This window comes from Streptomyces plumbidurans (genome assembly GCF_019857225.1).
Classification (GTDB): Bacteria; Actinomycetota; Actinomycetes; order Streptomycetales; family Streptomycetaceae; genus Streptomyces; species Streptomyces plumbidurans.
Map to the genome: position 1 here is coordinate 1 of NZ_JAFJSY010000088.1, position 44,477 is coordinate 44,477.

Annotated in this window: 41 protein-coding genes; 11 read left to right on the plus strand and 30 right to left on the minus strand. The window is 72.5% G+C overall.

Annotated elements, in window-relative coordinates; genetic code table 11:
* Positions 1–93 precede the first annotated feature (93 nt).
* The 4 genes from JYK17_RS34710 to JYK17_RS34725 form a co-directional block, all read right to left on the minus strand.
* Positions 94–1,071 (minus strand): Gfo/Idh/MocA family protein, encoded by a 978-nt coding sequence (locus JYK17_RS34710; protein WP_128802943.1) that lies wholly within the window; start codon positions 1,069–1,071, stop codon positions 94–96.
* Positions 1,064–2,545 carry an NDP-hexose 2,3-dehydratase family protein gene (locus JYK17_RS34715; RefSeq protein WP_108007526.1) on the minus strand — a complete coding sequence of 494 codons (1,482 nt, stop codon included), beginning with the start codon at positions 2,543–2,545 and terminating at the stop codon, positions 1,064–1,066. Before JYK17_RS34715 ends, JYK17_RS34710 begins: the two co-directional genes overlap by 8 nt.
* A gap of 106 nt (positions 2,546–2,651) precedes the next feature.
* Complete coding sequence (rfbH, locus tag JYK17_RS34720; RefSeq protein ID WP_108007527.1) at positions 2,652–3,953, minus strand: lipopolysaccharide biosynthesis protein RfbH; 1,302 nt, start codon at positions 3,951–3,953, stop codon at positions 2,652–2,654.
* On the minus strand, positions 3,946–4,962 hold the full coding sequence (locus tag JYK17_RS34725; protein ID WP_108007528.1) for an NAD-dependent epimerase/dehydratase family protein: 1,017 nt from the start codon (positions 4,960–4,962) through the stop codon (positions 3,946–3,948). Before JYK17_RS34725 ends, rfbH begins: the two co-directional genes overlap by 8 nt.
* Positions 4,963–5,104: 142 nt before the next feature.
* Between JYK17_RS34725 and JYK17_RS34730 the strand changes: the two genes are divergently transcribed.
* Positions 5,105–5,719: a dTDP-4-dehydrorhamnose 3,5-epimerase family protein gene (locus JYK17_RS34730; protein ID WP_108007529.1), complete on the plus strand. Its 615-nt coding sequence runs from the start codon at positions 5,105–5,107 to the stop codon at positions 5,717–5,719.
* A gap of 92 nt (positions 5,720–5,811) precedes the next feature.
* Here the strand turns inward: JYK17_RS34730 and JYK17_RS34735 are convergent, their stop codons facing one another.
* From JYK17_RS34735 to JYK17_RS34755, 5 genes are read right to left on the minus strand one after another with little or no spacing between them, the layout of a single operon-like run.
* Positions 5,812–7,350, minus strand: a complete 1,539-nt coding sequence (locus JYK17_RS34735; RefSeq protein ID WP_222811961.1) for an FAD-dependent oxidoreductase — start codon at positions 7,348–7,350, stop codon at positions 5,812–5,814.
* Complete coding sequence (gene rfbB, locus JYK17_RS34740) at positions 7,347–8,357, minus strand: dTDP-glucose 4,6-dehydratase (protein WP_108007531.1); 1,011 nt, start codon at positions 8,355–8,357, stop codon at positions 7,347–7,349. The genes JYK17_RS34735 and rfbB overlap by 4 nt, the downstream gene beginning before the upstream one ends.
* Positions 8,354–9,421: a glucose-1-phosphate thymidylyltransferase gene (locus JYK17_RS34745; RefSeq protein WP_222811977.1), complete on the minus strand. Its 1,068-nt coding sequence runs from the start codon at positions 9,419–9,421 to the stop codon at positions 8,354–8,356. Before JYK17_RS34745 ends, rfbB begins: the two co-directional genes overlap by 4 nt.
* A gap of 59 nt (positions 9,422–9,480) precedes the next feature.
* Positions 9,481–10,026 carry an NADPH-dependent FMN reductase gene (ssuE, locus tag JYK17_RS34750; RefSeq protein WP_128802945.1) on the minus strand — a complete coding sequence of 182 codons (546 nt, stop codon included), beginning with the start codon at positions 10,024–10,026 and terminating at the stop codon, positions 9,481–9,483.
* Positions 10,027–10,042: 16 nt separating this feature from the next.
* Positions 10,043–11,176, minus strand: a complete 1,134-nt coding sequence (locus JYK17_RS34755) for a MupA/Atu3671 family FMN-dependent luciferase-like monooxygenase (RefSeq protein WP_128802946.1) — start codon at positions 11,174–11,176, stop codon at positions 10,043–10,045.
* Between the two features lie 659 nt (positions 11,177–11,835).
* Between JYK17_RS34755 and JYK17_RS34760 the strand changes: the two genes are divergently transcribed.
* Positions 11,836–13,362, plus strand: a complete 1,527-nt coding sequence (locus JYK17_RS34760) for a class I adenylate-forming enzyme family protein (protein ID WP_128802947.1) — start codon at positions 11,836–11,838, stop codon at positions 13,360–13,362.
* 12 nt (positions 13,363–13,374) lie between these two features.
* Complete coding sequence (locus JYK17_RS34765; RefSeq protein ID WP_108007537.1) at positions 13,375–13,641, plus strand: phosphopantetheine-binding protein; 267 nt, start codon at positions 13,375–13,377, stop codon at positions 13,639–13,641.
* 218 nt (positions 13,642–13,859) lie between these two features.
* Here JYK17_RS34765 and JYK17_RS34770 read toward each other — a convergent pair whose 3' ends face one another.
* From JYK17_RS34770 to JYK17_RS34805, 8 genes are all read right to left on the minus strand, one after another.
* Positions 13,860–15,023 carry a nucleotide disphospho-sugar-binding domain-containing protein gene (locus JYK17_RS34770; RefSeq protein WP_222811962.1) on the minus strand — a complete coding sequence of 388 codons (1,164 nt, stop codon included), beginning with the start codon at positions 15,021–15,023 and terminating at the stop codon, positions 13,860–13,862.
* Positions 15,020–16,699: an MFS transporter gene (locus tag JYK17_RS34775; protein ID WP_222811963.1), complete on the minus strand. Its 1,680-nt coding sequence runs from the start codon at positions 16,697–16,699 to the stop codon at positions 15,020–15,022. The genes JYK17_RS34770 and JYK17_RS34775 overlap by 4 nt, the downstream gene beginning before the upstream one ends.
* Positions 16,696–17,865 (minus strand): nucleotide disphospho-sugar-binding domain-containing protein, encoded by a 1,170-nt coding sequence (locus JYK17_RS34780; protein ID WP_222811964.1) that lies wholly within the window; start codon positions 17,863–17,865, stop codon positions 16,696–16,698. The genes JYK17_RS34775 and JYK17_RS34780 overlap by 4 nt, the downstream gene beginning before the upstream one ends.
* Positions 17,853–19,019 carry a nucleotide disphospho-sugar-binding domain-containing protein gene (locus JYK17_RS34785; RefSeq protein WP_222811965.1) on the minus strand — a complete coding sequence of 389 codons (1,167 nt, stop codon included), beginning with the start codon at positions 19,017–19,019 and terminating at the stop codon, positions 17,853–17,855. The genes JYK17_RS34780 and JYK17_RS34785 overlap by 13 nt, the downstream gene beginning before the upstream one ends.
* A gap of 61 nt (positions 19,020–19,080) precedes the next feature.
* Entirely contained in the window at positions 19,081–20,349 is a 1,269-nt protein-coding gene (locus JYK17_RS34790; RefSeq protein ID WP_222811966.1) for a nucleotide disphospho-sugar-binding domain-containing protein, read from the minus strand.
* A gap of 183 nt (positions 20,350–20,532) precedes the next feature.
* A complete protein-coding gene (locus JYK17_RS34795; protein WP_108007543.1) occupies positions 20,533–21,246 on the minus strand; it encodes an ABC transporter permease in 714 nt (237 codons plus the stop codon).
* A complete protein-coding gene (locus tag JYK17_RS34800) occupies positions 21,243–22,175 on the minus strand; it encodes an ABC transporter ATP-binding protein (RefSeq protein ID WP_164932242.1) in 933 nt (310 codons plus the stop codon). The genes JYK17_RS34795 and JYK17_RS34800 overlap by 4 nt, the downstream gene beginning before the upstream one ends.
* 43 nt (positions 22,176–22,218) lie before the next feature.
* Positions 22,219–23,391: a nucleotide disphospho-sugar-binding domain-containing protein gene (locus JYK17_RS34805; RefSeq protein WP_128802950.1), complete on the minus strand. Its 1,173-nt coding sequence runs from the start codon at positions 23,389–23,391 to the stop codon at positions 22,219–22,221.
* A gap of 375 nt (positions 23,392–23,766) precedes the next feature.
* On the opposite strand from JYK17_RS34805, the gene JYK17_RS34810 reads away from it, so the two are divergent.
* From JYK17_RS34810 to JYK17_RS34820, 3 genes are all read left to right on the plus strand, one after another.
* A complete protein-coding gene (locus tag JYK17_RS34810) occupies positions 23,767–24,831 on the plus strand; it encodes a ketoacyl-ACP synthase III family protein (RefSeq protein WP_108007546.1) in 1,065 nt (354 codons plus the stop codon).
* Between the two features lie 34 nt (positions 24,832–24,865).
* Complete coding sequence (locus tag JYK17_RS34815) at positions 24,866–25,621, plus strand: NAD-dependent epimerase/dehydratase family protein (protein ID WP_108007547.1); 756 nt, start codon at positions 24,866–24,868, stop codon at positions 25,619–25,621.
* A 64-nt stretch (positions 25,622–25,685) separates the two neighbouring features.
* Complete coding sequence (locus JYK17_RS34820) at positions 25,686–26,357, plus strand: antibiotic biosynthesis monooxygenase (protein ID WP_222811967.1); 672 nt, start codon at positions 25,686–25,688, stop codon at positions 26,355–26,357.
* A gap of 91 nt (positions 26,358–26,448) precedes the next feature.
* Here the strand turns inward: JYK17_RS34820 and JYK17_RS34825 are convergent, their stop codons facing one another.
* Genes JYK17_RS34825 through fabG form a run of 7 tightly spaced genes read right to left on the minus strand, consistent with a single transcriptional unit; the run spans position 26,449 to position 33,436 of the window.
* Complete coding sequence (locus JYK17_RS34825; protein WP_222811968.1) at positions 26,449–27,693, minus strand: FAD-dependent oxidoreductase; 1,245 nt, start codon at positions 27,691–27,693, stop codon at positions 26,449–26,451.
* On the minus strand, positions 27,690–28,514 hold the full coding sequence (locus JYK17_RS34830) for an SRPBCC family protein (RefSeq protein WP_222811969.1): 825 nt from the start codon (positions 28,512–28,514) through the stop codon (positions 27,690–27,692). Before JYK17_RS34830 ends, JYK17_RS34825 begins: the two co-directional genes overlap by 4 nt.
* Before the next feature lie 10 nt (positions 28,515–28,524).
* Complete coding sequence (locus JYK17_RS34835; RefSeq protein ID WP_222811970.1) at positions 28,525–29,547, minus strand: aldo/keto reductase; 1,023 nt, start codon at positions 29,545–29,547, stop codon at positions 28,525–28,527.
* Between the two features lie 14 nt (positions 29,548–29,561).
* Positions 29,562–30,122, minus strand: a complete 561-nt coding sequence (locus JYK17_RS34840) for an antibiotic biosynthesis monooxygenase family protein (protein ID WP_222811971.1) — start codon at positions 30,120–30,122, stop codon at positions 29,562–29,564.
* A 17-nt stretch (positions 30,123–30,139) separates the two neighbouring features.
* Positions 30,140–31,654 (minus strand): class I adenylate-forming enzyme family protein, encoded by a 1,515-nt coding sequence (locus tag JYK17_RS34845; protein ID WP_222811972.1) that lies wholly within the window; start codon positions 31,652–31,654, stop codon positions 30,140–30,142.
* Positions 31,647–32,594 (minus strand): aromatase/cyclase, encoded by a 948-nt coding sequence (locus JYK17_RS34850; RefSeq protein WP_222811973.1) that lies wholly within the window; start codon positions 32,592–32,594, stop codon positions 31,647–31,649. Before JYK17_RS34850 ends, JYK17_RS34845 begins: the two co-directional genes overlap by 8 nt.
* A 50-nt stretch (positions 32,595–32,644) precedes the next feature.
* Complete coding sequence (fabG, locus tag JYK17_RS34855) at positions 32,645–33,436, minus strand: 3-oxoacyl-ACP reductase FabG (protein WP_128802955.1); 792 nt, start codon at positions 33,434–33,436, stop codon at positions 32,645–32,647.
* Between the two features lie 171 nt (positions 33,437–33,607).
* On the opposite strand from fabG, the gene JYK17_RS34860 reads away from it, so the two are divergent.
* Positions 33,608–34,048, plus strand: a complete 441-nt coding sequence (locus tag JYK17_RS34860) for a nuclear transport factor 2 family protein (RefSeq protein ID WP_108007556.1) — start codon at positions 33,608–33,610, stop codon at positions 34,046–34,048.
* A gap of 185 nt (positions 34,049–34,233) precedes the next feature.
* Here the strand turns inward: JYK17_RS34860 and JYK17_RS34865 are convergent, their stop codons facing one another.
* The 6 genes from JYK17_RS34865 to JYK17_RS34890 all read right to left on the minus strand — a co-directional run bounded on the left by JYK17_RS34865 (position 34,234) and on the right by JYK17_RS34890 (position 39,728).
* Positions 34,234–34,497, minus strand: a complete 264-nt coding sequence (locus tag JYK17_RS34865; protein ID WP_108007557.1) for an acyl carrier protein — start codon at positions 34,495–34,497, stop codon at positions 34,234–34,236.
* Between the two features lie 50 nt (positions 34,498–34,547).
* Entirely contained in the window at positions 34,548–35,783 is a 1,236-nt protein-coding gene (locus tag JYK17_RS34870; RefSeq protein ID WP_108007558.1) for a ketosynthase chain-length factor, read from the minus strand.
* A complete protein-coding gene (locus JYK17_RS34875) occupies positions 35,780–37,054 on the minus strand; it encodes a beta-ketoacyl-[acyl-carrier-protein] synthase family protein (RefSeq protein WP_222811974.1) in 1,275 nt (424 codons plus the stop codon). Before JYK17_RS34875 ends, JYK17_RS34870 begins: the two co-directional genes overlap by 4 nt.
* 60 nt (positions 37,055–37,114) lie before the next feature.
* Positions 37,115–37,942, minus strand: a complete 828-nt coding sequence (locus JYK17_RS34880; protein WP_108007560.1) for a thioesterase II family protein — start codon at positions 37,940–37,942, stop codon at positions 37,115–37,117.
* The gene (locus tag JYK17_RS34885; RefSeq protein WP_108007561.1) at positions 37,939–38,709 is read right to left on the minus strand and encodes a cyclase family protein; all 771 of its coding nucleotides are present in this window, start codon (positions 38,707–38,709) and stop codon (positions 37,939–37,941) included. The genes JYK17_RS34880 and JYK17_RS34885 overlap by 4 nt, the downstream gene beginning before the upstream one ends.
* 200 nt (positions 38,710–38,909) lie before the next feature.
* Entirely contained in the window at positions 38,910–39,728 is an 819-nt protein-coding gene (locus JYK17_RS34890; protein ID WP_108007562.1) for an AfsR/SARP family transcriptional regulator, read from the minus strand.
* Between the two features lie 296 nt (positions 39,729–40,024).
* On the opposite strand from JYK17_RS34890, the gene JYK17_RS34895 reads away from it, so the two are divergent.
* The 4 genes from JYK17_RS34895 to JYK17_RS34910 all read left to right on the plus strand — a co-directional run.
* On the plus strand, positions 40,025–40,183 hold the full coding sequence (locus JYK17_RS34895; protein WP_164932244.1) for a hypothetical protein: 159 nt from the start codon (positions 40,025–40,027) through the stop codon (positions 40,181–40,183).
* Positions 40,183–42,483 carry a TOMM precursor leader peptide-binding protein gene (locus tag JYK17_RS34900; protein ID WP_222811975.1) on the plus strand — a complete coding sequence of 767 codons (2,301 nt, stop codon included), beginning with the start codon at positions 40,183–40,185 and terminating at the stop codon, positions 42,481–42,483. Before JYK17_RS34895 ends, JYK17_RS34900 begins: the two co-directional genes overlap by 1 nt.
* 67 nt (positions 42,484–42,550) lie before the next feature.
* On the plus strand, positions 42,551–43,228 hold the full coding sequence (locus JYK17_RS34905; RefSeq protein WP_108007564.1) for a hypothetical protein: 678 nt from the start codon (positions 42,551–42,553) through the stop codon (positions 43,226–43,228).
* Between the two features lie 52 nt (positions 43,229–43,280).
* A partial coding sequence (locus JYK17_RS34910; protein ID WP_222811976.1) for a sensor histidine kinase occupies positions 43,281–44,477 on the plus strand: 1,197 nt, incomplete at its 3' end.

A 44,477-nucleotide genomic window follows, 5' to 3' on the forward strand; every position in this document is an offset into this window, starting at 1 on the left:
CCGGCCAGCGCCCGGGCACGGATCTCGTGCAGCTCGGCGACCCGGCCTGCGGTGGTCACAGTCGTACTCATTGCTCTGTCGTCCCTCCGAGGATCATCGGGCCGCCCCCCGGGCGCGTACGGCGTCCAGCAGCCGGGCCTGTTCCAGGCACTCGGCCGCCGTGCGCGGGTCGGTGCCGCCGGAGCGGGCCGCTTGTACGAAGGCCCGCACGGTGGCGGCCACCTGGTCGTGCGGTGCGAGGGTCAGTTCGCGGGGGCCGCTCGCGTCGGCGACCCACACCGTCGGCTTGTGGTCGGCGGGCGGGGTGAACGCGGACTCGACGCGGATGCGGCCCTCGCTGCCCCACAGTTCGTACGCCGAGCGGTAGGCGTGCTCCATCCCGAACGCGAGCTGTCCGAGCACGCCGTCGGGGGACCGTACGAGCACGGCGCCCGAGGTCTCCACCGCCGAGCCGTCCGAGTGCTCCAGGGCCGCGCCGACCACGTCGAGGCCGGTGCCCAGGAAGTACAGGGCGGCCCGCACCGGGTAGTAGCCGATGTCGAGCAGGGCGCCGCCGCCCAGTTCGGGGCGGTGGCGGATGTTGTCCGCGGGCAGCGGCGGGACGGCGAACACCGCGGTGAACGAACGCAGTTCGCCGATCGCGCCGCCCGCCACCAGCTCCCGTACCACCGAGTGCTGCGGATGATGGACGAACATCACGTTCTCCATCAGGGCCAGGCCCGAGGAGCGGGCCAGGTCCAGGAGTTCGGCGGTGGTGTGGGCGTGCGCGGTCAGCGGTTTCTCCGCCAGGACGTGCTTGCCTGCCGCCAGTGCGCTGCGGGCCCACTCGGCGTGCAGGGAGACGGGCAACGGGACGTAGACGGCGTCCACGTCGTCCCGGTCGAGCACGGCGTCGTACGACTCGACGGCCGCGCAGCCGTAGCGGCCCGCCAGTTGCCGTGCGCGTGCGCCGCTCCGGCTGGCCACCGCGGTCAGCTCGACGTCCGGGTCCTCGGCCATGGCGGGCAGGACGCGGCGGCGGGCGATGTCCGCGGTGCCGAGGACGGCGACGCGCAGCGGACGTTCAGTCATGTGCTCGGGTTCCCATGAAGTCGTAGGTGTAGGCGCTCATGGCGTTCAGGCACGCCAGCAGGGTTCTGGCCTGCACATTCACGTAGTGGCCGTGTTTGACCAGCTCCGAGAGCTGGCTGACCGTGACCCACTGGAAGCCGGCCGGGGGCAGCAGCGGGGCCTCGGCCTCGTCGGCCTCGACGATCAGATAGCGGTTCTCGGCGTAGAGGAAGCGGCCGCCCTCCTCGGAGTGGATGGCGTCGTAGCGGACGCGGTCGGGGCCGGCGGACAGCACCTCGTCCAGGAAGGGCGGGTCGACGGACAGGCCGGCGAAGTTGTCCGGGGAGGCCTGCACGGTCGGCGCGAGTTCCACGGTGTCCAGGAAGCCGCCCTCGACCTTGGCGTTGGCCAGCACATGCAGCACGCCGCCGAAGGAGCGCACGACGAAGGCGGCGACGCCCCGGCTGCACGGCTCGATCAGCGGCTGGGTCCAGCCGGAGACCTCGCGGTTGCCGGCCTGCACCTCGACCGCGACGACGTTGAACCAGCGGTCGTCGTCGCTGCCGATGCGGGCCTCGTCCCGGGTCCAGCCGGGCACCTCGGACAGCGGGATGCGCTCGGCGCGCACGTCGTAGCGGGAGCGTTCGGCGGTGAACCAGGACAGCAGGTCCACGTCGGTCAGCAGCGCGCCGGCCTCCGGGTCGCGGGAGCGGCCCAGCGCGCTCAGGAACTCGTCGGGGGAGGGGAGTTGGGGGCGGTGCGCCGGAAGGCAGGCCAGGACCGTGCGCGAGTCCATGTTGACCAGGTTGTCCTGGTGCATGAGCTCGTTGATCTGGCCGAGGGTGAGCCAGCAGAAGTCCTCGTCGAGCGGGACGTCCTCGTCCACCTCGACGATCATGTTGCGGTTGCTCTTGTGGAAGAACCACGAACCGTGCTCGGACTGCAGCACGTCGGCGAGGATGCGGCCGCGGCCGGGACCGGTGAAGTACTGGATGTACTTGACGTCCGTGCCCTTGTGGACCTTGGTGTAGTTGCTGCGGGTGGCCTGGACGGTGGGCGAGAGCTGGAGCAGATTGCGGTTGCCCGGCTCCATCTTGGCCTGCATCAGGAAGTGCAGGACGCCGTCGAACTCCTTGACCAGGATGCCGAGGATGCCCACCTCGGGCTGCTTGATGATGGGCTGGTACCACTCCAGGTGCGGGCCCTGGTCGGTGGTGACGTGCAGGCCCTCCACGCTGAAGAAGCGGCCGCTGGCGTGCACCAGGTTGCCGGTGCCGGGCTCGAAGGACCAGCCGCGCAGCTTCGAGAACGGGATGCGTTCGACGCTGAACCGGCCCGCCCTGCCGCGTGCGGCGAACCAGTCGTGGAACGCGTCGGTGGTCATCCGTCCGGCCGTGGCCGCCGCGGACGCCGCGATCCGGTCGGCCACCGAGACCGGTTCGCGGGGCTGGACCGTGGGCTGCGGACGCGTCAACTCCGTGAGTGTCGACGACATGTGCGGTCTCTCCTTGTCAGGGCGTTCGGGCTCAGGGGCGTTCGGGCTCAGGGGCGTTCGGGCCCATGCGATTGGGGGGGGGGGGCGCACAGACGGCCCCGGGGCGTCACCGGCCCGCGACGAACTCGCGGATCGTGGCGATCATGTAGTCGGTCATCTCGTCGGTCAGGCCGGGGTAGACGCCGATCCAGAAGGTCTGCTCGGTGATGACGTCGGAGTTGGTGAGGTCGCCGACGATGCGGTGCGGCACGTCCTGGTAGGCGGGCTGGCGGGTCAGGTTGCCGGCGAACAGGTTGCGGGTGCCGATCTTGTGCTTCTCCAGGTGGTCCACCAGCTCCTTGCGGGTGAACGGGGCTTCGGGCGCGACCGTGATCACGAAGCCGAACCAGCTGGGCTCGCTGCCCAGCGTCGCCTCCGGCAGGATCAGGTGCGGCGCGCCGTCCAGGCCCTCGCGCAGCCGGGACCAGTTGTGCCGGCGGGCCGCGGTGAACTCGTCGACCTTGTCCAGCTGGGTCAGGCCGAGCGCGGCCTGCAGGTCGGTGGCCTTCAGGTTGTAACCGACGTGCGAGTAGATGTACTTGTGGTCGTAGCCCTGGGGCAGGGTGCCCAGCTGGTACTCGAACCGCTTGAAGCAGCGGTTGTTCTCGCCCGGCTCGCACCAGCAGTCGCGGCCCCAGTCCCGCATCGACTCGACGATCCGGGCGAGCGCGAGGTTCGCGGTGAGCACGCAGCCGCCCTCACCCATCGTGAGGTGGTGCGCGGGGTAGAAGCTGACGGTCGTCAAGTCGCCGAAGGTGCCGGTCAGTCGGCCGCCGTAGAGGGAGCCGACCGCGTCGCAGTTGTCCTCGATCAGGAAGAGGTCGTTCTCCTCGGCGATCTGCGCCACCTCGGCGACCTCGAAGGGGTTGCCGAGTGCGTGGGCGATCATGATGGCGCGGGTCTTGGGGCCGATCGCGGACTTGATGCGTTCCGCGGTGGTGTTGTACGTCTTCAGCTCGACGTCGACGAAGACCGGGACCAGGCCGTTCTGGATGATCGGGTTGACGGTGGTGGGGAAACCGGCGGCGACGGTGACGACCTCGTCGCCCGGCTTGAGCCTGCGGTCCTCCAGGTGCGGGGAGGTGAGCGCGGACAGGGCGAGCAGGTTCGCCGACGAACCGGAGTTCACCAGGTGGGCCTTGCGGCGCTTCATGTAGCGGGCGAACCGCGACTCGAAGCGGCGGGAGTGGGTGCCCGCCGCGATCTTCATGTCGAGGGCCGCCTCGACCAGGGCCACCCGGTCCTCGGGGCCGAGGACCGCGCCGGAGGGCCATATCTCGTCGACGCCGGGGACGAACGTGCGCGACGGCTCCTTCTCCAGGTGGTAGTCGCGAACCTGCTCCAGGATCTGTGACTTGGTGTCACTCATACTTCCTGCCTCCATGGGTGAGTCCGGCCCGCGGCCGCTGGTGATGACCCGTCGCCGACATCGTCGGCGTCCCCGCTCGAACGGCACTGGATGGCGAATGGCAGTGCGCCTCGGCCAGCAGGTCGCGCAGCGACTCGTCCAGCGAGATGCGCGGACGCCAGCCCAGCAGCCGGTCGGCCAGGGTGATGTCGAGGCGCTGCCACTCGGCCTCCGGCGGGCGCGCGCCCGCCACCGGAGTCTCCACGATCCGGGTGTCCCGGCCCGCCAGGGCGACCAGCCGGGCCACCACCTCCCGTACCGAAGTCGCGTGCCCGCCACCGATGTTGACGGCCCGTCCGGTCGCCTTCGAGGAGGCTGCGGCCAGCACCGCGTCCGCCACGTCGCGTACGTCCACGAAGTCGCGGTGGGCGAGCAGCGGGGCCAGGCGCAGCGGCTCGCCGGAGTCCCTCGCGAGGTGCGCGGCGACCATGCCGAGCAGGCTCAGCGGGGAGGTGCCGGGGCCCGACACGTTCGACACGCGCAGCACCAGGCCCTCGGTGCCGGAGTCCAACAGGGCCCGCGCGCCCGCCAGTTTGGAGCGACCGTAGGGGGTGACGGGGGCAGTCGGGCCGGCCTCGGTGATGCCGGCCCGCGGGACGGGTCCGTACTCGTGCACCGAGCCCAGCTGGATCAGCCGCGGCGGCCGCGCCGCCACCAGCCGCCGCACCAGATCCCGGTTGCTCAGGTCCATCTCGGCCTCGGTGGCGCCCCACACCGCTCCGGCCGCGTTCACCACCACGTCCGCGCCGTGACCGCGCACCAGCGCCGTGATCTGCTCCGGGGCGGCCCGCGCCAGGTCGAGTCCGTGGATGGCGTACGCGGCAGGGGTGTCCGGCGTGCTCCGGGCCACCCCCGCCACCCGCCACCCGGCCGCCGCGAAGGCGCGGCAGACATGACCGCCCACGAAGCCCGACGCGCCCAGTACGAGTACCGCGCGCCCGCCCTCAGCTCTTCGTCCGATCGCCGCCAACGTATCTCGCCCCTCAACTCGTTCGGTGTGGGGGCACTGTGACGGCTGCCGCTAGGGCGCGGCTGGATCAGGCTTTTTCCCGGTCACCAGGGATGTTTGCGCGCTACCGGGAATCGAGTCCTCCCCCCTACGGTCCCGAGGCATGAGGATCGAAGAGACGGCCGTACCGGACGCGTACCGGATCACCCCGAGGCTGCTGCCGGACGAGCGCGGCAGTTTCCACGAGTCGTACAGATACGACGTTCTCGCGGCCGAGACGGGTCATTCGTTCCTGCCCCGCCAGGTCAACTACTCGGTCTCCTCCCGCAACACCGTCCGCGGACTGCACGGGGTGTCGATCCCACCGGGGCAGGCGAAGCTGGTCAGTTGTGTGCGCGGGGTCGTGCTGGACGTCGTGGTGGACGTGCGGGTCGGCTCGCCCACGTTCGGCCGGCACGACTGCACGGTGCTGGACGCGCGCAGCGGCCGGGGGGTGTACGTCGCCGAGGGGCTCGCGCACGGCTTCGTCGCGCTCACCGACGACACCTGCATCAGCTATCTCTGCTCCACCGAGTACGTCCCGGGCACCCAGCTCGATCTGCGCGCCTTCGACCCGGAGTTGGGGCTGCCCTGGTCCAAGTGGCTGACCGGGGACCCGCTACTGTCCGAGAAGGACGCGAACGCGATCACCGTCGCCGAGGCCACCGAGCGGGGTCTGCTGCCGTCCTACGAGCAGTGCCAGGAGTTCTACGCAGCCGCCGTGCGCACGCCCGCCTGACCGAGCCCCGGCCCCCGTGGGCCGACGGCGAAGGCCCGTAGCGACTCCCTTCGGGGAATCGGTACGGGCCTTCGTCTTGAGTCCCTTGCGGATCAGGCCAGTTCAGCCGTTTCCCTGACCCGGATGCCGAGCGACTGCAGGGCCGCGCGCGGGGACTGGCCGGCGTCGCCGCGGGCGGCCACATAGCCGTCCGGGCGGACCAGCAGCCAGTCGCCGTCGCGCAGACCGAGGTCGGCGGCGACCGAGGCATCGGTGATACGGACGGTGCGCAGCGAACGGTGGTGCGTGGCGCCGTTGCTCAGCAACAGCCAGTCCGGGCGGCGCAGTTCGTCCAGTACCGTCCGCCACTGCGCCGAGGCGGCACCCGCGGCGTCGACCCGGGCGAGGCGTTCGCCGGGGCGGATGCCCGGGGCGGAGGCGGCGACGGTGAGGGGGCTCTCGCCGTAGCCGAGGCCGAGTGCCGACATGCCGCCCATGATCTTGCGCTGGATACGGCCCTTGAGGGGCGGCAGGTTGCGCAGCACCGTGAACGCGGTGCGCAGGAACGCCGCCGCCTTGCGGCTGCGCAGCTGCACCAGCAGCGTGGCCATCCTGGTGGTGCGCAGCAACTCCGCCCCGACCGGGACCCGTTCGGCGCTGTAGGAGTCCAGAAGCGTGTCGTCGGCCTCGCCGCGCAGCACGGCGGCCAGCTTCCAGGACAGGTTCACCGCGTCCTGGACGCCGGTGTTCATGCCCTGCCCGGACGCCGGGCTGTGCACATGGGCGGCGTCGCCCGCGAGCAGCACCCGGCCCTGGCGCATGCTCGGGATCATCCGCTGCTGAATGGTGAACACCGAGACCCAGGAAGGCAGTTCGACCTGCGCGGGCTTGCCGGTGCCCGCCGTTATCTTCGCGGCGAAGCGCTCGGCGACCATGCGGTCGTCGCCGCCGTAGGACGTCTCCGCGGTGTCCAGCAGCCGCCACTTGCCCTCGTCGGGGAACGGCACCATCATCACCGTGCCGCGCGGGGTGCGCATCCAGTGGATGCTGTCCTTGGGCAGGTCGCAGTCGACGACCGCGTCCGCGATCAGCCAGGTCTCGCTGGACTCGCCCGCCAGCTTCAGACCGAGCTGCTTGCGGATGGTGCTGTGTCCGCCGTCGGCACCGACCAGCCAGTCGGCGGCGACCGTCTCGGTGCGGCCGCCGGGTCCGGTCAGCCGCGCGCGTACGCCGTCCTCGCCGAGGTCCTCGAAGCCGTCGAGCCGTACGCCCCACTCGACGGTGACCCCGAGCCGGGCCGCGGCGTCGCGCAGCACCTCCTCGGTGATCACCTGGTCGACCATGAGGGTGAAGGGGAAGCGGGTGGGCAGCCGGCTGTAGTCCGTGTCGAAGCGGATCAGCCGGCGGCCGTTCTGGTGCAGCGTGAAGTGCTCGACGCGCTGGCCGCGGGAGAGCAGCTCGTCCAGCACGCCCATCTGGTCGTACGTCTCCAGGGTGCGGGCGTGCGTGGCCAGCGCCCTGCTGGTGGTGGCCGGGCCGTCCGCCGCGTCCACCAGCCTGACCCGGACACCGTGCCGGGCCAGCTCGTGGGCGGCGCTGAGCCCGACGGGCCCGGCGCCCACGACCAGTACCTGAGGGGCGGACGTGGTCACTTGCCCTCCTCCTCGGTGCCGTGCTTGTCCTCGGTGCCGTGCTTGACCGGCTTCCACCAGCCCGGGTTGTCGCGGTACCAGGCGACGGTGGCGGCGAGGCCCTCCTCGAAGGAGGTGCGCGGCGCGTAGCCCAACTCCCGCTGGATCTTGGACTCGTCGAGCGAGTAGCGCAGGTCGTGGCCCTTGCGGTCGGCGACCCGGACCACCTTCGACCAGTCGTTGCCGGTCAGTTCGAGCAGCCGCTCGGTGATCTGGCGGTTGGTCTGCTCGTTGCCGCCGCCGACGTTGTAGACCTCGCCGGCCCGGCCGCGGGTGAGCACCAGTTGGATGGCCCGGCAGTGGTCGTCGACGTGCAGCCACTCACGGATGTTGGCGCCCTCGCCGTACAGCGGGACCGTCTCGCCCTCCAGCAGGTTGGTGACGAAGCGCGGGATGAGCTTCTCGGGGTGCTGGTAGGGGCCGTAGTTGTTGGAGCAGCGGGTGATGGACACGTTCAGGCCGTGGGTGCGCCAGTAGGCGCGGGCGATCAGGTCGGAGCCCGCCTTGGACGCGGCGTAGGGGGAGTTGGGCAGCAGCGGCCACTCCTCCGTCCAGGAGCCCTCGTCGATGGTGCCGTAGACCTCGTCGGTGGAGACGTGCACGACCCGCTCGACGCCCGAGCGCAGGGCGGCCTCCATGACGTTCTGGGTGCCGCCGACGTTGGTCGTCACGAACTCCGCGGCGGACTCCAGGGAGCGGTCCACGTGCGACTCGGCGGCGAAGTGCACCACCGCGTCGTGCCCGGGGAAGAGCTCCAGGAGCAGCGGCAGGTCGCCTATGTCCCCGCGCACGAAGGTGAGCCGGGGGTGCTCGGCCGGCAGGTTGTCGCGGTTGCCGGCGTAGGTGAGCTTGTCGAGGACGGTGACCTCGGCGTCCTCGTAGCCCTCGTACCCGCCCTGCAGAAGCGTGCGGACGTAGTGCGAGCCGATGAAGCCCGCACCGCCGGTGACCAGGATCTTCTTGCTCATGCCGCGACCTCCACGCGGGTGTGGTCGCCGACCACCAGGCGGTGGTGGCGCTCTTCGAGCTGGGCGCCCGTGACGGCGGCGGACCGGCCGAGCAGCGAGCCGCGCAGGCCGCGCACTCCGGAGACGGTCGACCCGTCCAGGGCGATGGAGCGGTCCAGATGGGCGTCGGTCAGGACACAGTCCCGGCCGATCGAGGTGTACGGACCGACGTGACTGTCCTCCAGGACGGTGCCCGCGCCGATCACCACGGGGCCCACCACGAAGGAGTTGACGATACGGGCGCCGGGCTCGACGACGACCGGGCCGATCAGCACCGAGTCCTCGTCGACCTCGCCCTCGACGCTGCGCGCCACGGCGTCCAGCAGCATCCGGTTGCACTCCAGGACGTCCTCGACCTTGCCGGTGTCCTTCCAGTACCCGGCGTACTCCTGGGCCCGTACCGTCCGCCCGGCGGTGACCAGCCACTGGATGGCGTCGGTGATCTCCAGTTCGCCGCGGGCGCTCGGCTCGATCGAGTCGACGGCCTCGTGGATCGCCGGGGTGAAGAAGTACACGCCGATCAGGGCCAGGTTGGAGCGCGGCACCGGCGGCTTCTCCACCAGGCGTTCCACCACGCCGTGCGTGTCCACCTCGGCGACCCCGAACGCCCGCGGGTCCTCCACCTGCGCGACCAGCACCTGGGCGGCGGGCTGCAGGGCACGGAACTCGGCGGCCGCCTCCTGGATGCCCTCCGGCAGCATGTTGTCGCCGAGGTACATCACGAAGTCGTCGTCGGCGAGGAAGCCGCGGGCCAGCTGCACGGTCTGCGCGAGGCCGGCCGGGCGCTCCTGCGGGATGTAGGTGATCGCGACGCCGAGGCGGGAGCCGTCGCCGAGGGCGTCGGCGATCTCCGTCGCGTGGTTGCCGACGATGATGCCGATCTCGGTGACGCCGATGTCCCGGATGTTGTCGAGGACGTGTTCCAGGACCGGCTTGTTGGCGATCGGGATGAGCTGCTTGGGCATGGAGTAGCTGAACGGGCGCAGCCGCGATCCCGTCCCGCCGGCCAGCACTAGAGCCTTCATGGGGGCCTCTTCCGGGGAGTTCGGTGTGACAGTCATGGGGCGGTGGGTGATGTGGTGGGTCAGGCTGCCGCCGGTGTCAGATGGCGGCGGGTGGGCCGGTGCAGGGCCTCCACCAGTTCGGCGAACCGGTCGGTGGCGGCGTCGAGTTGGGCTCTCGCGGTGTCGGCCTCGGCCTGTTCGGCGTGCACGAAGAGGCTCTCGGCCACGGCGGCCGGCTTCATCGACATCAGCACCGGGCGCAGCCCGTAGTCGAGCGCGAGCACATGGGCGAGCGAGCCGCCGGTGGCCAGCGGCAGGACGACCTTGCCGTCGAGGGCGAACTGCGGGAGCAGGTCCAGGAAGGTCTTCAGCAGGCCCGAGTACCCGGCCTTGTAGACCGGGGTCGCCAGCACCACCGCGTCGGCCTGGGTGAACTGCCGTACGGCGGAGTCGATTTCGGCGTGCGCGGTGTCGGCGGCGAGCAACGGGCCGGACGGCAGGGCACGTACGGCCAGCACGTCGACCAAGTGGCCGCGCCCGCCGAGCCGTTCGGCGGCGCGGGTGAGCACCCGGTGGGTGAGCGAGACCGGCGACGGGCTGCCGGAGACGGCGAGGATCGTCGGCATGGGGCGACCTCCTGGGTCAGCGGGCCGCTACGGGCTCGTCGGCCCGCGCGGTGTCACGGCGTACGGCGTCGAGCAGTTCGAGGGAGGCGAGCACCTGGGCGGGGTCGCGGACGAAGTCGACCAGGCACGCGATCTCGTCGACCCCGGCCGCGCGCACCCGGCGGGCCGTGCGGGCGCACTCCTCGACCGAGCCGATCAGGGAGTTGCCGGACAGATAGCGGTTGACGCCGAGGTCGGCCAGCTTGCGCTGGGCGCGGGCCGCGGACAGTACGTCCCGGCCCTCCTTGTTGCCGCTCATCCGGCCGCCGGCCTGTACGGCGCCGGCCTCCAGGTCGATGGCGGACAGCAGGTAGTCGCGCAGGGCGCCGCCGCCGACGGTGCGGGCGGTCTCCGGGTCCTCGGCGACGTAGGTGTGCATCATCACGGTGACTGTGCCGGGGCCGTCCTGGCCGGACTCGGCGCGGGCGGCGCGGTACAGCGCGATCTTGCCCGCGAGCGAGTCGGTGTCCTGGTTCTCCAGGTGGGTGAGGATGTTGCAGCCCATCCGGCCCGCCTCGACGAAGGTGCCCTCGCTGCGGGAGGCGGTCACCCACACCGGCAGCTCGGGCTGCACCGGGCGGGGGTACAGCGGCAGCGTGGCCTCGGTGCCGAGCGGGGTGGGCCCGGTCCAGCGGCCGGTGCGCCATGCCTCGCGGATGTCCGCCACGTCCTTGGCCATCTGCTCGCGTCGGGTCTCGTACTTGTCGGGGGCGATCACGAAGTCGTTGACGTTCCAGCCCGAGCCCACCGAGATCGCCGCGCGGCCGCCGGAGATGCCGTCCACGACGGCGAAGTCCTCGACGATGCGGGAGGCCGGGTGCAGTGGGGTGACCACGCTGCCGGCCCGGATCTGGATGCGGCGGGTGACGGCGGCTACGGCGGCTGAGGTGACGGCCGGGTTGGGGAAGGCGCCGCCGAAGCGGTGGAAGTGGCGTTCGGGCGTCGAGACGAAGCCGAAGCCGAGGGCGTCGGCGCGGCGTGCCGCGTCCAGCATGAGTTGGTACGTCTCCTCGGAGCGGTCACCGACCGCGGCGAAGAAGAAGACGCCGAAGTCGGGGGGCCCTCCGGGGGGTGGGCTGTCGGACTGGCGGGTGTCCGCGTCCGCGTTCATCCTGTGCTGCCTCCTTCTGCGCGAGGGGGGTGTGTGCTGTGCTCGCGGTCACCATCGGGGGGTGTGCTCGTACGGGGCTTGAGCGCGGGCAGGTTGGGGAGGTTCGCGGTGCCCGCCGCCTCGGCTTCGCCTTCGGCGGGTTGTGCTCCCACCCGCACCACCCGTGACACTTTCGTCGTCGGGTGCGGGTGGCCCCTGCGGGGCTTCTCGCCGTCGGCGGGTGCGGGTGGTCCCCTTGGGGGGCTGGTTGCCGTTGGCGGGTGCGGGTGGCCCCTGCGGGGCTTCTCGTCGTTGGCGGGTGCGGGTGGCCCCTGCGGGGCTTCTCGCCGTCGGCGGGTGCGGGTGGTCCCCGCGAGGGCAGGTCGCCGTTGGCGGGTGCGGGTGGGCCCCGTGGGGTTTCCCGCCGTGGCGGTTGTCGGTCTGGGGCGTGCGGCTTTGTCGTTGGGTGCGTGGCCCCCGTGGCGCTGCTCGCCGTCGGCGGTTCTCCCGGAATGGCCTCGGCTCGCCCCCGCCCCGCTTCTCGCCCTGGCGGCACTCCCGGAACGTTTCTCGGCCCCGCCCCCGCGGGGGCGGCTCCACTGGTGTTCAAGTCTGCGGCGGCACGCTGGGTGGGTCCTGTTTCCGCTTCGACGGACCCGATCGCCCCGCGAGGTTGCTGAATGACGACTCAGACACTGGTGGCCGCCGACACCGTCGACGGCCTGCTTGCCGCGGCGGTGGCCGCGCGGCCCGATGCGCCCGCGGTGCGGGATGTTGCGGGCAGCTGGACGTATGCCGAACTCGACGCCTGGTCAAGGGCGTACGCCGACTGGTTCACCGCTCGCGGTGTGGGCCGGGGTGACCGCGTACTGGCCCGGGTGGGCAATGTCCGCGAGTTCACCGCCCTGCTCTTCGGCGCGCTGCGCCGGGGCATCGTCTTCGTACCGGTCAACCCGGCGATGAAGCGCTTCCACCTCAGCACCGTGGTTCCTGATTGTGAGCCCGTGATGCTGATCGCTCAGCGCGCCGAAGACGTCGAGCTGCTACGGGAGTTGACGGATCGGCCCGTCGTGCCGCTCGCTCATGCGCGGGCCGGGGCCGAGCAGCAGTTCGGGGGCGGGGTGCACGAGGACGTGGCCGTGGACCCCGACGACCTCGGACTGCTGATCTACACCTCGGGCTCCACCTCCGCCCCCAAGGCCGTCGCGAGCCCGCACGCGCCGATCGTGTTCGCGGCGCGCGCCATCCAGGCCCGGCTGAAGTACCGCGAGGACGACGTCGTCCTCGCCGCCGTGCCGCTCTCCTTCGACTACGGCCTCTACCAGATCTTCCTCTCGGTGATCGCCGGCGCCCAGCTCGTACTGACCGAACCCGACCGCCACGTAAGGCTGTTGGGCGCTCTGCACGAGTACGGCGTGACCGTCGTACCGCTGGTGCCCTCGCTCGCCGAGATGCTGCTGACGCTGGCCCGGCGCGACCGCCGCGAGCCGCCGCCGGTGCGGCTGTTCACCAACACCGGGGCCGCCCTGACCGCCCCCGTCATCGCGCGGCTGCGCAAGTGCTTCCCGCAGGCCCAGGTGTCACCCATGTTCGGCACCACCGAGTGCAAGCGGATCACCGTCCTGGAACCGGACGGCGACCTCGAAAAGCCCGGCTCGGTCGGCCGCGCCCTGGACGGCACCGAGGTGCTCGTCCTCGACGACGAGGGCCGCCCGCTGCCGCCCGGCACGGTCGGCGAGATCGCCGTACGTGGCCCGCACATGATGCGCGGCTACTGGCGCGCCCCCGAACAGACCGCCCTGCGCTTCCGCCCCGACCCCGTCACCGGCGAAGTCACCCTGCACACCGGCGACTACGGCCATCTGGACGCCGACGGCCACCTCTACTTCGAGGGCCGCCGCGACGACCTGTTCAAGCGCAAGGGGGTGCGCATGGGCACCCTCGAGATCGAGACGGCCGCCCTGGACATCCCCGGCGTCGCGGCCGCCGCCGCGCTCGCCCCCGCCGACGGCCACGACCTCACGCTCTACGCCGTCACCGACCTGACCCCCGCGGCGGTCCTCGCCCAGCTGGCCGAGCGCCTGGAGGCCGCCAAGGTCCCCGCCGCCTGCCATCTGCTGGACGCGCTGCCGCTCACCCCCAACGGCAAGACCGACAAGCAGCGGCTGCGCCGCGAGCAGAACGCCGGCCAGGTCCGGCCCGACTGAGGAGTACGGAACATGACCACCGCCATGACCCGCCCGGACCCGGACTTCGAGCAGCTGCTGGTCGGCGTGCTGCCGCGGCTGGCCGGCTCGGGCCCGCTCGACCCCGCCCTCGACCTCAAGGAGGCCGGCCTGGACTCGATGGCCACCATCGAGCTGCTGGTCCGCCTGGAGGACACCTACGAGGTGGAGTTCCCCGAGGAGACCCTCACCGCGGCGACCTTCGCCACCCCGGCGGCCCTGTGGAGCGTCCTCAGCGCCCAGCGTGCCGCCGCCCACTGACCACACCCTCACGCACGGTTCGACCCAACCCCCCAAGGAGAAACGCCATGAACATCGCCCACCTCTGCATCGGTCTCGGCGTCACCGTCGTCGCCTGCCTCATCGCCAAGTTCGGTGGCGCCGCCCTCAGGAACCGCCGCTGAACCTCCCGCCACGGCACTGGGCCCCGACCGGAACATCCGGTCGGGGCCCAGCCCTTTGCCCACCGCCGCGTCAGGTCATGCGGCGAGCAGCTCCAGGTCCTCGACGACCCGGGCCGGAGAGGGCATCCGCGCCATGTCGTCGGCGAGCACCCGCGCGCCCTTGCGGTACCGGTCGTCGTCCAGCACCTCGGTGAGGACCGCCCGCACCCGCTCCGGGTCGTTCTGCGGCTCGGCCTCGGTCAGCGACAGCGCCGCCCCGGCCGCGCGGAGCAGCTCCGCGGAGGCGAACTGGTCCACCAGCTGCGGCAGTACGACCTGCGGCAGTCCGAACGAGCAGGCGGTCATGGTGGTGTTGGCGCCGCCGTGATGCACCACCGCGTCGCAGTCGCGCAGGAAGAGGTTGAGCGGCGACGGCTCCACCACCCGCACGTTCGCGGGCAGCGGGCCGAACCCTTCGTGGAACTCCGGCGCCGCGGTGACCACCGCCTGTACGTCCCCGAGCCCGTCGAAGGCGGCGATGATGCTGCGGAACAGCCCGGTCCCGTTGAGCTGGAGCGTCTGTCCGCCCAGGCACACGACCACGCGGCGCGTTCCCTCGGGCGCGGACCGCAGCAGCCAATCGGGCACCGTGCCGACGCCGTTGAAGGGGACGTAGCCGATGGGCACGCCCGGCGCCGCGCTCGGGTGGCGCAGCGCCGGCGGGCACGGGTCGAGCAGCAGGCCGGGGTCGGGCAGCCCGGTCAGGCCCAGCCGGGTCACCGCGCCGTGCAGGAAGTCACGGGCGGAGGCGCGGGAGGGGCCGCTGAGCGGGTCGACGCCCCAGCGGTGCTGGACGGACGGGACTCCGAGCACCGCGGCGACGACGGAACCGGTGAGCTCCATCTGTTCGGAGACGACCAGGTCGGGGCACCAGTCGCGGGCGAACTCCAGGTAGGAGCCCAGCAGATAGCGCGCGTGGGTCTCCCACAGCTTGGTCGCGCCCGCCATCTTCTCCGGTGGGGTCGGCCCCATCAGCTCCAACGGCCGTACGCCCGGCGGCAGATGGCGCTGCAGGACGTCCAGTCCGTGGAAGCGGTCGCCGATGTCGACGGCCGTGATGCCCGCCGCGCGGGCCGCGTCCGTGACGTCGGGCTGCGCGGCCACCGTCACCTCGTGGCCCGCCCCCTTCAGCGCCCACGCCAGCGGCACCATCGGGGTGAAGTGGGTGGGGAAGGGCGTGCTCAGCATCAGGACTCTCACGCGGCCTCCTCGGCTCGCTCGGTGGATACGGTGGCGTGTTCGGCCGGTTCGGGTGTCTCCTGCTGCTCGTCCGCGCCGTCCGCGCCGTCCGCGCCGTCCCGGTGTGCCGCGTCCGCGCCGTCCCGGTGTGCCGCGTCCGCGCTCTCCAGGTCGACGTCCGGCATCAGCAGCGCGGTGATCAGGGCGAGCAGCAGCAGGCCCGCCGCGGTCAGCAGGACGGCGCCGGTGGCCTGGGCGTAGGCGTCCATGACGCGGTGCCGGCCGGCCGCGGGCAGCCCGGCGATGCGGGCCGCGGCCGCCTCCGGGTTGCTGACGCCGAGGCCGTCGGCGGCGGAGGCGAACCGGGCGCTGAGGACCACGCCGAGCAGGCCGCCGCCGATCGTGGTGCCCAGCATCGTGGCGAACCGGGAGGCGGTGGTGACCACCCCGAGCTGTTCCGGCGCCGCCGCCGACTGGTTCATGAACAGGGCGATCTGGCTGATGCCGCCGAGACCGATGCCCAACAGCACCAGCAGCACGTCCAGTTCCCACATCGGCAGGTCGGAGATCGACAGACCGAGCCCGGCGGTGGCGACGACGGCCGTCGCCGTGGTGACCGTCAGCACCGGCTTGCACCGGCCGGTGCGGGAGATCCAGTTGCCCCAGCCGAAGAAGACCACGACCACGCCGAGGGCCATCGGGATCAGATGCAGGCCGACCGTGTCGAGGTCCACGCTCCGCACGATGTTCAGGTAGTTGATCAGGAACACGGGCAGCGCCAGCAGCGCGAAACCGGCGATGAACTGCAGGGCGGCGGCCGGGCGGAACACCCGGTCACGGAAGAGCGCCACCGGGATCAGCGGGTCGGCCGCCTTCTTCTGCCGTACGACGAAGGAGGCGGTCATCGCCAGTGCGGTGTACGCCCAGCCGATCCACGGCCCGTAGCCACCGTGGTCGTAGGCCTTGACGGCCAGCAGCAGGGAGCAGGTGGCGCCCGCCAGCAGCGCCGAGCCGAGCACGTCCACGCTCTGCCGGGTGTGCTTGGGCGGCAGCTTGAGCGCCCAGGTGACACCGGCGAGGGCCAGGGCCGCCACCGGCACGTTCACCAGGAAGATCCACCGCCAGGACACCTCCTGGCTGAGCGGGCCGCCGATCATCGGGCCCGCGATCATGCCGGCCGCGACGAGGGCACCGCCCGCGTTCGACCGCCCGGCACGGGACTTGGGCGGGTACAGCGTGGCGATGACGATGAGGGTCATGCTCATCAGACCGCCGCCGCCCAGGCCCTGCACGGCGCGGAAGACGATCAGCTGGGTCAGGGAGCCCGCGGTCGCGCACAGCGCCGAGCCCGCCAGGAAGGTGGCGAGCGAGGTCAGATAGACCCGGCGCGGACCGAAGCTGTCGCTGAGCCTGCCGTACAGCGGCTGGGCCGCGGTGGCGGTCAGCAGATAGGCGGTGATCAGCCACGGGAAGCGGTCGATGCCGTGGGCCGGGTCCAGGTCGCGCACGATCGGCAGCACGGCCGAGGCGACGATCGACTCGTCCAGCAGCGACAGGACCATCGTGGTCATGGCGCACACCATGAAGACGAGGATGCGCATGTCACTCATGCCGTACGGGTTCTTCTTCTCGTCCTGCGCGACGGCGGCACCGGCGGTGTCGTCGGCGGACGGGTTCTCGGTGACGGGCACGCTCACGCCGACACCTCCTGACGGGACGCCAACTCGTGCGGCAGACCGACCACTTCGGCCGGTTCGGGCATGGCGTCGATCTGTGCCCTCAGCGCTGCCGCGGCCGTACGGAAAGAGGGCTCGGCCAGCAGCCGGCCGATCGACTCCTCCAGCCGGGCGTCGCTGTTCTGCTCCTCGGCCGAGTCCAGGCTCAGCGCGGCGCCCGCGCCCGCGACCTTGTCGCCCGCCACGAACTCGTCGCCGACCTGCGGCAGCACCAGCTGCGGCACGCCCAGGGCGGCCGCCCCCAGCAGCGGGACCGCACCGCCGTCGTGGATCGCCAGGTCGCTGCCCGGGAAGAGCACGCCGGGCGCGCTCTCGGCGACGAACGTGACGCCCTCCGGGGCCGCGCCCAGCTCCGCACGGAACCGGTCGGGGACGCCCACCACCGCCTCCACGCCACCGGTCCGCCCCAGCGCGGCGACGACGCGCCGCAGCAATGGCAGTCCGCCCAGGTCCAGGGTGTGCCCGCCGAGCGTGACCGCCACCCGGCGGCCGGGCGCCGCGGCGAACGGGCGCGGGGCGTTGCCGCCGGTGTGCGGGACGGGCCGCACGGGGCGGCCCTCGGGCGCCTCGGCGCTGCGCAGCGCGGGCGGCGCCGGGTCGAGGATCAGGGTGGGCCGGGGCACGGAACTCAGACCGAGCCGCTCACACATGGGGCCGAGCCACATCAGGGTCAGCTTCAGCATGTGCTCGCCGGTCGGGTTGACGCCCCAGCGGTGCTGCACGCTCGGGATGCCCAGCACCTTGCCGACGATCGGCGCGGTGAAGTCCATGTGGTCGGAGACCACCAGGTCGGCCTCCCACGCGCGCGCCAGATCCACGTAGTCGGGCAGGACGTAGCCGGTGTGGTTGCGGAACAGCTGCGCCGCGGCCTGGATCTTCTGGGCCGGCGGACGGCCGGCCGTCTCGATCGGCCGCGGCCCGTCCGGGCCCCGGCCGCCGAGCAGGTCCGCATAGTGGAAGTGGTCCCCGTACGTCACCGCGCGCAGGCCCGCGTCCCGGGCGGGCCCGGTGACGTCGGGCTGCCCGGTGACCAGCACGTCGTGGCCGGCGTCGAGCAGCGCATCGGCGAGCGGGAGCATCGGCAGGAAGTGGGTGTCGACGGGGGAGCTGATGATCAGTACGCGCATCGCAGGTTCTCCAGGTCACGGACGACGGCGGCGGGGCTGGGCATGTCGGCGATGGTCCGGGCCAGTTCGGCGGCCCCCTTGGCGAGCCGGTCCTCGGTGAGCAGGGTGCGCACCGCGCGGGCGACGGACGCCGGGTCGTTCTGCTCCTCGGCGGTGCCGAGGGTGAGTCCGGCGTCGGCGGCGGTCAGCAGGTCGCCGCCCTGGAACTGGTCCACCAGCTGCGGCAGGATCAGCTGCCGTACGCCGAAACTCGCCACCGTCAGCAGGGTGTTGGCGCCGCCGTGGGTGACCACGGCGTCGGTCTTGCCGAGGAAGCCGGCGAGCGGCGTCGGCGGAATCAGCCGGACGTTGGGCGGTACGGTGCCGAGCTGGTCCAGGAACTCCTCCTGCACCGTCATCACCGCCTCGGCCTCCGGCAGGTCCCCGAAGGCCCGGATGATGCCGCGGAACATCGACAGGCCGCCCAGCGCGATGGTCTGGCGGCCCATCGTCACGCAGACCCGCGGCCGCTCCCCGCGCCTGCGCAGCCACTCGGGCACCTCGCCGGTGCCGTTGAAGGGGACGTGCCGGATGGGGGTGGCGGGCGGGGTCCCCGGGCACAGCAGCTGCGGCGGCGCCGGGTCGAGAATCAGGTCCGGCTGCGGCAACCCGCCCTCGATGCCGAGGCGTTCACAGGTACCGGCCAGCAGGTCCTCGGCGGTGCCGCGCATCAGATGGCTCATCGGGTCGACGCCCCAGCGGTGCGAGACCACCGGGATGCCCAGCGCGCCGCCCACGATCAGCGCCGACCAGTCGAAGATCTCCGAGATCACCAGGTCGGGCTTCCACTGCCGGGCCAACTCCAGGTAGCGCGGGGCGAGATAGCGCGAGTGCAGCACCCACACCCGGGAGCCGATGACGGTCATCTGCGGGGTCAGCGGGCCGACCACCTCCAGCGGCCGTTTGCCCGGCGGCAGCGGCGGGGTCAGCAGGTCCTTGCAGAAGAACTGGCGGCCCACGGTGACCGTGGACAGACCCGCGGAGCGGGCCATGGGGACGATGTCGGGCTGCCCGGCGACCAGCACCTCGTGCCCGGCGCCGCGCAGCGCCCAGGCCAGCGGCACCATGCAGGTGAAGTGGGTGGACTCGGGAGAGCTCAGGATGAGTACGCGCATCAGGGTTCCTCGTCTTGGGAAGGGGGTGCGGCGGACCGAATCGCTGCGGGCTGACGGGCCGTCACGCGGCGTCCGGGAGTGACGGTTTCGAGCCCGGCCGGGCCGCGCCGGTCGAGCCGTCCGTACCGGCGGCGGGGACGGGCACCTCGGTGTGCCCGGCGCGCACGCACTCCTCCAGGAACCCCACGAGCCGCGCGGGGGCCGGCATCCGGTCGATCTCGTTTTTGAGCGCGGCGGCGCGCTCGCGGTAGCCGGGGCGGGTCAGCAGATCCCGTACGGCGTCGAACACGTCCGCGGTGGACTCGCTCCCGTCCTGCCCTGCGGCCAGCGCGTCACCGGCGCCGGAGGCGCGCACCAGATGGGCCCAGTGCTCCTGGAAGGCGTTCTGCGGCAGCAGCAGCTGCGGCAGCCGGTGCGTGACGGCGAGCAGTCCGCTGCCGACACCGCCGTGGTGCACCAGCGCGTCGCAGTGCGCGAGCAGCACGTCCAGCGGGAAGTCCGGCACCAGCCGTACGCCGTACGGGAGTTGGCGCTCCGCTTCGGCCGCCTGGGCGCCGGTGACGGCCAGCACCACGTCCGCGCCCAGCTCGCGCAGGCTCGCCACCACCTGGTCGCGGACCCGGTCCAGCGCGCTCGTGGTGACTCCGCCGGTCACACACACCAGGGGACGCTCGGACGACCGTGCCTCGCGCAGCCAGTCCGGCAGGACGGCGGGGCCGCTGTAGGGGACGTAGCGCATGTCGGCCCGGCGCACCGGGTGCGGCGGGCGCAGTCCGGGCGGGCACGGGTCGATCCACACGGAGGGGCCGATCAGCGGGTCGACGCCGAAGCGCTCGAAGAGCCGCGCGTACGACGGCCGCAGCTCGGCCTCGCTCTCGCAGTGCACGCCGAGCGACACGCCCCAGGTGTGGCCCACGGCCGGGACCTCGAGGGCGGCGGCGGCCACCTGGCCCGCCGCCGCGGCCGTGTCGTGCACCACGATGTCGGGGCGCCAGAAGCGGGCGAAGGCGACCAGGTCGTCGGTGAGGGTGTCGGCGACGGCGATCATCTTCTCGATCAGGGCGTCACCGAGGTCCGGGTCGAGGGCGGCGACGCCCTCGCTGCGGGGCTTCAACCGGCCCGGACCGAGCCCCAGTTGGCGGGCGGCGGCGACCCCGGCGGCGGCCTCGTCGCCGATCGGCACGGCCACCAGGCCGGCCCGGGTCACCGACGGCACGCACTGCGGCCGCACCGCCACCCGCACCTCGTGTCCCGCGAGCCGCGCGGCCCAGGCGAGCGGGATGATCCAGGGAACATGGGCCGGGCCGTGACCCACGAACAACACACGCATCCAGGTGCCTCACTCCATCGGATTCCGGTCAGTGGCAGCCCAAGAGTGCGGTCACCCACTCGAATCCGACTCGCGCCCCATAAGAAGACGCAGCGCGTCTTCCAGGGGCGCGGGGAACTGCGCGACAAGCCACGATGCCGCGGCGGTCGACCAACGACCTGCCGCGGCACCACCTACGAAAAATCAGGCCCGACGTCCACCCCGCCGATAGGCATACGCGGCAAACGCAGCCAACAGCACGGTCCACACCCCGAGCACCGCGATCCCCCCCGCCGAAAAAGCAGCCCCCTTCGTCGCGTCCCACGACAGCTCCGCATACCGGAACACCGGCGTCTCCTTCGACAGCGGCCGCGCCCACGAGGGCAGACTGCTGACCGGCAACATCAACCCACCCAGCAGCGTCAGCGACAGATACGACAACGTCCCCGCGATCTGCGCCAGTTGGGCCGGGAACAGATACCCGATCCCGATCCCCAGCATCGCCAGCGGAGCGATCCCCACCCACAGCAGCAGGAACACCTCCAGCCAGGTCCCCGCCGAGAGGTGAACCCCCTTGTACAGGGCGCCGACCAGGCCGATCACCACGATCGGCATGATGCCCAGGCAGGTGGCGACCGCGCCGCGCGCCACCACGACCTGGGCCGGCGACAGCGGGGTCAGCCGCAGCTGACGCAGCCAGCCGAGCGCACGGTCCTCGGCGATGCCGGTGCCGTTGGTGATGACCACGCCGAGCGCGCCGAAGGCGGCCGCGCCGACCATCGAGCGGGCCAGTGACTCCTGGTCGGGCCCGCCGCCGGCCACCGTCAGATACAGGCCGACCGGCATCACGAGGCTCATCATCAGATAGCCGCCGTTGCGGATCAGCCGCAGGATCTCCAGGCGGATGTAGCCGATCATCGGTCCTGTCCCTCCGCGTTGGCGGTCTCACGGTGACGCGCCCCGTGGGTGAGCGCGATGAAGGCCTCCTCCAGGCCGACGCCGGAGACCTCCAGGTCGTCGAAGGCGTCGGCGCGGGCGAGAGCGTGCACGGTCCGGTCCGACTCGGTGGTGCGCAGATGCACCCGGCCGCCGTGGAACTGCACCCCGGTCACGCCGGGCAGCAGCTCGTAGCCCTCCTGTGCGCCGCGCGGCACGAAGGAGACGGTGCGGCCCTCGATCATGTTCTTGATCCGGGCCGGTGTGTCGTCGGCGACGACCTTGCCGGCGGCGATCACCACCACGCGGTCCGCGCTGGTGTCGGCCTCCTCCAGGTAGTGCGTGGAGAACAGCACGGTGTTGCCGCGCTCGGCGTAGCGCTGCATGGCGGCCCACAGCTCGCGCCGCGACTCCACGTCGAGGGCGGCCGTCGGCTCGTCGAGCACCACGAGATCGGGGTTGCCGGCCAGCGCCAGGGCGAACCGCACGCGCTGCGCCTGGCCGCCGGAGAGCCGGTCCACGCGCTGCCCGGCGATCCCGGTGAGCTGCGCCAGGTCCAGCACCTCGGCCAGCGGCAGCGGGTCGCGGTAGGTCTGCCGCACGAAGCCGACCAGCTCGCGCACGGTGACCCGGGGGATCATCTTCCCCTCCTGCAGCATGGCGCCCAAGTGGCCCGCGCGCATGGCCTGTTCGGGCCGCTTGCCGAACACCTCGACGGTGCCCTCGTCCGGCGGCACCAGGCCGAGCAGGATGCCGATGGTGGTGGACTTGCCGGCGCCGTTGGGGCCGAGCAGGGCCACCGACTCGCCGCGCGCGATGGTCAGGTCGACGCCGTCGACGGCGCGGACGCTGCCGTACTGCTTGACGACGCCGCGGAAGGCCACGGCGGGCGGTCCTGCGGACTGTGCCATGGGGGAGGGCACGTGTTCCCTTTCCTGTACGAGCGGAGGCATGTCAGATCAGCCCTTCCAAGGTGCGGACCAGTTCTGTGGGGCCGGGCAGGCCGGCGATCTCCGCGCCGACGGCGCGGGCGGCCTTGCGGTGGTGCTCCTCGCCCAGCAGCCCGGCCAGGGCCTGACGGACGAGTTCCGGGTCGTGCTGCTGTTCCTCGTCGGCGAGGCTGATCCCGCCGCCGGACCGTTCGACCAGGCGGGCCGTGGTCCTCAGGAACGGTTTGTCGCCGGGCAGCACCAGCTGGGGTACGCCGGCGACGAAGGAGGTCATGGTGGTGCCGCTGCCGCCGTGGTGCACGGTGACCGCGGTGTGCCGCAGCAGCGGGCCGATCGGGAAGCGGTCCACCACCCGTACGGCGTCGGGCACTTCGCCGAGCAGCGGGTGGTACTCGGCGTCGATCGGCAGCACCGCCTCCGCGCCCAGTTCGGCGCAGGCGTCCAGGACGTGGCGGAAGCCCAGCGGCAGCGAGCCGGTCTCGGCGATGTGCCGCCCGTGCCACATGCCCAGGCACAGCAGCACCCGGGGCCGCTCGGGCCGCTCGACGGCCCAGGCGGGCAGTTCGGCGGTGCCGCTGTAGGGGATGTAGCGGGTGAGCAGCGTCGGGTCGTCCTCGCCCTCCGGCAGCAGGGACGGGGGGCTCGGGTCGACCAGGAGTGCCGGTGCGGGAAAGCCGCCCGCGGAGCCGTACTCCTTCGCCAGGTCGTGGAGTTGGACGACCGCCTGGTGCAGCAGCGGTCCGGTGATGTCGTCGGGGCCGTAGCGGTGGACCACACCCGGCACACCGAGCGCCCCGGCCACGATCAGCCCGCCGAACTCCACCGGGTCGGTGACCACCAGATCCGGCTGCCAGGCGCGGCCGAGCGCCACGAAGTCGTCGAGATAGCCGCCCAGCCGGTTGCGCCAGCGCGCCCCGACCGCCGCCCACTCCGACTCCGCGCGCTGCTCCAGCGCGCCCCGGCCGACCATCGTGACCGCACCGGGCCGGGTCTGCTGCTGCCGGGTGGCCCCCGAGCCGCCGATCAGCGCCCCGTCCAGGCCCGCGGCCCGCGCGCTGCGCACCAGCTCGGTGTCGCCGGCGACCAGCACCTCGTGCCCGGCCGCCCGCAGCGCCCAGCTCAGCGGGACCATCGGCATCAGATGGCTGGGCACCAGGGCCGTCATCAGGACACGCAAGGCTCCTCCTCGCTGCGAAGCCCCCGCGCGCGGCGCAGGGGCGGGACATGGGATGCGGGGGCCGGGACCTCCGCGGTACACGCGGGGCTCGGCGGCCGGGGTCGGGGTACGCCCGTGCGGGCGGTCGGCGGGATGCGCACGGCGGATCTCCGGATGTTCGGTGGGGGGTCAAAGGGCAGGGTCCGCCCTCGGGCTGTGCAGTCAGCCTGACGACCGCGGCTCGGGCGCCACTTGACGCGCGCTGGAGCGCCGCTCGAGCCGACGTCCTCCGCCCGTTCCCCTGCCGGACTCCAGCGCGTTTCGAGAGCCGGTCGCGACCTTGGGCGCATGCCCGAAGTCCTGACGGCCCCGACCGCCGAACCGGAGGAGTAGCGGATGCGCTGGAGAGAGATCTATGTGGCCGCTGTCGGCACCCGGCTGCCCGACCCCGTGCCGGTCAGTGCGGCCGTCGCGGCCGGGGAGTGCGGGCAGGAGTGGATCGACGACTTCGGCTACGAGTCCGTGATGATCGCGCGGGAGGCCGAGGGCGAGACGTGGACGGCGCCGCCGGACATGGCGGTCGCCGCGGCCCGCATCGCGCACGAGCGCTCCGGGCTCGCCAAGTCGGCGTACGCCCTGCTCCTGCACGGCAGCACCTGGTACCAGGGCCTGGACATCTGGCCCGCGGCCTCCTACATCGCGGGCCGCGCCGTCGGCAGGGCGGTGCCCGCCCTCGACGTGCAGCAGCGCTGCAACATCGGCATCAGCTCCCTGGAACTGGCCGCCGCCCACCTGAGCGTGGGCCACGGCACGGGCAGCGCGGTCATGGTCACCACCGCCGACCGGTTCGGCGGCCCCGGCGCCGACCGCTGGCGCCTGCGGCACGGCAACGCCTACGCCGACGGCGCCACCGCGACCGTACTGTCCGCCGAGGGCGGCTTCGCCCGCCTGGTCGCCACCACCACCGTCGCCGACAACGGCCTGGAGCCGATGGCCCGCGGCGACGAGCCGCTCGGGCCGGTCTCCCGGGCCGCCGAGCGGCAGATCGACCTGACCGCGCGCGGCGAGGCCCAACTGGCCGTCAGTGACGAGACGTTGACCAACATCCGGTTCGGCAAGGTGATGGGCGAGGCCAAGCAGGCCGTCCTCGACGAGGCCGGACTGGACATCGGCGACATCACCCGGGTGGTGATCCCCTCGACCGGCCGGATCAAGGGCCCCTTCCAGATCCACCATCTGATCGGCGTCGACGAGTCCGTCACCACCTGGGACTTCGCCCGCCGCACCGGCCACATCGGCGCCGGCGACTGGACCGCGGGGCTCGAACACCTGCTGCTCACGGGCGCGTTGAGCGCCGGCGACCACGTGATGCTCTACGGCGGCGGCGCCGGCTACACGATCACCACGGCCGTCCTGGAGATCCTCGCGGTGCCCGACTGGGCCGTATCCGCCGAGGCATGAACCCCCATACGACCACTAGGAGTTGGCACACCCCATGGAGATAGTCGGCAGGGGATTTCTGGCCGGACATCTGGCGGCCCTCGCGGACCACCACCCGGACACGGTGGTGCTCGCCGCCGGCGTCTCGGCCGCCGGAGACATCGGGCCCGAGCAGTACACGCGCGAGTCGGTACGGCTGTACGAGACGCTGCGGTACTGCGAGCGGCACGGCAAGCGTCTGGTCTTCTTCTCCACCGCGTCCGCCGGCATGTACTCCGTGCCCGACGGCTCGCCCGGCCGCGAGGACGGGCCCGTCTACCCGGCCACCCCCTACGGCCGTCACAAGCTCTCCCTGGAGGCGGTGGTCAAGTCCTCCGACGTGGAGTACCTGATCCTCAGGCTGTCCCACGTGGTCGGCTTCCACCAGCCGCCCCACCAGCTCCTCCCCTCACTGGTACGGCAGTTGAGCAGCGGACGCCTCACGGTGTACCGCGGCGCCCGGCGCGACCTCGTCGACGTCGAGGACGTCGTCAAGATCGTGCACACCCTGCTCGTGGACGGCCGTACCCGCGACGTCGTCAACGTGGCCTCCGGGTACGCCCCGGGCATCGAGGACGTCGTCGACCACATGGAGCAACTGCTGGGCACCAGCGCCGAGAAGACCTACGTCCAGGCGTCCGGTGCCCAGCCGGTCTCCATCGCCAAGCTCTGCCGGCTCGTACCGACCGTGTACGGGCTCGGCTTCGGCCCCGACTACTACCGGGCCGTGCTCGACAAATACGTGCACGCCTATGTGCAGCAGCCCGTCTGACTCCCCACCCCAGCAGTCGTTCCCGCAGTCACCACCGCATTCATCACCGAAAGGCACCCCACCCATGACCGACAACGCTCCTGTCGTCGCCGTCGCCCGGTTCGTGCTCAAGGACAAGCACAAGGACAAGGGCGCCGAGTTCGAGTCGGCGTACCAGACGTACAAGGAGGCCGTCTCCCGTCGCGACGGCCTGCTGCGCACCGCACTGCTGCGCGGCATCTCCGCCCCGGACACCTTCGTCATCCTGACCTGGTGGCGGGACGCCGAGGCGCACCGCACCGTCGTCGGCGACTGGGAGTTCTTCACCGCCGTCAGCAGCCGGTTCGTCGCTCTCGCCGCCATCACCAGCGTGCACGGTCCCGTGCTCGCCGGCCGCAAGGACGCGGACGGGCTCGGCGACAGCCCGGCCCCGGCCGCCGACGCGGCGGTCGCGCTGACCTCCTTCACCCTGCGCGAGGGCGCCGAACAGCAGGCGTTCGAGGCGGCCTTCCTCGGCCATGTCTTTTTCGTCAAGGGCCACGAGGGCTTCCTCGGCCACCAGTTGGTGCACTCCGACCGGGAGACCGGCTCCTACGTCAACATCGGCTGGTGGAGCGGGCCGCAGGCCTACGCCCCGGTCGTCCAGAGCCCCGAGATGGCGGCCGACGCGCGGCGCATGGCGGAGCACGCCGAGGTCGAGGGCGGGCTGTTCCGGGTGGCCGTGGACTCGGCCCAGGTGGACGCACTGGCCGGCTGAACCACAGCCCGAAGGGGGCCGGGTCCGTGTGGACCCGGCCCCCCTTTTGTCGTGGCCCGTTGCCGTGACCCCCTTCGGCGTGTCCGCCCGTTCAGGCGACGAAGAGTTCCTCCGCCACCCGGATCGACGGGTTGCCGTAGGCGATGGTCCGAAGGATCTTGCGGTACAGCGGGGTGTGCCGGACCACGGCGGCCAGCCGCGGCCGCACCTTCGTCGCGAACGCGCCCGTGGACAGCATCGCCTTGGACTGCATGCCCTGCAGCCGCATCATCGCCGCGATGTCCGGCGCCCGGGTCTCCTCGAAGCGGGAGAGGAAGGCTGCGCTGGTGTCGCACAGGCGCACCGCCTCCACCAGGATCGGATGCAGTACGACCGCGTCCTGCACCGCCAGGTTGATGCCCTGCGCGCCGATCGGGCTGTGGGTGTGCGCGGCGTCGCCGATGAGCACCAGGCCGTCGGTGGCCCAGCGTTCGGCGCGCCCCGAGAAGACGTCGAGCAGGCTGAGGTCGCGCAGCGAGGTGATCTGGTCGTCGATCAGTTCCGCGTACGCCGGAACAGCCTTCGCCAGCTGCTGCTTGACGTGCCCGAGGCCGTTGCGCACCACGGCCTGGTAGCCCTTGTGGGGCAGCGTCCAGCCGATCTGCACCCGGTCCGGCCACGAGCCGTACACCAGCACCGGGCTGCTCCCGGAGCCGCGGAAGACGCGTACGTCGTGCCCGTCGGCGGCCTGGTCGCCGCGCAGCTTGAACCAGAGCACGTCCTGGTCGAACGCCTCGGTGCGGCCCGCCGCGATCCCGGCCAGCCGCCGCACCTTGGAGAACCGTCCGTCGGCGCCGACCACGACCGGGGCGCGGCAGGTGTAGCCGTCGCCGGTGATCCCATTGATCCTTCCGCTGTCGTCGCGCAGCAGGTCGGTGACCCGGCAGCCGTCGATGTACCGGAAGGTGGTGAACTCGGCGCAGCTCAGCAGGAGTTGGGTGAGCAGGTGGGACTGCGGGATGGACAGCAGGTGGTCGTGGGGGGCGGGCAGTGAGCGGTAGTCGATGTCGAGCAGGACCCGGTCCTGCTCCATGAGCCGGAACCGGCGGTGCTCGTGGCAGCCGCGCTTGCGGGCCCCTTCGAGCACCCCCAGTCGGTCCAGGATGCGCATCGCGCCGGGCTGCAGGATCTCCCCGCGGAACTCCCGCTGGTGCGAGCGCGACTTCTCCACGACCGTCACCCGCAGCCCCGACCTGAGCAGCAGCAGCGCGAGCGTGAGCCCGGCCGGACCGGCGCCCACCACACAGACGTCGGCCTGCTCCTCCTCGACGGCGCCCTCGCGCACGTCCGCGCTCATCGCGCACCCGCCCGCGCCAACGCGTCCCGCACGCCGGCCTCGGCGAGGGCCCGCACCTGGTCGTGCCCGCGCGTGGCGACCGCCAGCACATCGGCCGTCACCCGCACTCCTCCGCCCGCCTCCTCGTCGAACAGCCAACGCGTCCGCAGGAGTTCGGCCGGCTCGGGCGGGGAGAGCAGTTTCTGTACGACGACGCCGTCACCGTGCACGATCTGCACCGTCGGCCCGGCCTCCGTCTCGCCGAACCAGGCGTCCCCCTCCCCGGCGGGCAGGGCCGCGAGCAGCCGCGCCCGCACCTCGGCGAGCGGACCCTTCGCCACGGCGGATGCCTCGACGCGTACGACATCGGTGGTGAGGGCGGTGGCACTCTCCGTCTGCGACTTGAGGGTCCGCATCTGGAGCGCGCCGTGCCGGTCGAGCTCGCCCGCGGTGACGGCCGGGTCCGCGTCCGTGGTGAACCAGTGCCCGGACTCCACCCGGCAGCCCCCGCCCTCGCGCGCCACGAAGTCCCAGGTCCCGCCCAGCTGTTCGATCGGCCCGACCGAGCCCTGCTGCTCGAACACCATCCGGCGAGCCACCGGGTCCAGGGTGCGCTTCGACGTCCAGATCCGCAGACCCCCCTCCGGCCCGGGCCGCACGGCCCAGAACTTCACCTCGTCATCAGCACCCTCCCGGGCGAGGACCTCGGTGTGCGCGATCCACGGATACAGCACCGGCCAGTCCGCCACATCGGTCAGCGCCCGGTAGACGACATCGGCGGGGGCGTCGACATCGACGGTGGCACTCGTACGGTGGATCTGCCGGTCGGTTGCGGTGGTCATGGGGTTCCTCTCAAGTAGTGGCCGGGTTGCGGGACTTGGCTCGGAGCATGCGGCTCAGGGTCAAGGCCGGGTCCCGGATGATGGCCGGGGCCAGGGCCTCGTCCACGTGGTGGAGAAGGTCCGGGTCGAGGGGGGTGGTCAGGGCCGTCAGGTTGCGGGGGATCTGGTCGGGGGAGGAGGCGCCGATGACGGCGGTGGCGACGGAGTCGCTGCGCAGGGTCCAGGCGAGGGCCAGTTGCGGCAGCGTGAGGCCCGCCTCGGCGGCAAGGTCCCCGGCGCGGGCCACGGCGCTCAGTACTTCGTCCGACAGGAAGTTCCAGCGCTGGATGGACACCTCGCCGCCGCGCGCGGCCACCGCGCGCGAGCCGGCCGGCGGGCGCCGCCCCGGCCGGTACTTGCCGGTGAGCACGCCCCCGGCCAGCGGGGACCACACCATCTGGCCGATGCCGAGCGCGGTGCACGCGGGCAGCACCTCGGCCTCGATCACCCGCCACAGCAGGTTGTACTGCGGCTGGTTGGACACCAGCGGCACGTCCAGCTCGCGGGCGAGCGCGGCGGCCCGCTCGATCTCGTCGGCGGCCCACTCGGAGACGCCGACGCAGCGGACCTTCCCGGCGCGCACGGCGTCGGCGAAGGCCCGCATGGTCTCCTCCAGCGGGGTCGAGTCGTCGTGGAGGTGCGCCTGGTACAGGTCGATGTGCCCGGTGCCGAGGCGGCGCAGCGAGGCGTCCAGGCTCGCGGTGATCCGCTCGCGGGAGAGCGCGCCGGGACCGGGTCCGCCGCCCCGGCCCACCTTGGTGCAGACGACGACGGAGTCCCGGTCCACGCCGGCGAGGGCCCGGCCGAGCAGTTCCTCGGCCCGGCCCTCCGCGTAGGCGTCCGCGGTGTCGAAGGTGGTGATTCCGGCGTCCAGGGCGGCACGCACGCAGGCGAGCGCGGTGTCGTCGGCGAGCTGGTTGCCCGCGGTCAGCGAGTTCCCGAACGCGACACGGCTGACCACCGGCCCGTTCGCGCCGAGTCGGCGGTACTGCATGCGGTCCTCCTTCTTCAGCCGGCAGGGGCGAGTTCGGCGCGGTTGCCCGCGATGGGCAGGGCCGGTACGGCGCGCTCCACGAACGCGGCGCGGGCCGCGGCGGCCTGCTCGGCGGAGCGCCAGCGGGTCAGCGCGGTGAACCCGCCGGGGCGGGCGAACAGCGACTTGGCGACGTCGGCGGCGACGAAGCCGTCGGCCTCGGCGTAACGCCCGTACGCGCCCGGGTCGTTGTCGGTGAAGTACTCCACGACCAGGTGGTCGCCCTCCCGCGCGGCGGCGGAGTCCAGGCGCAGCACGCCCATCGACGGGTCGGCGATCACGTCGACGATCTTGTGGAACTCCTCGGCGTGCTCCTTGAAGGTGTCGCTGGCGAGCACCGCCTGGAAGTCCTCGGGCTTGTTCCACCAGCCGAAGTTGACGTAGACCTCGGGCCGGTCGGTGGCGCGCACCGCCTGGTGGGCGATGAACCCGGGGCGGCTGCGCATCCACTGCACATGGGTCAGGAAGCGCTCCTCGAACTCCTCGGCGTCGGCCGGGTTCTTGAGGGTGAAGGTGTTGATGACGGTGAAGCTCATGGGGTTCTCCTCGGTGGTCAGGTGAGTTGACGGCTAATCAACTGCCGTGCCAGCAAGCGCCGTTGGACCTTGCCGTTGCCGGAGCGCGGGATGGCGTCGAGCGTCACCGCGTCCCGGATGTGCTGGTAGTAGGGCAGTTCGTCGTTGACGGCGGCGATCACGTCCCGCAGCGTCGAGGGGTCCTCCAGCACGACCAGCGCTCCCGCGACCGCGCCGTGCCCGGCGTCGGGCAGCTCGACCACGACCGCGTCCCTGACACCCGGCCGGCGCAGCAGCACCCGCTCCACGTCCGAGGGCGCGACGAGGAAGTTGTCGCACTTGAAGACGTCCTTGAGCCGGTCCACCAGGAACAGTCGCCCGTCCTCGTCGATCCGGCCCGCGTCCCCGGTGCTCAGCCAGCCGTCCGGCTCCAGTCCGGTGCCGTCGGGCCCGCCGAGATAGCCCTGCATGACCTGCGGCCCGCGCAGCTGCACCTCGCCCACCGAACCGGCGGGCAGCACGGCACGGCTGTCGATGTCCACGACCCGGCACTCGGTTCCGGCGACCGGCCGCCCGACCGAGCCGTGCACCGGCCGCTCGGGGTCGTCGCTGTGCGTCAGGGGAGAGGTCTCGGCAAGGCCGTAGCCCTGGAAGACGGGCAGGGAGAACCGCTTCGAGAGCCGGCGGGCCGCCGCCACCGGCAGCCCCGAGCCGCCGGACGCGATCCGCCGCAGCGTGCGCACCGAGATGCTGTCCAGGTCCGGGTCGGCGGCCAGCCGGGCCAGCCTGACCGGCAGGCTGTAGAGGATCGTCGCGCCGTGCCGGTTGGCGGTCATGAGCGCCGCGTACGGCTCCGGCGCGGTGCACAGCACCTGCGTGGCGCCCGCCGCGATCGCCGAGTTGAGGTGCATCGGGTGGTACGTCGGCAGGTGGTTGAGGGCGACGGTGTCTCCGTCGAGCCGGTGGGCGTCGGCGATCTGAGCCGCGTTGACGACGACATTGCGGTGACTGAGCCGCACCGCCTTGGGGCGGCCGGTGGTACCGCTGGTGAACTGCAGCACGGCGGTGTCGCCGGGCCCGGTGCCCGGGTCGGCCGGGGCGCCGTCCCCCTCGGGCGGCGCGCCGATCCGCAGCACCGTGCGCAACGCCGGCAGCCGGTCCCGTACGTTCGCGAGCCGCTCCTCCAGGGCCGCGTCCACGACCGCGACGGTGGCCCCGCTCAGGGACAGCACGTGCAGCAGGTCCTCCTCGCGCAGCAGCGGGTTGACGACGGCGGCCGTACGGCCCGAGCGCGCGACGGCGTAGTAGGCGACGGCGAAGTCCGGATGCAGCACGGACGCCACCGCCACCACCTCGCCCCTACCGGTCAGGCCCTGCAGGGCGGCCGCCACCGAGGTGACCCGCGCGTCGAGGGCGGCGTAGTCCAGCTCCGCCGCGTCGGCGACGACCGCCCGCCGGCCGGGGTGCGCGGCGGCGGCCCGGGACAGCAGCTGGTCGATCCGGTCGGGCACGGAGAACGGCAAATCGCCTACAGAGGAAGGCAGTTCAGGCACGGAGCGCCTCCGCGTGGGCCTTCGCCAGCTTCAGGGTCGAGGTGCTGTTGGTGCTGAGCGCCTTGTGCACGTACGCGCGCGCGTCGGCGACCGTCCTGCCCGCGCCGAGGATCGCCTCGACCGCGGACGGCTTGAGCGTGACCGTGTGCCGGGAGGTGACGGCGACGCCGCCCTGGATGGGCCGGATCGTCCAGCGGCCGGTGTGCGCGGTCATCAGACCGGGCACGGTGGTCTGCTTGTAGACGATGCGGTCCGGGCCGAAGACGACACGCACCGACTCGGTGGTGTGCGTGGAGCCGTCGCGGGTGCTGGTGTCCATCGCCATGATCTGCACGCCCGGCTCGTCCTCGGTGAGGTCCAGGCGCGCCACGTGCGGCAGCCGCTCGGGCCACAGGTCGGCCCGGTTCAGGAAGTCGAAGACGTCGGCGCCGTCGGCCGCCATCTCCACGGTGTCCTCGAAGGAGAACACCAGCTCGTCCAACTCGCGGTGCTGCTCGGCGAGTTCCTTGATGTTGTTCAGCTCGGCGGCGCTGTTGCGGTCGACGGCCGCGGTGATCCAGGCGACGCCGTCCGGGTCGTCGTCGACGGCGGCGAAGTCGTGGTGCAGTTCCAGGAGCGAGGAGTTCTCGTCCACGGGGGAGACCACCCAGGTGCCGCCCATCGCGGCGACCGGGGGCGCGGAGACCTCCTGGCGGAACTCGACGCGCAGGGCGGCCGCGTCCAGGGTGCGGCGCGAGACCCACGTCTTGACCTCGCCGTTCGCGAAGGCCCAGATCTGGATGCGCTCGCTGCGCTCGTCCTTCTCCAGATGCTCGACGTGCACATTGGGGGCGAAGTACTGCGGCCACATCGTGACGTCGGCGACGATGCCGTAGACGACCTCGGCGGGCGCGGCGACGGCGACGCTGTGCAGGGTGCGGTGCGGTGTGGTCACGGACACGGGTGACGTCCTTTGCTGTGAGAGGCGTTCCGGTGAAGGCGGTTCGGGGGTCAGAAGTTGCCGAGGCCACCGCAGACGTTGAGGGCCTGCGAGGTGATCGAGGCGGCGGTGTCGGAGGCCAGATAGCCGATCAGGCCGGCCACCTCCTCGGGCGTCGAGTAGCGGCCGAGCGGGATCTTCGCCTGGAACTTCTGCAGGATGGCGTCCTCGGAGGTGTCGTACGCGGCCGCGTAACCGGCCCGCACGCGCTGCGCCATCGGCGTCTCGACATAGCCGGGGCAGACGGCGTTGACGGTGATCCCGGTCGGCGCCAGCTCGTTGCCCAGGGCCTTGGTGAAGCCGACCACGCCGTGCTTGGAGGCGGAGTACGGCGCGCCCAGGACGACGCCCTGCTTGCCCGCGGTGGAGGCGACGCTGATGATGCGGCCCCAGCCGCGCTCGCGCATGCCGCCCTTGTTCAGGACCTCGCGGGTGAGCAGGAACACCGAGGTGAGGTTGGTGGCGATCACGTCGTGCCACAGCTCGTCGTCGATGTCAGCGGTGACGCCGCCACCGCTGCGGCCCGCGTTGTTGACCAGCACGTCGACCCGGCCGAACGCCTCGACGGCGGCGGCGACCAGAGCCGTGACGGACGCGGGGTCGCGCACGTCGGCGACGGTGCCGGCGGCCTCGTACCCCTCCTCGCGCAGCTGCTTGACGGTCAGCTCCACTGACTCGGCGCCGCGGGCGCAGATGAACACGGCGTATCCGGCCCCCGCCAGGGTGCGGGCGGCCGCCAGGCCGATGCCGCTGGTGGCGCCGGTGATCAGGGCGGCCTTGCGGTCGCCGGACTGCTGTCCCATGGAAGGTCTCTCCTCGGCCAGACGGTGTGGACGCGGCCCACCGTGCCGAGCCCCACTCGAAACCATGTCGAGCACGGCTGGACGGCCGGGGACTCCAGATCTGCGCGACCGCACTTCGAGCCCGACCGGCCAGCGTGGAGGGGACACAAGGACTCACCCGAGAGGACCCGCATGAGCGTCACCGAGCTGCCGCAGAGCCCCACGGCCGGGCTGTACCAGGAGATCCAGCAGTTCTACGCCCAGCAGATGCACCTGCTCGACGACGGCCGGGTCGGGGAGTGGGCGGACACCTTCACCGAGGACGGCGTCTTCGCCGCCAACGCCCAGCCGGTGCCGGCCGTCGGCCGCGCCGCCATCACCGAGGCCGCCGCCAAGGCCACCGAGGCCTATGCCGCGGCCGGCGTCCAGCGTCGCCACTGGCTCGGCATGGTCTCCGTGGAGTCCGCCACCCCCGAGGCGGTGACGGCCCGCTGCTACGCCCTGGTCATCGAGACCCCGCGCGGCGGCCGCCCCGAGATCAAGGCCAGCACCCTGTGCGAGGACCGCATCGTGCGCACCGACGGCACCTGGCGGATCCAGGACCGGCAGATCACCCGCGACGACCTCATCTGACCATCCCCCCCGCAGGCCGGCGACCCGTGCCGGCCTCCCCCCAGGCAGTGCCCGCACGCGAATCCCCCGGCGTGCGGGCACTGTCGTATGCCCGCGGGCAGTTGTACGACGAGGACGCGGGTACGCCGAAGGCCGCCGCACCCCGCGGGGAGTGGGCGGCCTTCGGCGCGACGGTGGGCTCAGGCTCAGGCGGCCTTCGCCACCGGCGCGGCCCCCAGCTGCTCGTTGATGAACTCCAGCAGCAGGCGCGGCGTCGTCGCCTCGGCCACCGTGTCGTCGGAGAGCTGTATCCGGTAGTCGCGCTCGATGACACCGGTCACCTGGAGCACGGCCAGCGAGTCGTAGCCGAGCTCGTCGAAGGGGACGTCGAGGACGTCACCGTCCAGGTCGACGCCCTCGTCGACACCGGCGCAGTCACGCAGCAGCGTGGTCAGTTCTTTGAGGTTCACGGAAATAGCCTTTCTCGTAAGGGAGTTGAAAGCCTCGGTCCGTACGGGGCTCAGTCGTCGGCGGTCACCACGGCCGCCGCGTTGAACCCGCCCCGCCCGCGGGCGAGGACGAGTGCCGTGCGTACGGGGCCGCGTCGTGCCTCGGTGACCAGGTCGAGGGCGTAACCCTCGGCCGGGGCCGTGACGTTGACGGTCGGCGGGATCACCGCGTCCCGCACCGACAGCAGCGCGGCCGCCAGGTCGAGCGAGGCGGCACCGGCGTTCAGCCGGCCGGTCATGGTCTTCGGGGCGGTCACCGGCACCCCGCGCGGACCGAACAGCGCGGACAGCGCCTCGGCCTCCTGCCGGTCCAGCTCGGGCACCCCGGCCGCGTCGGCGAACACCACGTCGATCGCGGAGGGCGCCAACGAGGCCTCGTCCAGGGCGAGTTCGGCGGCCCGGCGCAGGCCCGGCTCGCCGCCGCGGCCCGGCGCGGGGTCGAAGGTCGCGGCGTACCCGGCGAGCCGTCCGTACACCCGCGCCCCGCGCGCCCGCGCCGCCTCGGCGTCCTCCAGGACCAGGATGGCGCCGCCCTCTCCGGCGACATGGCCCGAGGCCTCGGCGGCGAAGGGCAGATAGGCGCGCGCCGGGTCCTCGACCGAGGTCATCCGGCCGCCCGCGAGCTGCGCGGTCCAGCCCCAGGGGCAGATCGCGCCGTCCACCCCGCCGGTGACGATGAGCTTGCTGCCCTTGCGCAGCTGCCGCCGCGCCTGGGCGACCGCGTCCAGACCGCCGGCCTGCTCGGTGACGAGCACCCCGCTCGGCCCCTTCAGACCGTGCCGGATGGAGATCTGGCCGGTGTTGACGGCGTAGAACCAGGCGTAGGACTGGTACGCGCTGACGTACTGCCCGCCCTTGCCCCACAGCGCCTGCAGTTCGCGCTGCCCGTACTCGAAGCCTCCGGCCGAGGCGGCGGTGACCACACCGGCCGAGTACGGCGGCAGGTCGGCCGGTTCGGCGCCGCTGTCCTCGACGGCCTCCTTGGCCGCGGTCAGCGCGAGCCGGGTCATGTGGTCGGTGGCCGGCAGCAGCCGGCTCGGGATGTGGTCGGCGGCCTCGAAGCCCGGCACCTCGCCGGCCAGCTTGGCCGGGTAGCCGCTCGCGTCGAAGCGGGAGACCGGGCGGATGCCGCTCTCGCCGGCCAGGGTGGCCCGCCACCAGGCCTCGGTGCCGAGGCCGTTGGGTGCGGCGACACCGATGCCGGTGAAGACGGCGGTGGCCGTACGCGTCAGGAGGTCGGTGGTCATGCGGCGCTGCTCCTCCGCTCGGGCTTGGTGAGCACGATCGCGCTCTGGAAGCCGCCGAACCCGCTGCCCACGCTGAGGACGGTGTCGACCCTCTTCTCGCGTGCCGTGATCGGCGTGTAGTCGAGGTCGCACTTGGGGTCGGCCTCGTGCAGATTGGCGGTGGGCGGCACCACGTCGTGCTCGATGGCCAGCGCGGACGCGGCGATCTCCAGCGAGCCGATGGCGCCCAGCGAGTGCCCGATCATCGACTTGATCGAGGAGACGGGCGTGTTGTACGCGTGCTCGCCCAGGCTGCGCTTGAACGCGGCCGTCTCGTGCCGGTCGTTCTGCAGGGTGCCCGAGCCGTGCGCGTTGATGTAGTCGACGTCGGTGCCGGGGATGCCGGCCTCGGCGAGCGCGACCGTGATGGCCTCGGCCATCTCGGCGCCGTCGGCCCGAAGTCCGGTCATGTGGTAGGCGTTGGAGCGCGAGGCGAACCCGGCGACCTCGGCGTAGATGTGCGCGCCGCGCGCGAGCGCCCGCTCGTACTCCTCCAGGACGAACACGGCGCTGCCCTCGCCCAGGACGAAGCCGTTGCGCGACTTGTCGAAGGGGCGGGAGGCGGTCTCCGGCTCGTCGTTGCGGTTGGAGGTGGCCTTGATGGCGTCGAAGCAGGCCACCGAGATCGGCGAGATGGGCGCCTCGGTCGCGCCGGTGATCATCACGTCGGCGCTGCCCTCGCGGATCAGCTCCACGGCGTGCCCGACCGAGTCGAGGCCGGAGGTGCAGCCGGTGGAGACCACGGCGGTCGGGCCCTGGGCGCGGAACTCCCAGGCCACTTCGGCCGCGAAGGAGCTGGGCACGAAGTAGTCGTACAGATGCGGTACGGCCCGCTCGTGGTCGACCAGCCACTCGGCGCCGTTGTCGCTGACGGCCGCGTACTCGTAGTCCAGGCCCGTGGTGGCGCCGACCGCGCTGCCGATGGTGACACCGGTGCGGAAGGGGTCCGCGCCCGCCATGTCGAGCCCGCTGTCCGCGACCGCCTCGCGGGCGGCGACCAGCGCGAACTGCGCGGCCCTGTCGAGCCGTTCGGCCCGCTCCTCGCCGAGCCCCTGGGCGACCGGGTCGAAGTCGACCTCGGCGGCGATGCGGGAGCGGAACGCCGAGGCGTCGAAGAGCGAGATGGCGCGGGTCGCGGTGCGTCCCTCGGTCAGCAGGCTCCAGTACTGCTTGGTGCCTACGCCGCCGGGCGCGACCACACCGATTCCGGTAATGACGACGCGTCGGCTCACCTGGCCTCCTCGGCTTGTGGATCGCGGGGGGTCGCCCCGGGAGAATGCAGCACGGCTGCGTCACCTCTCTGATCGGTCGACTGTTGCGACGAGTGTCGTTGCGGCGTCTTGACGGTCACTCGACTCGGCTTGGAACGCCCGCCGGGCCCGGCGCGGGGCGCGCAGTTCCTCCGCGACCTGCCGCAGCAGCCGGGGCACCGAGCGCTCCCGTACGAAGAAGTGGCCACCGGGCAGCGTCTGCAGCCGGAACTCGGCCTCGGTGTAGTCGGCCCACTGCGCCACGTCCGCCAGCGGGGAGACCGGGTCGTCCCGTCCGGCCAGCGCGAACAGCGGGGTCCGCAGCCGGGTGCCCGCCGCGGCCAGGCACAGCGATTCGCCCAGGCGCAGGTCGTCGCGGAGCGCGGGCACCACCATCCGCCGCCACAGCGTCGCGTCACGACCGGCCGCCTCGGCCGGTACGGCGTCCAGGTCGACGAGCAGCTCCAGGAGTTCCTGGTCGGACAGGCGTGAGCTGCGCAGCAGCAGATTGCGCAGATGCGGCGGCGGTACGGCGCCCACCACCAGCCGGGCCGGCGGATGCAGCCCGTCCTCCTCAAGGGCCAGCGTCAGCGCGTGCGCGACGAGCCCGCCCAGGCTGTGCCCGTACAGCAGATACGGCCGGTCCAGCAGCGGTTTGATCAACTCCCGCAGCTCACCCATGAGTTCGGCGGCGTCGGTGATCCTGGCCTCGCGGGCGCGGGGGCCGCGCCCCGGCAGCAGCACCGGCACCACCTCGGCCGCGTCGCCGAGGTCGCGCTGCCAGCGGGCGAAGGAGGAGACGCCGGCGCCGGCGTGGTGGAAGCAGAACAGCCAGGGCGCCGCCATCTCCGTACTCGTACGCAGTCTCATGCGTCGATCAGGGCCACGGCCCGGGTCCAGCCCGCTCCCGCACCTGCGATCTTCACCGGGAAGCAGGACACCGTGAACCCGTGGGCGGGCAGGGTGTCGAGCCGGGCCAGCCGTTCCACCTGGCAGTACTCGCGGCGCCGGCCGGCGAAGTGGGCGGGCCACAGCGCGGCGCGGTCGCCGGTCTCCTGGAAGGTGCGGATCATATGGCCGAACGGCGCGTCCAGGCTCCAGGCGTCGGTGCCGATGACCCGGACGCCGAGGTCGAGCAGATGGTCGGTGGCGGGACCGTCGAGGCCGGCGAAGTCGGTGAAGTACCGCGGCGTACCGGCGTGTTGGGAGGCGCCGGTGTGCAGCAGCACGATGTCGAGCGGCTGCGGGACGTACCCGGCCTCCGCGATCGCCTTCTCGATCCGCTCGACCCCGATGACACCGATGCCGACGTCCGAGACGTCCAGCACCACCGCCGGGCGCAGGAACCAGTCGAGCGGCATCTCGTCGATGTTGCGGGGGCGTCCGTACTCGCCCACCGACCCGTAGTGGGAGGGCGCGTCGACATGGGTGCCGGTGTGGCTGGTCAGGGTGAGCGTGTCCAGCGACAGCAGCTCACCGCCGGGCAGGTCGGCCGGGTCGAAGTCGAGCCCGAAGTGCTCCTTCATCTCCGCCGCCATGTGCCGGGCACCTTCGGCGGGCGTCATGATCTCGTGGACGATCGGGTCCGGCTCCCACCCGGACGCGTCCACGGCGGACGAGAGGTCGATGACTCGCAAGGTGAACCCCCAGGTTCGGTAGAGGAGTTGCGAGTGCGCACCGTGCGACCCCCCGCTGGAGACCCGGTCGAGCCCCGAACGCGCCGAACCCCGCCCCCTCGTGAGGGGCGGGGCCCGGTGGCGCCCTGAAGGGGCGCGGGAAACTGCGCGACCAGCCACGATGAAGCCGCAGGTGAAGTACGGCCGGACCGGCGGGGCGCTCAGGCGGCGAACAGGTCCAGCGTCCGCCGACGTTGACCGGCCGCCGCGTCCAGCGAGGGATCGCCCGCCAGCACGGCGCGGTGCAGCTGCTGGAGCCGGGTGGAAGGGTCCAGGCCCAGCTCTTCGGCGAGTCCGCGGCGCAGGTTCTGGTACACGTCCAGCGACTGCCACTGCCGTCCCGATCGGTACAGCGCCACCATGCACTGGGCGTGCAGCCCCTCGTGCAGCGGGTGACGGGCCGTCAAAGAGGTGAGTTCCGCGAGCAGTTGCATGTGCCGGCCGAGCCGCAGATCGCATTCGATGCGCTGCTCCAGCACCTCCAGACGGCTCTCCTCCAGGCGCACCAGCTCGATCTCCAGCAGCGGGCCGAGGCGCACGTCGACCAGCGCCGGACCGCGCCAGATGGCGAGCGCGTCCCGGTAGACGGCGGCCGCCGTCCCGTCATCGCCGCGGTCGGCCTCGGCGCGTGCCGTCGCCACCAGCCGGTCGTACTCGTGCACGTCCACCGCGCCCGGCTGCACCTCCAGCAGATAGCCGCCGTGCCGGGTGGCCAGCACCTCCCGGGCGCCGTAGGGGCTGCCGGGCCCCAGCGCCTTTCCGATCAGCCGGCGCAGCTGAAGGATGTAGGTCTGCAGGGTGGTGAGCGCGCTGCGGGGCATGTCGCCGCCCCAGATCTCCTCCATCAGCGTCGGCACGGGCACGACCTGGTTCGCGTACACGGACAGCAGGGCCAGGATCTGCCGGGGCTTGCCGGCGCTGGGGACGATCGATGTGCCACCTGTTTCGGCCATGAGTGGGCCGAGCACCTTGATCTCCATCGTGGGTTCCTCCGGGGTTCGATCCGCCGGACCTCCCCGTCTCGGGTCCGGCTTCAACATCTACCGAAGTTCTCATCGGGCCCAGCTCAGGGCCAGTGCCAGCCTCCTGAACCCGGCATGCGGCTGTACCTGAGCCGCATGTGAAAGTTTCATGCCCATCCGGTGATCGTGGCACTGGGGAGGGGCGGATTCCGGCGGCAGTGTTCTCGGTGTCGGCACGACCGGAACACCGGTGCCGAGGGGACCGAACCCCCACCGCAACACCCACTCAGCCCACTCACCGAGGGATGGACATCATGCAGGGGAACACGCTCGTCATCACCGCCGCCCACGACGACCTCGTCATCGAGGAGTTCGGCCGCGGCGCAGTCGCCCACCAGGCACCGCTGATGACCCACCTGTGCGGTGTCACGCAGCTGCCGGCCGCCGTCGACGCCGCTCAGCACCAGGCCTGATGAGCACGGCCGAGACCGCCGCCCCGCTGCTGGGGTTCAAGCCGCACCTGCGGGTCGAGCAGGTGCCCGGTGAAGCGGTGTACCTGATCTCCGACCAGCGGGTGACGGCCCTGCACGGGGCGCAGATAGCCCGGCTCGCCCCCCTGCTCGACGGCACCCGCCCGCTGGACGGGATCGCCCGCGACGCGGGGGACGACCTGCCCGACGGACAGGCCGCCCGGCTGGTGCGCCGGCTGGACGGCGCGGGACTGCTGGTCGCCCGCGACCACGCCCCGGCCCCGGAGGAGCTCGCCGAGCAGGCGTACTGGGAAGCAGCCGGACTCGACGGCTCCGCGGCGGCGGAGGGCCGCGGAACCGGTCTGGTCCGGGCGGTCTCGGTCGGCAGTACCGATGTCCGGGACCTGACGGCCGCGCTGCGAGCCGCGGGCCTGACGGTCCCGGACCCCGCGGCGACGACGTACGGCGCGCCGGGACCCGACGCGCTGACCGTCGTCGCCTGCGACGACTACCTCGATCCCGCGCTCGCCGTCGTGGACGCCGAGCACCGGGCCGCCGGGCGGCGCTGGCTGCCCGTGCGGACCGAGGGCACCGAACAGTGGATCGGGCCGTTCTTCGGCGATCCGGACGGACCCTGCTGGGCCTGTCTGGCCGAACGGCTGTGGCGTACCCGACCGGTGGAGGCGCACGTCCAGCGGATGCTGGGCCGTTCCGGCCCGGTGCCCCGCCCCTCCTGCGCGCTGCCCGCCGCCCGCTTCGCGGCCCTGCAGATCGCCGCCCTCGAAGTGGCCAAGTGGTTCTCCGGCTTCCGCCACCCGAGCCAGCTCGCGCTGCGCACCCTGGACGGTCTCGGCCTGGGCGCCTCGCTCCACCCGGTACGGCGCCGCCCCCAGTGCCCCACCTGCGGCGAACCCGGCATGACGGCCGCCCAGGTGCAGGCCCCCGTGGTGCTGCGCTCCCGCATCAAGCACGACACCGACGGCGGCGGCCACCGCAGCCTGACCCCACGGCAGTTGCTGGAGCGCTTCGGCCACCACATCGACCCGGTGACCGGCCTGGTGCGCGAGATCCGCCGCGACACCCGCGGCCCGGAGTCCTTCCACTCCTACGTCGCCGGCACCAACCCGGCCGCAGGACAGGGCCTCGGCGGCCTCAGGGCCGGTCTGCGCAGCAGCTGCGGCGGCAAGGGCACCACCGCGCTGCAGGCCGAGGTCGGCGCCTTCGCGGAGGCACTGGAGCGGCACTGCGGCCACTTCGAGGGCGGCGAGGCGGTCGTCACCGGCAGCTACCGCGACCTCGCCCAGGACGCCGTCCACCCCGACACCGTCCAGCTCTACGACCCGCGCCAGCACACCGGACGTACGGACTGGAACGCCCGCCACAGCGCCTTCCAGTACGTGTGCGACCCCTTCGACGAGAGCGCCGAGATCAGCTGGACACCGCTGTGGTCGATGACCGAGGGCCGGCAGAAACTGCTGCCCACCTCACTGCTCTACTACGGCGTCCCGCAGGCCCCCGGCCGGGTGTACTGCCTGGCCAACTCCAACGGCACCGCCGCGGGCGGCACTTCGGAGGACGCCGTGCTGCAGGGCTTCCTGGAACTGGTCGAACGTGACGCGCTGGCCCTGTGGTGGTACAACCGCACCCGCCACCCCGCCGTCGACCTGGACGCCTTCGACGATCCCTGGATCACCGAACTGCGCCGCACCCACGCCTCGTTGAACCGCGAGGTCCGGGTGCTCGACCTCACCGCCGACCTCGGCGTCCCGGTCCTGGCGGCCGTCTCCCGGCGCACCGACCGGGCCCGCGGCGAGAGCGAGGAGATCATGTTCGGCTTCGGCGCCCACTTCGACGTGACGATCGCGCTGCGCCGCGCCCTGGCCGAGCTCAACCAGATGATGCCGCACGTCGCCGAGGGCGTCGCCGCGCGCGGCAGCGCCGCCGACGACCCCGACGTCGGCCACTGGCTGCGCACGGCGACCGTGGCCGCCCACCCCTACCTGCTGCCCGACGGCTCGACCCCCACCGGGCCCGACACCCACCCGTACACCCACCGCGAGGACCTGCGCGACGACATCGAGGCGGCCGTGGAGCTTCTGCGCGCGCACGGCATGGAACTCCTCGTCCTGGACCAGACCAGACCCGACGTCGGTCTGCCGGTGGTGCGGGTCGTGGTGCCGGGACTGCGCCCGCACTGGGCCCGGTTCGCCCCCGGGCGCCTCTTCGACGTGCCGGTGCGGCTGGGCAGACGCAGCGCACCGATCCGCTACGAGGACCTCAACCCCGTACCCCTGTTCCTCTAGCGACCGTTCCTCCAGCGACGTCCTGCCCACCCGCACCCCTCCACACCCACCCACCGGAAGGACCCCCATGCGCATCGACCGGCTGGCGGCCCCAGATCTCTCGGAGCTGTGGTCGCTGCGCGAGGACGTCACCGTCCGCTTCGACGGCGACGGCGCCACGCTGCGCACGCCGTGGGGCCGCCGGTTCGTCCCGCGGCCCGCGCCCGCCGTCCGCGAGGCACTGCGCCGGATGCTGCTCGGCCCGGTCTCGCTCGCCAACGTGATCCCCGGCTTCCCCGGCTACGAGATGCCCGAGCACCGCTGGGACGACGCCTCCCGGGATCTGCTCGCCGTGCTCGACGGCCTCCAGGACGTGGTGGTGCGCCACCTCGCCACGGGCGCCGCGCTCTGCCTCAGCGTGGTGCCCATGGCGCCCGAGACCCGCTTTAGCCCCCCGGCCGACGAGCCGGACCCCCGGGCACGCCTCGCGGGCGACGTGGAGATACGGCACGAGGGGCGCACCACGGTCCTGCGCGCCCACCGGCTCCGGCACCGCGTCGAGCTGCACGGCCCCGAGGCGGACCGGCTCCTGGAGCAGTTGTGCGGCCGCGACGGCGGACCCCCGGCGCACCCTCCGCCCGCCGTGACCCGCGCCGCACGCTGCTACGCGGCCGCCGCCGGACTGCTCACCGAGGGTGCCGCACCCGGTGGCGGACCTGTGAGGTCCGGACAAGTGCTACTGATCAGGGACGAAGATTCTTTATGATTCCGGGCCGGGAACGTTGCAGTGACCGCGCACCGTGGACCATGGGGGAATTTTGAGCACAAACGCAGTCGGCCACGAGGACGGGGAGCCCGTCCCGGCCGGCAGTCAGGAACTTCCACCGCGCAAGGCGATAGCCATCACGGCGGCCGTCCTGGTCGGCTTCTTCGTCATCGACGGCTCGTACGTCTGGTCCGAGCACCCGCCGGCCTGGGAACTCGCCGCCTCCCTCTCCGGGTTCGCCGGAATGCTGGTGCTGCAGCTCGGCCACTCCTTCCCCCGCCTCTTCCCCTTCCTGACCCGCTACCGGTACGCGACCTGGGGGCTTCAGGCCCTGCTCGCCGGTATCCCGATCGCGGTGTTCGGGGTGGCCTGGGGAGGCATGATCGTCTTCCTCACCGCCTCCGCGGTACTGGTGTTCCCGGCCGCCCTCGGCTGGCCGCTGTTCGTGCTGTGCGCGGCCGCGGAGACCGCGGTCTTCCACCACTACTCGCCGCGCTGGGCCGACACCGTCTACGCCGGGGTCGAGTCGGTGCTGATCCCGCTCATCGTGATCGGCCTGTCCCGGATGTCGGGCATGATCGTCCAGCTGCACCGCTCGCGCGAGGAACTGTCCCGGCTCGCCGTCGCCGCCGAGCGGCTGCGGTTCGCCCGGGACCTGCACGACGTCGTCGGTTTCAGCCTCTCGGCGATCTCCCTCAAGTGCGAACTGGCCTACCGCCTGCTCGCCGACGCCCCCGCCAAGGCGCAGGAGGAACTCGCCGAGATCCTCGGCACCTCCCGCAAGGCCCTCGCCGACGTGCGCTCGGTCAGCCGGGGCTACCGCGAGATGTCGCTGTCCGGCGAGGCCGACGCCGCCGTCTCGATGCTCGCCGCCGCCGGCATCCGCACCCAACTCCAGTACGACTGCGGGGCGTTGCCCGGCCCCGTGGACACCGCCCTGGCCGCCGCGCTGCGCGAAGGCCTGACCAACATGCTGCGGCACAGCAAGGCCGAGCGCTGTGTGATCGGCGCCGGGGTGCACGAGGGCACCGTGCGGCTCACGCTCGCCAACGACGGGGTGGGCCGGGCCGGCCGGACCCCGCGCACGGTCTCCGACGGAGGGCTCACCGTCCTCGAGCGCCGGCTCGCGGCGCTCGGCGGCACACTCGCGCACGCCCCCGGCGAGGACGGCTGGTTCCGGCTCGAAGCGGCGGTGCCGCTGACCGAACCGGCCGGCCCGGAGCCCTCCGCGCGGCCCGCCCGCCGCGGC

Bases quoted from the DNA above. Each gene is read 5' to 3' on its own strand.
- JYK17_RS34820 (WP_222811967.1), top strand. From the start codon at position 25,686: ATGACCGACAACGCTCCTGTCGTCGCCGTCGCCCGGTTCGTGCTCAAG.
- fabG (WP_128802955.1), bottom strand. From the start codon at position 33,436: ATGGGACAGCAGTCCGGCGACCGCAAGGCCGCCCTGATCACCGGCGCC.
- rfbH (WP_108007527.1), bottom strand. From the start codon at position 3,953: ATGAGTGACACCAAGTCACAGATCCTGGAGCAGGTTCGCGACTACCAC.
- JYK17_RS34870 (WP_108007558.1), bottom strand. From the start codon at position 35,783: ATGACCACCGACCTCCTGACGCGTACGGCCACCGCCGTCTTCACCGGC.
- JYK17_RS34860 (WP_108007556.1), top strand. From the start codon at position 33,608: ATGAGCGTCACCGAGCTGCCGCAGAGCCCCACGGCCGGGCTGTACCAG.
- JYK17_RS34825 (WP_222811968.1), bottom strand. From the start codon at position 27,693: ATGAGCGCGGACGTGCGCGAGGGCGCCGTCGAGGAGGAGCAGGCCGAC.
- JYK17_RS34790 (WP_222811966.1), bottom strand. From the start codon at position 20,349: ATGCGTGTGTTGTTCGTGGGTCACGGCCCGGCCCATGTTCCCTGGATC.
- JYK17_RS34905 (WP_108007564.1), top strand. From the start codon at position 42,551: ATGCGCATCGACCGGCTGGCGGCCCCAGATCTCTCGGAGCTGTGGTCG.
- ssuE (WP_128802945.1), bottom strand. From the start codon at position 10,026: ATGCCGACGATCCTCGCCGTCTCCGGCAGCCCGTCGCCGGTCTCGCTC.
- JYK17_RS34800 (WP_164932242.1), bottom strand. From the start codon at position 22,175: ATGGCACAGTCCGCAGGACCGCCCGCCGTGGCCTTCCGCGGCGTCGTC.
- JYK17_RS34895 (WP_164932244.1), top strand. From the start codon at position 40,025: ATGCAGGGGAACACGCTCGTCATCACCGCCGCCCACGACGACCTCGTC.
- JYK17_RS34760 (WP_128802947.1), top strand. From the start codon at position 11,836: ATGACGACTCAGACACTGGTGGCCGCCGACACCGTCGACGGCCTGCTT.
- JYK17_RS34785 (WP_222811965.1), bottom strand. From the start codon at position 19,019: ATGCGCGTACTCATCCTGAGCTCTCCCGAGTCCACCCACTTCACCTGC.
- JYK17_RS34890 (WP_108007562.1), bottom strand. From the start codon at position 39,728: ATGGAGATCAAGGTGCTCGGCCCACTCATGGCCGAAACAGGTGGCACA.
- JYK17_RS34765 (WP_108007537.1), top strand. From the start codon at position 13,375: ATGACCACCGCCATGACCCGCCCGGACCCGGACTTCGAGCAGCTGCTG.
- JYK17_RS34810 (WP_108007546.1), top strand. From the start codon at position 23,767: ATGCGCTGGAGAGAGATCTATGTGGCCGCTGTCGGCACCCGGCTGCCC.
- JYK17_RS34815 (WP_108007547.1), top strand. From the start codon at position 24,866: ATGGAGATAGTCGGCAGGGGATTTCTGGCCGGACATCTGGCGGCCCTC.
- JYK17_RS34835 (WP_222811970.1), bottom strand. From the start codon at position 29,547: ATGCAGTACCGCCGACTCGGCGCGAACGGGCCGGTGGTCAGCCGTGTC.
- JYK17_RS34745 (WP_222811977.1), bottom strand. From the start codon at position 9,421: ATGAAGGCTCTAGTGCTGGCCGGCGGGACGGGATCGCGGCTGCGCCCG.
- JYK17_RS34840 (WP_222811971.1), bottom strand. From the start codon at position 30,122: ATGAGCTTCACCGTCATCAACACCTTCACCCTCAAGAACCCGGCCGAC.
- JYK17_RS34830 (WP_222811969.1), bottom strand. From the start codon at position 28,514: ATGACCACCGCAACCGACCGGCAGATCCACCGTACGAGTGCCACCGTC.
- JYK17_RS34900 (WP_222811975.1), top strand. From the start codon at position 40,183: ATGAGCACGGCCGAGACCGCCGCCCCGCTGCTGGGGTTCAAGCCGCAC.
- JYK17_RS34730 (WP_108007529.1), top strand. From the start codon at position 5,105: ATGAGGATCGAAGAGACGGCCGTACCGGACGCGTACCGGATCACCCCG.
- rfbB (WP_108007531.1), bottom strand. From the start codon at position 8,357: ATGAGCAAGAAGATCCTGGTCACCGGCGGTGCGGGCTTCATCGGCTCG.
- JYK17_RS34880 (WP_108007560.1), bottom strand. From the start codon at position 37,942: ATGAGACTGCGTACGAGTACGGAGATGGCGGCGCCCTGGCTGTTCTGC.
- JYK17_RS34710 (WP_128802943.1), bottom strand. From the start codon at position 1,071: ATGACTGAACGTCCGCTGCGCGTCGCCGTCCTCGGCACCGCGGACATC.
- JYK17_RS34780 (WP_222811964.1), bottom strand. From the start codon at position 17,865: ATGCGCGTACTGATCATCAGCTCCCCCGTCGACACCCACTTCCTGCCG.
- JYK17_RS34715 (WP_108007526.1), bottom strand. From the start codon at position 2,545: ATGTCGTCGACACTCACGGAGTTGACGCGTCCGCAGCCCACGGTCCAG.
- JYK17_RS34795 (WP_108007543.1), bottom strand. From the start codon at position 21,246: ATGATCGGCTACATCCGCCTGGAGATCCTGCGGCTGATCCGCAACGGC.
- JYK17_RS34755 (WP_128802946.1), bottom strand. From the start codon at position 11,176: ATGAACGCGGACGCGGACACCCGCCAGTCCGACAGCCCACCCCCCGGA.